Below are 57,671 nucleotides of genomic sequence, written 5' to 3'. Positions count from 1 at the left end.
AACCCAGCTGCCGCCGGCCAGCACGGTACCTGCCAATGCGGAATCGTCTATTGATAATCAGCCCAATGCAAGTACGCTCAGACCTGAAAACGCTCCGAAGGTGATTAACATCCGGGGTAAGGTGACCGACGAAAAGAACGACGCGTTGCCGGGTGTGAGCATCATACTCAAAGGCACGCAACGCGGTACCACTACCAATGCGGAAGGTCAGTATGAGCTCGAAATCCCCGACGAATCGGTGTCCGGCGCGGTGCTGGTGTACAGCTTTGTGGGCTATGCGAGCCAGGAAGTGGTCGTAGGCGGGCGTACAAGCATTGACGTGGCTATGCAGGTGAGCGAGCGCGGGCTCGACGAAATTGTGGTGGTAGGGTATGGTGAACAGCGCAAAAGCGACGTTACCGGCGCTTCGAGCAGCGTTTCAGCGCGGGAAATTGCCAAGCGGCCACTCGTGCGCGTGGAGCAGGCGTTGCAGGGAACTACTTCCGGTGTGACGGTTTCGAGTTCCAGCGGGCAGCCGGGGCGCGGATTGAATGTCCGTATCCGGGGTGCCAACTCCATTACTGGTTCCAATGAGCCATTGTATGTGATCGACGGCTTTGTGGGGGGTAATATCGAGTCCATCAACCCGAACGATATCGAGTCGCTGGAAATCCTGAAAGATGCTTCATCCGCAGCTATTTACGGTTCGAGAGGGTCGAATGGGGTGGTTTTGATCACTACTAAAACGGGTAAGGAAGGTAAGGCGCGTGTCAATTTCAGCACGTGGTTCAGCAAGGCGAGCATTCCGAGAAAACTGGATCTGATGAACGCTTATGATTTTGCAAGAACCGTCAATGCACAGTTTGCGTCAACCGGCAATGCGCCTGCATTCTCCGACCAGCGTTTGGCCGAACTGAGAGCCAACGGCGGTACCGACTGGCAGGACGAGCTGCACCAGGAGCCGTGGATACAGAATTATCAGCTCGATGTGTCGGGCGGTTCTTCCAATGTCCGCTATTTGTTTTCAGCGAACTATCTCGACCAGCCGGGTTTGATTTTAAACCAATATTACAAACGGACTACCCTGCGTGCGAACATCGATGCGAAGCTGAACGACAAAATCGACTTGAAATTCAACGTCGCTGCCATGCTGCCGAAAAGTCGTAACAATGGCTATTCCGGCGATTTGGTCGATCCGTTCACGCAGGCAACCGAATGGGACCCGACCTCTCCCGTGCGCGATCCGGCAACCGGCCAGTTCATCTACACGGCACCTTATGGTTCCATTCAATACAATCCTATTTCCAGAGCTACCAACCAGCAGTTCGATAACCGTCAGGCGAATGTGACCGGAACGGCGATTTTGACCTACCGCATTCTGAAAGGGCTTTCCTTTACGACCATTAATACCTACGAAATCCGCACGGGCTTTACGCAAAACCTCTTCGGGCCGGGGACCAGCAATGGCGTTTTGTACGCGGAAGGCAATGCGTCGCGGGGCGGATTTTTCCAGAACAGTAATTTTTTGACCTATAAAAATACCTTCGGCGACCACTCGATTACCCTTACAGCTTTGTATGAGCAACAGAATGGTAACAATACTTCGCTGAATGCGCGGGCCAACAACCTGTCGTCCTATGCTTTGGGATACTATAACCTCAGCCTCGGCGCTACGCAACAGACCAGTTCGGGCTATTCGCAGGATGCGTTGCAATCGTACATGGGCCGGGTTAATTATTCCTACAAAGACAAATACCTGCTCACCGCCGCGGTTCGTACCGATGGTTCCTCGCACCTGACCCAGAAGTACAGCACTTTTCCTTCGCTGGCATTGGGCTGGAATGTGGCTAACGAGAATTTCATGGCGGATTCCAAAGTATTTTCCGACCTGAAACTGCGCGCGAGCTACGGGCAAACCGGTAACCAGGCGGTAGGCGCTTACGCGACCATCGCGCAGATCAGCACCGGTGGTCCGCAACCAGCCTATTATTACGATGGCTCCACGGCAAGCGTAGCGACGCCGCTGGGTGCACCGGTTTCCAAAAACCTGAAATGGGAGCGTACGGAGCAGTTCGACGTCGGTTTGGACGCTTCATTCCTGCGCGGCCGGTTGACATTCACCGCGGATGCTTATAAAAAGAACATTTCCGACCTGCTCTATAACTACCAGGCGCCATTCTACATGGGCGGGGGCGATTACCTGCGTAATATCGGAAGCGTGGAAAACCGCGGGATCGAATTTTCGGTAGGCGGTACGCCGGTGGTTTCCGGTAAACTGCGCTGGACGACCAATTTTAACATTTCCTTCAACCGGAATAAAGTAACGGACCTCGGCGGCCTCGATAATGTGATCGTCAATGGCATCGGTTCGGCGGGTAACAGCGCTTCCATTCTGCGCGTAGGACGGCCTTTGGGCGAGTTTTTCGGCTACCAGTTCCTCGGCACCTGGAAAACCAGCGAAGCCGAAGAAGCGACCAAATACGGTATGAAACCCGGCGACGCCAAGTACACCGATATAGACGGCGACCATGCCTACACGGCCAACGACCGCATGCCGATCGGAAACGGTACGCCCAAGTATTCGTTCGGGTTTATCAACGACGTGAGCTATGGTGATTTTTCATTGAGCTTCATGTTCCAGGGCACCCACGGCAACCAGATTTATTCGCAAACCCTCGCTTATCTCTGGGGCGGTCTGGGTGATCAGCGCAATGCGACCACGCAGGAGGCGCTCAACATCTGGACGCCGCAGAATGAGACCGACAATCCGGCATTCAGCAATACCAGCAAGAACTTCAATAACAGCAGCCGGTATGTGTACAATGCGAGTTATATCAAGCTGAAAAACGTGTCGCTGACCTACAAGCTGCCCGCGGTGGTTTTGAATAAAATTAAAATCCGCAACCTGGAAGTGTACCTGAGCAGCCAGAACCTGTTCATGATCACGAAATACCCCGGCTACGATCCGGAGGTTTCGAATGGATTCAACGCCATTACGCAGGGTTTGGAAATGGGTGTGATCCCGAATGCCAAGACTTACACGCTGGGTCTGCGGCTTGGATTGTAATGGTTTCACGCATTTAAAAAGAGCATTATGAAAATCAAATATTCAATACTATCGATTCTGTTGGGTGCAATGGCATTCTCGGGCTGCCAGAACCTGACTGAGGACCCCAAGGCCAACCTGACGCCCGGTACCTATTTCAAAACGCAGTCGGATTTGGACGGCGCGGTGTCGGCGATTTACATCCAGTTTGCCCGCGACGGCGCCTGGGGTTTTACCAACCGGAGCACTTCGTATTTCGGCTCCGATGACTTCACGACCGACCCGGGTTTGAACAAAGAGGATTTCCGCCTTTTCGACCGGCTTAGCGGCGGTAGTGGTAACGGAAGCATGGTGGCGCAATGGCAGGGCCCGTGGCAGGGCATTTACCAGGCCAACAATGTGATTGCGAATTATGCCAAAGTGAATTCGACCGAAGAAGAAAAGAATCAATCGGCTGGCCAGGCTTACTTCCTGCGCGCATTGGGCTATTATTACCTGGTGCGTACGTTCGGGCCGGTACCCGTGATCCTGACGCCGATCGACGTCGACGACCGTCCCGACCGCGACCCGATCGAGAAAGTATACGAAGCAATTATCGCCGATTTGCAGAAAGCGAAAGAGTTGTTACCCGTCAAATTCGACGGTGCGCCCGGCAAAGCCGATCAAATGGCTGCCCGTTCGCTCCTCGCCGACGTGTACCTGACCATGACCGGCTGGCCGTTGAACCAAACCAGCAATTACGCCCAGGCAGCTTCGGAAGCCGACGCGGTGATCAAATCGGGGCAGTTCAATCTGGGTACGCCTTATGCGCAGGTTTTTACGACCAATAATGGCCCTGAATCGATTTTCGGGTTGCAATACAATGTGAATGGTGGCTTGCCATTGCGCAGCGCGGGCTCCTCGTGCGTGCCTCTGGACGAAGTGGCCACCAATGGTTCGAGTGGCTGGGACGATTATTATCCGGAAATCAATTTTTACAAAAAAGCTCCGAAATGCAAGCGTACCGACGATACCTTCTACACTACTTTGAAACTACGTCAGCCGGATGGCAAGACGTTCAAACTGGTGTCGTGGGACTCGCCCGAAACGCATGCGCGGCATCCTTACTACAAGAAATTCCGCGCCGGATTGAATGGTGACGGTGTTTCGGAAACGGAGACTGCCATTAATTCGATCAACCCGAGTACGAACAAGGTTTATGACATTATCCGCTATCCGCTCGTGCTGCTGGCTTATGCGGAGGCGTCGGCGATGTCGGGTGGCGGGCCAACGGCGGCCAGCTATGCGGCGATCAACGAGGTGCGGAAGCGGGCCGGCTTGCCCAACCTCACACCCGGACTTTCGGCCACGGCTTTCCGCGATTCGGTCGTGTACGAGCGTGCGTACGAGTTCGCGGGAGAGTTTGGGGTACGCTGGTTCGATATTGTGAGGTTGCAGCTTTTGCCGAAGATTGTAGCGGAGCGCAGTTCGGAAGAGAACCCCATCCCGGCCAATACCAACTTCGCGCAGAAGTACCTCGCGCCGATACCGGTGAACGAGATGGCGAGGAATCCGAAATGGCAGCAGAATGAGGGGTACTAGGGCCACCCACAACCCAAGGCTTTAGCCTTGGGACCGCAGGCGCAGCGATGAGGCCAGGCTGTGGCAAAAGCCGGTACGAGGTATAACCCAGGGCTTCAGCCCTGGGTAGGCGTGGGTAGCCCTGGGTAGGTGTGAGTAGGTGTGAATACATGAGAGACATACAGACATATGTGCCGTCGGCGGCAACCATGAGTGGAAAGCGGATCTGGCTGTTCAGGCTGATCAGCATCGCATTGCCGTTGCTATTGATCGTGTTGCTTGAATGCAGTCTCCGGTTTTTTCATTACGGTTACGACCTCAGCCTTTTTATTGAGTACCCCCAAAACAAAAACTACCTATTCCTAAACCCTGACGCGTCCAAACGATACTTCATCAACCAGAAGAATGCGACGACCGGTAACGTGGAGCCTTTTCTCAAAGTAAAGGCTCCCGGTACCCGTCGCATTTTCGTTTTGGGCGAATCGACGACCATTGGTTATCCCTATTTTCACAACGGTTCGTTCCATCGCTGGCTGCAATACCGGCTGACCCACACGTTTCCCGACCAGCATTTCGAGGTCGTCAACCTTGCCCTTACGGCCGTGAACTCCTACACGGTACTCGGCTTCGCGCGTGAGCTGGTCGATTACCAGCCGGATGCGGTGTTGATTTACACCGGGCACAACGAGTATTATGGCGCAATGGGCGTCGGTTCTACCGAACGATTTGGTGGTAGCCCTGCATTGGTGAATGTGGTATTGCGGTTGCGTTCACTCAAAATTTTGCAGTTTGCGACTGATTTGTACCAAAAAGTGGTAGCATTAGCGGCTTCTCATCAAACCGAAAACGATGGCACGCGCATGCAGCGCATGGTCGCCGAGCAGCAGATCCCTTACCGGTCGGAGTTGTATAAGCGAGGCGTTGCGCAGTTCAGGGCGAATATGGGCGAGGTGCTCGATATTTTTGCGGCGCATCATGTGCCGGTTTTTGTCAGCAACCTTGTCAGTAACGAGGCCGATCTTAAACCTTTTGTCAGTTTTCCGGTTGATAGTAAGCGTTTCCCGGGGTTTTCACGGGATTATCAAAAGGCACTGGATTTTTTACAAAAAACGGATAGCGCACAGGCCTACCGTTATTTCAAAAAGGCTGCTGAAAATTATCAGGAACATGCACTTTGCAACTATTACCTGGGCCAGCTTGAATCCGCGCGCGGTCAGGCGGAGGCTGCGCGTAAATATTTTTCAAAAGCGCGGGACCTCGATGGTTTGCGTTTCCGGGCGCCGGAAGAATTCAATGAAATCATTCGGCAGCTTGCCAGTACGCATTCGAACACGCATTTGGTGGATGCAAAGCAAGTTTTTGAAGCTGCATCTCCGAATGGAATCATCGGAAAAGAACTTATCCTGGAACACGTCCATCCCGATCTGAAAGGTTATGCATTGCTGTCGGATGCCTTTTATGAAGTATTAAAAAAGGCGAAATTCATCAATCCTGTGCCTGGCGTAGAAATGTCTTTTACCCGGCTCAGAAAAGAAATGCCGGTACCGGCCATCGATTCGCTGGCAGGAGTTTACAAGGTGGCCAATTTGAAAAACAGCTGGCCGTTCAATACCGCTCTGGATCGGGATTCCTTAAAAACAGAAACCTTCGAGGAACGCGTCGCATTTGACCTGGCATACCGGCGTATTTCGTGGGAAAATGCGATGGATCAGGCTTATAACCACTACGTCGAGGGACAAAACTACCGCGAAGCACGGGAGATTGTAGAGGCCCTGATTTTGGAGCAGCCCGCGGATGCCGCATTGTATTCCAAATCGGCCATGCTCAGCGGCCAGCTAGGCGATGAGCGTAGTGCATTGTTCAGTTTTCAAAAGGCATTCAGCATTGCGCCGTCTTTCGAATCAGCCCGGTATCTTTTTGTATTATTCCTCAAAATGGACGAGCCGGAAAAAGCAATACCATACCTCGATTATGCAATCAGCAACAATACATCCGGCATGAACCTCACCCCGGTGCGCGCGCTTGTGCAGGAAGTGGTTTCGCTTCGGTCTCGCCTACCCGTTGATTCTTCCAACATTTCCGTGCTGGGCCGCATTGCATCGGCCTATTACCGGATGGACAACCGCGACGGCGCATTGCGGTATGCGCGGAAGGTGCTGGCCCTCAACGCGCAGGATAAGGATGCATTGCAATTGGTCAATGTGCTCAGGCCCCGCTAGGCCGGACCCCGTAAACCTATTCTGTTTTCAAGGAACGAACAGGATTCATCAGCGCCGCTTTGAGGCTTTGGATACTTACCGTAATCAACGCAATATGTCCAAAGAGCCTGGCTGAAAAATCAAGCGGTAAAATCAGCCCACCACCCGCATCACCTCCTCCTTATAACTCCTCCCGATCGGGATCTGGTAACTCCCCCAGATGATCCGGTTTCGTTCAATGTGCCTGATTTTGTCGATGGCCACGATGAATGATTTGTGCACGCGCAGGAAGCGTGCCGGCGGGAAAATGTCCAGCATGGCTTTCACGGAGCCTTTGATGACGACTTTGCCGGCGCCGGTGTGGATGATGGCGTAGTCTTTCAGGCCCTGGATGTGCGAAATGTCGTCGAAGGCGAGACGGACGCGCTGGACGCCGCTTTTGACGAAAATGAAGTCGGGTTTTTCTTCCGAAAGGTTCTCTTCGAGTTTGGTATTCTGTTCTTTGAGTTGCAGGAAGTCGCGCACTTTTTCGAGGGCGTGCCGGAAGCGTTCGAAAGAAATCGGTTTGAGCAGAAAATCGATCACACCGAGCTCGTAACCTTCAAATGCATAGTCGCGGTAGGCGGTGGTGAAGACGGTCACAGGGGGCTGCGGGAGCGATTTCAGGAAGTCGATGCCGTTCATTTCCGGCATTTCGATGTCCAGAAACAGCACGTCGGGCTCGTGTGTACTCAGGTATGCGAGCGCGTCACGGGCGTTGCTGAACTGGGCGGCACCGGTCACCCCCGATTTTTGCAGATATTCTTCCAGAATTTCCCTCGCGAGAGGCTCGTCATCGATGATCACGCATTGCAGCATACGTCGTGTTTTTTGTCGGGCGAAATCAGTTGCTGTTCCCGTTGGAAACCCGGTTGAATGTATAGCTCAGGTATTCGCCGCCCACCATCAGTTTTTTCGAACCGTCGAGTATAAATAATACATTTTCGTCGCCTTTCAGCAGAAAGATCGATTTTTCGGGCTGGTCGGGATCGAGCTGGATCACCGTGGCATCGGGATCGTCGGCGGTGCCTTTCACGAGTGCCCATTTGCCCGTCCGCGGTTTATCACGGAAAAGCGAGCCATCCCATGCGTAGGTCGTCGGTTTCTGGGTTTGAGGGTCCTGGAAGAATGTGAAACCCCATTTCAGTTTTTCGCAATTGTCGTGAATGGGAATGCGCATGACCTCGGCCATCGTTTTACAGGGTACGCGCCCGTGAAATACCCCCCACACATTCGCACCTTCGGCTATGGGCTGGCGGGTGGTGGTCTTGGAAGGGATATTGGCCGGCCGGGCCGATTGAGCGGCCGCATTTTGCAAAGCCAGGAAGCAGGCGGCGATAAACAAAAGTGTTTTCATGGCTAACAGACGGTTGTTACAGATTCGCATTCTGTTTGTTGAAAGTATAACTGAAACCCGCATTGCCGATCATCAGATTTCCCTGCGTGTCGAGCAAATGCAGCATGCGGTCGCTCATCTGCAAAAGGACGATCGGATATTGGGAAGTAGCCGGTTGCAATGTGAAAACCTGCTTGCCCGGTAATTTGCCCGTGTTTTTGGAAATGACCCATTTTCCCGAAATCTCTTTGCTGAAACCGTCGTTCATAAAACCCTGCGTACCGGGCCTGGTCATGCCGTAGGTATATTGCAGTTTGAAATCGTCGCGGCCAAGGTTGCGCGGATCGCGGCGGAGCGTGAGACGCCATTTGATCATTTCACAATCGAGGTCGGTCGGGATGGCGAGCAAATGCCTCGGAACAGCGTCGCAGGGCGTGGCGGCGACGAATATTTCGGGTTCAGGCGAGACAACGTGCCCGGGTTTGTTCCAACCCGATGCAGCCCAACTTGCGAGCACTAAAAAAGGAAGCCAAATGAATTTTTTCATGACCGGTCCGGATTATGCGTTGGCAAAATTGATTTCCATAAAAACACTGAAATGTTCCTGCTGATCATCGATCCGCAGACTGTGGCGCGACGGATAAAGCAGTTCCAGTCGCTTGCGCAGGTTGGCCAGGCCAATGCCGCCTCTGCTATCGTTGGTGGCCGCATTCGAAGCGGCATTTGCTTTGCTGTTTTCAATCGTAACTTCCAGCGCCGATGGCCCCACACGAATCTTTCCATGCAGCCAGCCCTTATCCGTTTTGCGGCTCACACCGTGTTTGAACGCATTTTCGAGCAGCGGCAACAGCAGGAGCGGCGCTATTTCCTTGCCGTCGGGGTTACCGGCCACTTCCAGCGAAATGTCCGGGTTATTATCGTAGCGGATCCTTTCGAGTTCGATATAGTTATGCAAATAGCTGATCTCCTTGTCGAGCGAAACCGTACTATCGTCACTGTCGTAGAGCATGTATTCCATCATTTCGGACAATTTCAGCACCACTTCCGGCGCCAGGTCCGATTTCTTCAAAGTCAATGCATAGAGGTTGTTGAGGATGTTGAAAAGGAAATGCGGGTTCACCTGCGAACGGAGGAAATTAACCTCTGCATTCAGCTTTTCGACGACGATCTTTTGCAGGATACGCTGCTGCTCGTACCAGTCGATGCTCAGTTTCAGTGCTACCATCAGCGCGAGGTACCAGAGCGTGCTGAAAAAATTATAGGAAAGCGCCTCCACGACATTGCTGTTCCGCATCGGCCCGATCACATAACCGTACAGGTAATAGTCGAAAAAAGATTGGATGATCAGGTAAATGAGGATCGACAACAGCACGAGCCCGAAATACCGGCCATACTTTTTCCGCAAAAGGTATTTGGGTAAAAAATAATGCAGATTCAGGTAAGCGATCACGATAAGAAGCACCACGCGGGCAACCACGCAGATCGCGAAAAAATTAAGACTGGCCTTGTAAATCAGATAACGCTTTTCGTAGAGGAAAAAGCCCGTCACCAGCAGCCAGTAGCAGGCATGTACCAGCGCATATTTGACGGTAACGGTACGGTTCGAGAGCGGAAACCGGATTTGCTTTTCCATAAAGGGCGTTTCCATAGGCGTGTTTTAAATGATGAGGTAAATGAATGGAAAAGATCGCAACGGAAAAAATTATATAGACCAACGTGCTGAAAAGTAGAGGAAAAGCAATAGCGGCTGTTTTTCTGTGAATTTGAGTAATTTCGAAATTGGTTACTTGCTGTTTTTTAGTTTAAATACATCCGAATGTCGTCAAACTTCTGGAGAAGTCCAGTTACCTTGCTTGTCTGTTTTTTGCTGGTAGTCGCAGTACGTTTCAACCGGAATGGCCTGCTGGTGAAGCGGTCCCTCGCAGACGTTGCTTTCTATATCGGGAATGTGGAATTTTTCCGGGGCGAGCCGGTTTCTGTTTCATTACAGGCCCCCTTTAACGAACGCTTGCTGGTAACCGCCGTGGCGTCGCTGCTTCCGTTTGATCCGATGACATCCATTAATGTCATCAATATCATCTTTCTGCTCACAGCGATCTGGTTTCTTTATAAACTGCTGAACCATTTCAATCTCGACAGCAGATTTGTGTGGTTGGGCCTATACATTTTCGTGCTTTCTTTCCCGACGTTTTATTACAGCACGATAGGATACGTCGATTCCGGCGTTTTGCTCATGATATTCGTCGGCACATACGCGGTTTACAAGGAAAACTACCTGCTTTTCCTGCTTGCCGTGATTTTAGGAACAACCGCGAAAGAAGGGGTGGTCGTACTGGTACCCGTGGCAGCAGCCTATGCGTTTACCCGGAAGAATAACCGATGGTTTTTTACCGCCGCGGCCGGGCTATTGCTTTATTTGGTGACATGGGGCCTTGTGAAAAAATATGTCCCCAACGGCCACGGCCATACACCGGTGCTGTATTGGCACCCTAATTCCTGGCGCATCGGAGATAATTTGAGCCGGTTGCAGACTTACGTCAGTTCGATCCTGAGTTTCGGCATACCCGGAATTTTGTGCGGCTATTATCTGATCAGGTTTACGGGAGCCGTAAAAAATGCCTGGAAGGACGATCTGCCCCTTTGGGCGGGCGTGGCGGGAGGATATTCCCTCTGGTTGTATACGCTTTTTGCCGCGCATACGGATGGCCGCTTCTTCTGGGTTACCTACTGCTTCCCGATCGTTTTGTCAATGCTTTGGCTAAGCCGTTCCGGTAGGCTGAACAGCAGATAATGCCTTTTACATCAATCCTTTGGGGGGCTGCGCAAACAATTTATTTCTTAACGTTTTATTGATCCGTATTTCCCGGAACTGTGGGTATTTAGTTGTAATTTTAAAAGAATTGTTTATACAAATCTTTCAACTCAACCCAACAAAACCAGATGAAGAAAGTTCTATGCAAATTTGGACTGGTATGGCTGCTCGTCGCGCTGTTTGCAGCATGCGACGACCACGATACCCCTCAGGATGTTCTCAGGCAGAACGGCTTGCCATTGAGCGGTTCGCAGGAGACGGCGGCGAAGAAGACCCCGGCAAGCGGCTGGGCCGATGTTTCGTATAACAAAACCACGCACATGCTGACCTTTACGCTCAACTGGGCGAACCTGACGGGTGTTCCTACGGGCGCGCACATACACGGGACTGCGGCGCGGGGAACCAATGCAGGTATCCAATTCGATTTCTTCTCGTCTGTTCCCCAAACACCGACGGGTTCCTACTCGGCTTCAGTATTGGCGGACGGAACGAAAATTAATGAAAACGACCTGCTTAACGGGCTCTATTACTTCAATATCCACACGATGGCCAACCCGGGCGGGGAGATACGCGGTCAGATCGAGTTTTACGACCAGCCGCATATTGTCGTTGCCAAAGGCTTACCGCTCGAAGGGTCGCAGCAGGTACCGGGCGTTCCTACCAGCGCGACGGGAACCGTTGACGTGATGTATAACAAGTCGACGAAATTGCTGAGCTATTTTATCAAATGGAAGGATCTGGTTTCCACGCCTACCGGTTCGCATATTCACGGAATAGCGCCCCGTGGCGCTAATGCACCCATTCAGCATGACTTTTTTGCGAACTTCCCCCGAGACTTATCCGGTGAGTATTCCAACTCGGTGCTGGTGGACGGCGTGAAAATAAAGGAAGCGGAGTTGCTTAACGGGCTCTACTATTTCAACATCCATAATGTGATCCGTCCGGGCGGGGAAATCCGCGCCCAGATCGAGTTCTGATCGTTTTCAAGTATTTTAAATACGATCCCGTTCCCTTATCCCGGGGGCGGGATTATTTATTCAAAAACTAATCACAACAGACGAACGGCGCAATGCAGTACTAATGCGTCTATTTTATTCAATAAATGCATTTGGACGATACTTGAAGTCGTTCGTCGATAAGGCTGTTTACTGCTTTTACTATTCCGTAAGATGCTGTATTATTGCATTATAACTCCTGACTAGATCGTTCCGCATGCTCCGACCTGTACCTATTCCGCATTATCGTGCCCGGTATTTTTACCGTGGCCTGCGTCTCTGTGCAATACTGGTTTCGGTTTGCGTATATGCAGTACAGTCACAGCAGATCGATCCCGATCTGAATTTGCTGATCCGGGAAGAAAAAGCATTTGCTGCGAAGGCGGAGGAAACGGATGTGCCTACCGCCTTTCTGGCGTATCTGGATAGTGCGGGCGTTATATTCAACGGCGAGGGTGCTGTGAACGGCATTGCGGAGTACGGCAAAGCGCCCAAGGGCGGAAAAGATCTTTTGAAATGGTACCCGCTGATCGGCCACATTTCCCAGGGCGGCGACATGGGTTTTACTTCCGGGCCATTCCAGTTTTTAGCGGATCGGACACAGGGCGCGGTTGGTTCCGGGTACTTCTTTTCGGTTTGGAAAAAGAATGCGGCCGGGCAGTTCAAAGTCATGCTGGATGGCGGTGTAATCCATTCCGGCAATGCTACCGAGGCATTCACGCGCGATCCCGAGCCACAAAGCAATACGGCCTACCGCTACATTCCGCCCGTCGGCCAGGTGAAGGACGAAAATCCACAGCCCTGGAAAGCCGAGGACGCATTTTCAGTAGCAGCCGGAAAGGACGCAGATAAGGCCTATAAGCAGTTTTTGGCCGATGAAGTTGTATTACTCAGAAGCGACCGGCCATTCGGCAAAACCAAGGCGGAGGCGCTCGGGACATTAGCGCAGCAGCAAATTCAATCATACCAATTTATCAGGTCAGGACAGGGCATTTCCCAGGCAGGCGACCTCGCTTATTGTTTCGGTACAGCCAAAGCTGCGAAAGACGGTAAAACCGTTGGGGGATTCTTTACCCGCGTCTGGCAGCGCCGGCCCGAAGGCTGGAAGATCGTCGCAGAGCAGGTTAGCCTGTTTCGTTAAAACTTAACGCATTCATTTTTTACACCGGTCGTACAGCCGGTGCGAAGGAGCATTGTGCTCGCAGCATGGCTTCACCCTTTTGCCGCGTCCCTCCCGCAGGCAACCCGCGTGTATTTTTACCAATTCACATATACCATGAAAAATAGCTATTCACTATGGTGCATGCTTTTGCTACCGGCAATGCATGCGATCGCACAGGAAAGGGCGGTGACCGGCTCGGTGACCGCCCAAGACGACGGCACCGTGCTGGCGGGGGTTAATATCAAGGTCAGAAACGCGAATACCGGCACGCAGACGGATGGAAGCGGCGCGTATTCCATTAAAGTTGTCGGTGATACTACGGTTCTGGTTTTCAGTTATATCGGGTTTCAAACGCAGGAAGTCAAAGTGGGCAGCCGTTCGAAACTGGATATTGCATTGGCAGAAGACACGCGGCAGCTCGGCGAAGTGGTGGTAACCGCATTGGGCATCCGGCGTGAGGAGAAATCGCTTGGCTTCGGTGCGCAGAAAATCGATGGGGGAGAGCTGAGCAATGTGCGGGAGGCCAACCTCGTGCATTCGCTTTCAGGCAAGCTCGCGGGTGTGCAGGTAGCGGGTAACACGGGCTCGATGGGCGGCTCGGCGAAAATCAATATCCGGGGGATCAATTCAATTTACGGTAATAGTAACCCGCTATTTGTCGTCGACGGTATGCCGATGGAAAACCGGAACACCAATTCGCTCGATCAACAGCGCGGTGCGGGCGGCTACGATTTCGGTAACTCCATCCAGGACCTCAACCCGAACGACGTCGACAATGTGACGGTGCTGAAAGGTGCGGCGGCTACGGCTTTGTACGGCAGCCGGGGATCGAACGGGGTGATTGTGATTACCACCAAAAAGGGCGGTAAGTCGCAGAAGCCGAACCTTTCGTATTCATTTGGCTATAATATTGATAAAGTGTACAAGCTGCCCCGCTATCAGAACAGGTACGGCGGCGGTTTCGAGTTTAACAGGGTCTATTACGACGAACACCCCGAGGCATTTCCGGATGGTCGCCAGGGGACGTACAATGACAATGACGGCCTCGGTTCCTATGACCTGCTGGCGCAATATGCGACGGACGAATCCTGGGGGCCGAAGTTCGAAGGGCAGCTTTACCGGCCCTACTGGAGCTGGGATAAGGACCGCGGTAATCCCGATTTTGGTAAAGTGGTGCCCTGGGAAGCGCAGCCTAACAATATCCGGAGCTTTTTCGAAACAGGCGGCACATTTAACCACAATGTTTCCCTTGATGGCGCCACCGACAAAGGCTCGTACCGTATTTCCTATTCTAACTTCGACCAGAAATTTATCCTGCCCAATTCCAGACTGGTACGCCATAATGCGAGCATCAACGCCAGCTACCAGGCCATCAAAAACCTGACCATTTCGGGCGCGGCCAATTTTGTAACGCATTCGGCCAAGGGCAGGCCGGGGACGGGTTACGGCGACGACGGATCGAATGTGATGGTGCAGTTTACACAATGGGGCCAGCGGCAGGTGGATTTCGACAAAATGAAGGAGTACCAACTGCCCGACGGCACGCAACTTACCTGGAACCGCTCCTCGTGGTTCAACCCCACGCCGCGGTATTCGAATAATCCGTATTGGGTAAGGCACAAAAACTACGAAACCGACGGCCGGACGCGCGTCTTCGGCAACCTTTCCGCCAGTTACCAGCTGACGCAGGGACTCACCGCGGAGGTCAAATACATGACGGATACCTATTTTGAAACACAGGAAGAGCGGGTGGCCATTGGCTCGCAATATACGTCGCAATATTGGCTGAACAAGTATGGGCATCTGGAGAACAATTTTCAAGGGTTATTGTCCTATAATCGATCGTTTACCAAGGACTTTTCCTGGAATGCGAACGTGGGTATGAACCGGATGACGCGCACCGGCTCGACACTCATTTCGAAGACGGTGGATGGCCTGAGCTCGAATGTGTTCAGTCTGGAAGCCTCAATGGGACGGCCGGACATCACCGATTTGAAAACCAAAAAGCGCATTAACTCGGTATTTGCCAGCTCTTCATTGGGATACAAGGATTTACTTTTCCTCGACCTCGGCGCCCGGAACGACTGGTCGTCGGCGTTGCCAGTGAAAAATAACTCGTATTTCTATCCCTCGGGTTCGGTGTCGTGGATCGCATCCAGTCTCATCGATGCCAGCTGGCTGAATTTCCTGAAACTCCGCGCGGCACTCGCGCAGGTGGGGAACGACACCGATCCGTACAACGTGACGCTCGCATACCTGCTCTACCAGCCATTCGGTACGGATTCGCGCGTGGCGGTGCCTAATACATTACCTAACCCGGACCTGAAACCGGAAATTACCTCGGAATACGAATTGGGTACCGAACTGAAAGTGCTGAACAGCCGGTTAGGACTCAACTTGTCGTACTACAACCGTCGTACCCGTAACCAGATCATCCCGCTGAGCCGTTCGGCTGCTACGGGCGCCACTTACAAATACGTAAATGCAGGTCTGCTTGAAAACAAGGGCATTGAATTGAGCCTCAATGCGTCGCCGGTTTCGACGGAGAACTTCAAATGGGACATTACGCTCAACTGGGCGAAGAATAACAACAAGATCGTAAGGCTTACCACCGACCAGAAAACGATGGTATTGGCTAATGCGTCGTTTGCAGTGCAACTCGAAGCGCGGGAAGGCGAGTCGTTCGGCTCCATTGTGGGTTATGATTTTGTGTATAATGAAAAAGGGCAAAAGGTCGTGAACGAGGACGGGGTATACCTGCGCTCCGAAGAGCAGAAGGTGCTAGGCTCGGTGCTGCCGTCGTTTACCGGTGGGGTGATCAATGCTTTCCGCTACAAAGGCTTCAACCTCTCGGCACTCGTAGATTTTCAAAAGGGTGGCAGCTTCTTTTCGACGACGCAAATGTTTGGTCGTGAGACGGGTATCCTCGAAGAAACGGCTGTCGGAAGCATTCGGGAAGACGGTATCATTGCCGAGGGCGTGAAGCAGGACGGCACGCCCAACGACGTGACCATTGATGCGCGCGACCATTTCAGCAGCAACGGGAACGGCGGTTATAATATCAATTCCATAGATGTGATCGATGCCAGTTACATCTACCTGCGCGAGCTCAGCCTGGGTTACAGCCTGCCTTCGGAATGGATTTCCAAAACGCCATTCAGCAAAGTGCGGGTGGCGCTCACGGGGAGGAATCTCTGGTTAATCAAATCAAATTCCAGGCACGTAGACCCTACCGCGGTTACCAATTCCATTTCCAACTGGCAGGGACTGGAAGGCGGTGCTTTACCGTCCGTACGCTCGATGGGCGTGAATGTTTCTTTCGGATTTTAAATGAAAACAGCTATGAAAAATTTCAGGAAAATCACCAGCACGCTGCTTCTGACCTCGGTGCTGGCCTGTACGGACGGTTTTGAGGAAATAAACAAGGACCCAAACCGGGCGACAGACGTCACTTCCGCGCAGCTGCTCACCAATGCGCAATACAATTTTTCCAACAATATTACCGACGAGTGGAACAATGGCCGTTTCGGAATGTATTATGCGCAATACTGGTCGTCGACCTATTATTCCGACGAAAGCCGTTACCAGATCCGGGAGAATACCAACCAGATCATGTGGAACACGTTTTACACCGACGTGCTGAACGAGTTGCACGAGGGGCAAAAAATAGAGCAGGCATCTCAATGGCCCGGCTACAAAAACCGGATAGCCATTTCGGAGATCATGAAAGCCTACACCTACCATTTCCTTACCGACATTTATGGCGGCCCCATTCCGTACAGCGAAGCATTAGATGCCGACGACGTGACGCCCTCGTACAACACGGGCGAGGAGGTTTACGCGGGCCTGCTGGCTACGCTGGACGAGCAGGTTAAGGTCCTGGACGCCGCCGAGCCGACCTACACCAGCGGCGACGTCCTGTATGGCGGTAACGTGAATGCCTGGAAGCGCTTCGCCAACTCGCTCCGTCTGCGCATTGCCCTGCGGATGATCGACGTGAAACCGGCCGAGGCAACAGAAGCTATCAAGAAGTCCCTCGATCCGGCGAATGGCGGCATTATCAGTACCCAGGAACAAAGTGCATTGTTCCGTTGGCTGCCTTCTCCGCCTAACAACAACCCGATGAACCAGTCGTTCAAAGTGCGCGTGGATTTCTCGATGTCGAAGCCTTTTATCGATTATCTCAAACTCTACAACGACCCCCGGCTGCCCGTTTTCGCGGAGCCGCTGCTGAATACCACTAATTACGTGGGCGAAGTATACGGCCAGGAAAACAGCGACGCCAGCTCCAATGGCGACCCGACGCTCGTGAGCCTGCCGTCCGGTTATGCCGTAGGAGCCACCGCACCGACGATCTGGCTCGACCTGGCCGAGGTGAAATTCATGCTCGCCGAGATCCAGGCCCGGGAGTTGAAAGTAGGGCTAACGGGAACCGCAGCCCAGTATTACGAGGAAGGCGTTGCGGCATCCCTGCGCTTCGCGGGTATACGCGAGGAGAACATTACCGCTTATCTCAAAAAAGTGCCCTACAACGCTGCCAAATGGAAGGATAGCATCGGTTCTCAGAAATGGATCGCGATGTACACGCAGGGTATTCAGGGCTGGCTCGAACGCCTCCGCCTCGATTTTAAAGACCCCATCACCGGCAAAGCCATTTTCGCCCTCCCCGCCGACGGCTCCCTCGACCCGGACGTTACCGACATCTCCAAACGGATGACTTACCCATTTGTAGAAGCATCCCTCAACGGCACGCATTACCGTACCGCCTTGGAAAAATTGGGAGGTAGAAATAGTAAGGGGGTGAAGAACTGGTGGGATAAATACTAATGAGCAGGCGGTTGCAACGAATACCGTTCGTTGCAACCGGGTTTGATTGGGCAATGGCAAGAAGAGCGGAACTTGCAAAAGAAGCAGCCCAATCGGCTGAAAAAACTGATTAGGCTGCATTATGATATCAAAAACTCTTCAAATACCGTACCGATACCGCCCTCCCGGGCAGGTTATAGCCGCGCTTTTCGTAGTAATTTTCATCCGTGATATTGTTCAGTTTTAATGCAATGGTATGTCCGCCCGAAATTTTGAACTGGGCGGCTAAATCGAGGACCATGTATTGCGGATACTCGATCTCCGGGTTGATAGGATCGGTATAATCGATATCCTTTCTCGTGCCGACGGCCCTTCCTGATATCCGTAGTTGCAGCCATTTCAAATTATCATAAGCCAATCCAAAGTTGAAGGTATTGCGGGCGACGTTCTGAATGTCGCGGCGTACTTCGGAGGCGTCGGTGCCTACGATGAGCTCCTTGGCTTTGATTATGGAATTACCGTTCCAGAATGCTTTGAGGGAATAGCGGTAGTCGCTTTTTGCTCCGAAATCATAGGATAGTTCGGTTTCAAGGCCGGTGATTTCCGCGTCTGCCGCGTTGACGAACGTGGCACGGGAAGTGATAACGTCGCCATTCTCCAACGGCTCGTTCACGACTTCGATGATCTTGGCAATACGGTTTTCGACTTTTGTACTGTAAAAAGTCACGTTAGCCGCGAAACCGGATTGCGGTTTGTTAAAATCAAGGCCCAGGTCCCAGCTCAGGCTGCTTTCGTTTTTCAGATCGGGGTTGCCGGCTGTGACGGCAATGCGGCCTTTCGAATCGCGGATTTCGTTGTACCCTGCCACGCTGTATGCATCGGTCGTAACGAATGCCCGGCCGATGTTGGCCTTCGCACGTAACGAGGGCAGGAGGGTGTAGGTAATGCCCAGACTGGGACTGGTGAACGGGGTCGTTTTTTTACCGGCTTTGTAAGTTGGCAGCAGCGGCGTTTCGCGTACGTCGAAGGTAATGTGATCGAGGCGGATGCCGGGTTGCAGGGTAAGTTTGTCGACATTCAGTAAGGCTTGTGCGAAGAATGCGCTGGAAATCAATGCGTATTCGGGCTGGGTAGGCGCGCGCTCGGTAGTGTCGTTGGTCCAGCGACGGCTGTTGGTAGATGCATTGAGGTAATCGTAGCCCAATATCAACGAATGTTGGCCGAGCTTCCAGACGTCCTTCACCTGAATGCCTTTCCACGCATTATGCCCCTGCGCGGAACGGAATGGTATCACCGGTTTGCCGGAGACATTTTCCGTGTAGTTTTTCGTATTCTCCCCGGAGGCATACACTTTCACGCTCGGGCTGTGATGCCCGATTTGCCCGGTTAACGAAACATCGATGGCCTGGCGGTCGACGTCTTTGGTACTGGCTTCGGTACTACCCGAGGATAATTCACCCGGTGATTCCACATCGCGTGCCTGGAATTGTTCCCCGCGTACATCCACACGCCAGCGATCATTGATTTGGTAACCCAGTCTCAATGCACCGGAAAAGTAATGCAGCTTCGTGAAAGGTCGCCGGTCACCGTCACCGGTCGTTTCATCGGTTTCGACCACGGGACGGTCGGTATAGTTTTTCTGCGCGTGCTTGTAGCCGAATGCATTTCGGAGCCAGTTGTCCGCTCCGATTTTGTAGTCTTTTGATCGTTCCAGGTAACTGAACGACAGGTCGTAGTCCAGTCTGGAAGTAATATTCCCCCCGGTATTCAACCCTGCCTGCAATGTTTTAAAACTACCATATTCCAGGAATGCGTTACCACCCGGTGTGCCTTTGGAACGCTGGGTAATCACGTTGATCACGCCACCCATCGCCTGTGAGCCATAGAGCGACGACGCGGGACCTTTCAGTACTTCAATCCGTTCGATACCATTCAAATTGATCTGCGAAAGATTGGTAGCGCCGGCAGGACGACCGTCGATCAGCAGCAAGGTCCTCTGGTTTAACCCTGAAAACTGCGGACGAAAGCCCCTGATACCGATGCCGGACGACAAGTTGGGATACTGGATCACATCTACGGCCGCTGTTTTCCTGACAATGTCGGTCAGGTCGGTGGACGGCGTCATTTGAATATCTTCTTTGGAAATAATGTCCAGTTTCTGGGCGATCTTTTCTTTTTTAGTTTCAAAACGGGTGGCCGTTACCACGACGGGATCAAGCAGTTTTTTACCCGACGAATCCGTGCTGGTTTCTTGTGCGGATACTGCGTAAATAGCTAAAAAAGAGAGTATTAATCCGCCAATAGTGATACGCGCGGGCTGGTAAAATGGAATATGCATTGTTAAGATTGAAATGATTCGAAAAGGGTTATCGCGCCGATCAGTATCGAAAATGCTCCGACCAGGTAATTGACGATCATCAGGAAACGCTCGCGCTTTACGGCAAAACGGCCCACGGAAAAGGCGAAGAAATAGCCATAGGCCGACATGGAGAGGATGATACCAACGCTTTGAAGCACGATGATCCACACGGCCGTCATCGCGTCGCGCGCGGCGAGTGTAAGCGCCACCGCACACGCCCCGCCCGTGCCTGCGAGGCCATGCACCATTCCCACCCAGAACGAACGGCTTACCTTGCGCTGCCCTGCAACAGGTGTGGGCTTTTCAGTTTTAAAATTACGCCGGATCGCCAGCACGCCCAGCCAGATCATCAATGGCCCAACCAGCATTTCGACCCGGTCGGCAATGTGCAGCGACATCGTGGATTTGAGCAAAAGCACCAGGACGGCAAATAAAATCAATGTTAACGAATGCCCCAGCGCCCAATGCGACGATCGCCAGATCAGCTTCCACCGGAGGGCCGGGCCCCGTTTGGCCGGGCCCCGTTGGGCCAGGCCGGGTTCGGAAGGGCTTTTGTTTTCTTCAGTGGCAAGGACCGAAACCGCAGCCATATGGTCGGGTTCGAAGGAATGCTGCACGCCGAGGAGCAGGGAGTCAATAAGCAGATACTGAATCATTTGGATTTCCGCATAAATTAGCAAATAACTTATGGGAGAATGCAGGGAGTAGCGCGGCCACGATGCAGCCTGCCGTTTCCTCTTGCCTTTCTTCCCGAAAGCAAAACCGGATTATTCAACGGCAGGTCTTCTGGCTCGTTCAGATCGCTGGCGCCTTCCCGGGGGAATGAGTGAATGTGCGAATCATTGACTCATTCAAATCCCAGTGGCATTTGCCAGGACATCGTTTTGTGAACTTACAGCAGCGGGTACTGCTCCGGATTTGCACCGGATTCCCTTTTAATCGCACCCTGGAAGGCGCGAACCAATGAATGTGCAAAGCTAGGCGTTTTTGTCGGAGATAAACCAGAAAAATAGCCGAATACCACTAACTTTACGGCACAAAAAGTTCTTTAACATACTTCTCCAACAGGAAAAGGGATTGCGTATCAACGCATTCCGGGGGAATCGTCGGGGCCACCCATGTGGTGGAAATAACGAGCTGTCGCGCAACTGTGAAGTGATAATGTTGAATGAGCGAATGAGTGAATGAGTGAATAGAAAATATTCAGTCATTCAATCATTCAGTCATTCAATCATTTAACTAAGCCAGAACACCCATCCTTTCCTTGTTGACAATGCTTTCGCGGTATGAAGCAGGGTCTGGTTTGGATATTTTAGTTGGATTTCGCCATTTGTGATCCGACGATCGCCTGGTGGCATTATCGCCTGGGTATTCCTTTCTTGTTTTCTTGCTGATTATTCTTCCGTTTTGTCAGCGCACCTCAAATCTTGATTTTTCTGGTTGCTCTGATCTTCGTCGGACTGCGGCTGCTGTGAATGATGTTCAGGACCTCGATACGTTCAGGTTTAACACGGTAGATGACCAGATATCGGCCATGTTGCAAATTTCTGTAAATACCGGTTTTAGTCGGAATGAAACGACAAATGGGATGATGAAGGTAGTCGGAGGAAAGCTGGTTGATGCGAACGTAAAGTTCTTCGATGAAAACTGTTGCGGAAGAGTAGGAAAATGTTTCGATTCCGTAGGTGTAGATATTTTCCAGACTTTCGATAGCAAGCGTACTAATGACTACCGGACGAATTTCGATTTCCATTCAGCGATTTTTTGTTTTAAATCCTGCATAGAATGAAAGTTTCCCTGTTGAGTTTCAAGAACCATACTTTTTACCTCCTCGTCGGTCATCGGCTGACCGGGAAGTGCGTAGTTGGTTTTGGATGTTTTGGTTTTTCCCATAATCAAAAATAATAAGGATTTGATTCAAAAGAAAATGCGTAACCGCAAGATCGCCGCGTCATGACTAATCTAAAATCCAGTTTCCTGATCGCCGCTCCGTCGAGCAATTCGGGCAAGACCACGCTTACCCTGGGATTGCTGCGGGCGTTGCGGGAGCGGGGGCTTGGGGTGCAGGCGTTTAAATGCGGGCCGGATTATATCGATACGATCCACCATACGACTGCTTCCGGCCGCCCAGGACTGAACCTGGATACTTTCATGGCCTCGGAGGCGCATATGCGTACGGTGTACACACATTACGCGTCCCGCGCGGACGTGAGCGTGGCCGAGGGCGTGATGGGTCTTTTCGACGGGGCCGATAAAATGAAGGGTAGCAGTGCGGAAATCGCCGCGTTGCTGGATATGCCGGTGGTGCTGGTGATCAATGCGCAGTCGATGGCTTATTCGGCGGCGCCGCTGATCTATGGTTTGAAGAACTTCCATCCCGGTATCCGCGTGGTGGGCGCGATTTTCAATTTCGTGAATACGGAATCGCATTACCGCTTTTTGCAGGATGCCTGCGCGGATGTTGGCGTGGAGGCATTGGGCTATTTACCTAAAAACGAAGCGCTGCATATTCCTTCGCGGCATTTGGGACTGCATATTTCGACTGAAACGGATTATGAGCAGATTATCCAGAGACTAGCGGAAGTTATCCCCCGAACCGTCAATCTCGACCGGTTGCTGGAAATTACCGCCATGGATTATGCCGCAGAACCAGGGAGAATTCTGGTTGAAAATGATGGTATTTTAAATACGGGAAACCACCCGGAACCGGCAAACGGAAAGCCTCAAAAATTGCGCATAACTATCGCGCGCGACGAAGCATTTTCCTTTTTATACCACCAGAATATCGAATGTCTGCGTGCATTCGGTGAGGTGCAGTGGTTCAGCCCTTTGAATGATAAGGTGTTACCGGAAACTGACTTCCTGTATTTACCGGGTGGTTACCCCGAGTTGTTTGCCAAAGAGTTGTCCGATAACCAATGCATGATCGAAAGCATTCGGAACTATTGTGGAAACGGCGGCCTGGCCTATGCGGAATGCGGCGGGCTGATGTACCTGGGCCGGGAGCTGACCGACAGCAGGGGTAATGCATTTAAAATGGCCGGCGTGCTCGATCTGGCAACGACGCTCCAACATTCGAAAATGACATTGGGTTACCGGGTAATGCATTGGGACGGGCTGGAAATCAGGGGCCACGAGTTCCACTACTCCGTATTGAAGGAATCATTTGTGCAAGTGCCGCTTGCACAAATGACCAATGCAAGGGGTGTTACGGTTGATACACAGCTTTTTAGGGTGCAAAATACCTTTGCAACGTATACTCATTTTTACTGGGCCGGCAAGCCCGGATTTATTCAACACCTCATCAACCAAAAAACTGCCGAAAGCCCCCAATGAAACGCCAGCGAATTACCCGGTCCGACGGAAAATCCATTAACCTCGTGCAGCGGCGGGGGCATCTTTCCTATTGCTACAATGCCTGCTGCTGCGGACGGGTCGATCGCGGGTATGCGCCCATTCCTGTGGAATTGTATAAAAATGAATGGCTCAGGCGCAAGCTCCGGAACGTGGTGCATATGACCAAAGGCGGCTGCCTGGGCCCGTGCACGCTCGCGAATGTGGTGACGCTGCTGTTCGACGGGCATTCGGTGTGGTTCCATTCGATCAATTACGAATGGCAGATCATCGCGATTTTTGATTATATCGAAAGCATGGTCAAGGCCGACCGGTACCTCGTGCCGCCGTCGGATCTCGGCGAATATGTATTTCAATTTTACACCTGGAAAGGCTCCGAAGCGTCGACCGAACTCGGGCAAACGGCCATTCCTACCGACGGTATCGTGTTCCTCACACACGCGGACACGGACCTGCTCACGCTCGACCGCGCGATGCAGCTCCTGCCGGATGATTTTCCCAAAACAACGGGCATCGGCCTGATGGCGATCAAGAGCGAGGAGCAAATGCAGCAGCTATTGCAGCGTGAAATTGCCGGGGCGAAGATCCTCATTATCCGCATTCACGGTCGGCTGAGCAGTATTCCCGGGTTCAACGAACTGGTAAAACTGGCCGGCCAGCGAGGTCAGCATTTGATCGTGGTGAGCGGTACAGGCGAGCTGAACCCTGAATTCGCCGCGGTGTCGACGGTTTCACCGGCTGTTTTGCACGATACGTTGGCCTATTTGCAAGCCGGAGGTTACAGCAACCTGATTTCGCTTCTGAGCTATCTTTCCGACCACCTGCTCATGACCGGTTTCGGAGCGGAAGCGCCCATGCATTTGCCGGAACACGGCATTTATCATCCCGACCTGCCGGAATTTGCAGATAAATCCGATTGGTTGAAATACCGCGATCCGGCTCTGGCGACGGTAGGCATTACCTTTTACCGGGCGCACTGGCTGAGCGGCAATACGGCCTTTGTAGATTCGATGGTCCGCGCGCTGGAAGATCGCGGTGTGAATGTGTTGCCGGTTTTTACCTCATCACTCAAATCCGTGAATGCCGAAACCGGCAACCCGCTTGCATTTGAGTATTTCGATACGGATGCAGGAACGGGCATCGATGTGCTGGTCAATACGATCTCGTTTGCGATGACCGACATTCAGCCGGTAGGGCAGGGTAGCGAGCCTTCGAGGGCATTGCTGGATTTGAATGTGCCTGTTTTGCAGGCTATCACGAGCGGTATGAGCCGTGGTCCCTGGGAATCGTCGGCACGGGGGCTTAATCCGCTGGATACTGCGATGAATGTAGCCATTCCCGAATTCGACGGGCGCATTATTACCGTTCCGGTTTCATTTAAAGAGAAGGGAAAAGACGCGCGAAGCTATGAGCCTTTGGATAACCGGATCGATCGGATTGCTGGTTTAGCCATTCGTTTTGCGCGTTTAAGACATTTAAAGAACGCGGATAAAAAAGTCGCATTCATTTTTACCAATTCCAATACAAAAGCTTCCCAGATCGGGAACGCCGTGGGGCTTGATGCACCGGCGTCGCTATTGAATATCCTGCGGGCAATGCAGGACGAAGGTTACCGGGTCGCCGACCTGCCCGCAACGGGTACGGAGCTGATCCATACATTGATCGACCTCTGTGCCTATGACGAAGACTTCCTGACGCCCGGCCAGCTCGCACAAGCCGCGGCGAGCGTTCCGGCTGCGCAATATGCGAGCTGGTTTGGAGAACTCTCCGAAGCCGCCCGGCAGAAAATGCTGAAACAATGGGGGCCGCCGCCCGGCGAGACCTACGTGCACGACGGCCATATCGCATTGGCCGGTCTCGATCTTGGAAATGCATTTGTGGCCTTGCAGCCACCGCGGGGCTACGGTATGGACCCCGACGCGATCTATCACCAGCCCGATTTGCCTCCCACACATCATTATTATGCATTGTATCGCTGGCTGCGCGACGGCTGGGGGGCAGACGCCATTGTGCATGTAGGCAAGCACGGGACATTGGAATGGCTTCCCGGAAAGGGCATTGGGTTATCTGAAAACTGCTTCCCCGATGCATTCCTGGCCGATTTGCCATTGCTTTACCCATTCATTATCAACGATCCCGGCGAAGGATCGCAGGCAAAACGCCGCGCACATGCCGTGGTGGTCGACCATTTGACGCCGCCGATGACCTCCGCCGATACTTACGGCGAACTGGCGCAGCTCACGCAGCTGGTGGATGAATATTACCAGGTCGAAAGCCTCGATCCGTCCAAGTTGCCGCTTTTGCAAAGGCAAATCTGGGATTTGATCAAACAAACCAACCTCGATGCCGATCTTTCGGCCATGCTGAGCCGCGACCACGGCGATCACAAACACGACTGGGATGACGACATGACGCCCGAGGGCGTTCCTGTGAGCCTGGCGGAAATGGACGGGAAGGATATAGCGCACCTGATCGAAGATATCGATGGCTATTTGTGCGAGCTCGGCGCCGCGCAGATCCGGAACGGTTTGCACACGCTGGGCGAAATGCCCGAGGGCGATGCGTTGCTGGATATGCTGCAATCGCTCACCCGCCTCCCGAATGGCCCCGTGCCGGGGATGCAGGCTGTTCTGGCGCATGTTTTTGGATTAAATATTGAAACACTTCATCAACAAAAAGGACAAAAACTGCCTATGCAGCATGAAAGCCTGTCTGCCTGGGCCGGCCGGCAACTCGTAACGTGCGCCGACGCGCTGGAAGCGCTGGATGAAATGGCGGCGCACATCATCAAGCTGTTTGAGCATTACAGATTTGACAGGGGGATGATTGAAAGGGTCATATTTGAATCCATCGATCGTAACCCGAACCTGCCCGAGTTGGAAAGCCTTCACAAGATATTGAGTTTTATATCGGAAGCACTTGTCCCTAACCTGGCCCGTACCGACGAGGAGATAACGAATCTCCTGCACGGCCTCTCGGGTGGGTACGTGCCTGCGGGCCCGAGCGGTGCACCTACGCGTGGAATGGCGCATATCCTGCCTACCGGAAGGAATTTTTACGCTGTCGATCCGAGGGTATTGCCTTCCAAAGCGGCTTGGGAAGTAGGGCAGCAGCTCGCCCGAGAAGTGCTGGACCGACATTGGAAAGAGGCCGGAAGGTATCCCGAAAGCGTCGGGATCAGCATTTGGGGCACAAGCGCCATGCGTACGCACGGCGACGATGTGGCCGAAATGCTGGCAATGCTGGGCGTGAGGCCTGTGTGGCAGGCGGAAAGCAGGCGGGTGAATGGACTGGAAATCATTTCGCTGGAAGAACTGGGCAGGCCCCGGATCGATGTGACGACCCGTATCAGTGGCTTTTTCCGTGACGCATTTCCGCACCTGATCGAGCTGATGGACGAGGCTGTGCAAATGGTCATTGCCGCCGACGAGCCTTTGGAGGAGAATTTTGTAAAAAAGCATTATTTAAAAGAGCTCGCCGAGCTGCAAAAGGACGACGGACTATCCATCGAGCAGGCTGAGGAACGGGCTGCTTACCGTATTTTCGGTGCGGCGCCGGGAAGCTACGGGGCCGGTATTTTGCCTTTAATCAATGAAAAAAACTGGCAAACCGATGGCGATTTTGCGCAGGCTTATATAAACTGGGGAGGCTATGCCTATTCACGCAATGCGCAGGGCGAAGATGCACGCAAGGAATTTACCCGCCGCCTCGCAGGCGTGGAAGTGGCATTACATAACCAGGACAACCGCGAACACGACCTTTTCGACAGCGACGATTACCTGCAATTTCACGGTGGCATGATTGCCACGATACGCAACCTCACCGGCCAGCAACCCAAACACTATTTCGGCGATTCGCAGGACCCCGCCAGGCCGGTAGTAAGGGATTTGAAAGAAGAAACTTTGCGCGTCTTCCGTTCGCGGGTCGTAAACCCGAAATGGATAGAGAGCATTAAAAAACATGGTTACAAAGGCGGTCTGGAACTCACGGCCACGGTCGATTACCTGTTTGGCTACGATGCCACAGCCCGGGTGGTCGACGACTGGATGTATGAAAAAGTGGCCGAGACTTATGCGCTCGATGCCGATATGCAGCAGTTTTTCGAGGAGAACAGTCCCTGGGCGCTTCATGCGATTGCCGAGCGCCTGCTCGAAGCCGCGCAGCGTGGGCTTTGGGAGAAACCGTCGGCGGAAGCATTGGAAAGTTTGAAAAATCTGTATCTCAAAAGCGAGGCTTTGCTGGAATCCCGGAGTGAATAGAGGGTAATGCCTGTTTAAATATATTGAAATGAATTTATACCCGTTTTCCGCGATCGTCGGGCAAGACAAACTGAAAAAAGCGCTGCTGCTCTGCGCTGTCAATCCCGGCATTGGCGGGGTGCTGATCAAAGGCGAAAAGGGTACGGCCAAAAGTACCGCGGTACGCGGCCTCGCCGAGGTGATGCCCGCATTGGAGCATTCGGGTGAGCCGGTCCCGTTTGTCGATTTACCGCTCGGCGCGTCGGAGGACCGGGTACTCGGTAGTCTGGATATCGAGGCTATTCTTTCCAACAAAACCAAAAAACTGCTCCCGGGCCTGCTTGCGAGCGCGCACGAGGGTATTCTGTATATTGATGAAGTGAATCTCCTGGCCGATCATCTCGTGGATGTGCTGCTGGATGTAGCCGCTTCGGGCGTCAATACGGTTCAGCGGGAAGGGCTTTCCGTAAGCCATCCGGCGCGGTTTGTGCTGATCGGTACGATGAACCCGGAAGAAGGAAATTTGCGGCCCCAGTTTCTGGACCGCTTCGGGTTGATGGTGGAAGTGACGGCGCAAACCGATGTACAGGCCCGAACCGAGGTAGTACGGAGACGCATTGCGTTTGAAAACGATCCGGCCTTATTTAAAAGTCATTGGGTAAGTGGTCAGGAAAGTGTCAGGGCACAAATCGATAAAGCAAAGCGGTTACTGCCGCTTATCCAAATGCCGGATGGCTTGCTCAAAATGATCAGCCAGCTTTGTATCGAATGGAACGTGAGCAGCTTACGGGCCGATATTGTGCTGTACAAAACGGCGATCACCATTGCCGCATTGAACGGGCGAACGACGGTAACTCCACTAGATATACGGGAGAGCGTCGAGCTGGTTTTGACACACAGGAAGGGGAAAAATGCATTGCCGCCACAAGCTGGTCAGTCGTTGGAAGATGATCAGGATAATGCCGGGGAAGGTAACGCTGCCCGAAATAGCACGCAATCATCAGGCGCACCGGAAGCCCCGGCAAATGATGGAGAAGCAGGCGAATGTGGCGAAGGAAGTTGCGGTACCGGAGACGATGAAAGTATTGCGGGAATTGATTTTAGAATGAATATTCCAGAATTGAAAAATACAGAGCCCGAGGCATTGCCAAATTCCGCTAATGGCAGGGCACTCAGGGCCAGGAAAAGTGAGCAAGGCTTTCAGGTAAGGGCCGTCAGGAATGATACCGCGACAGACATTGCTTTGACCGATACGGTCATACATGCATTGGCGCGCGACCCTGACCAAATGCAGATCGGCAGGCAGGATTTGCATCAGAAAGTCAGAAATGGAAAGACCGGCCATCTCATCCTGTTTGTAGTAGATGCATCGGGCTCGATGGCTGCGGGTAAGCGCATGGAGGCTGTAAAAGGAAGCGTGATGCATTTGCTGCAAGATGCTTATCAGAAACGCAATATGGTGGCTGTGATAGCTTTCCGGGGCGTAGAAGCAACGGTACTGCTCGAACCGACCCGGAGTACGGAACTGGCCGGGCAGGCATTGGAAAAATTACCGACAGGAGGGCGCACGCCATTGCCACATGCATTGCAACTGGCTGAAAATATGCTGGCTTCATTGTCGAAAAACGACCGGATTCAGCCATTTTTGGTGATATTGAGTGACGGCAAGGCCAATGTGCCGTTGCCGGGAGCCAGCGGCGATGCGTGGCGGCAATCGGTGCAACTGGCTGAAAATCTGAAATTTCCTTCACTGGTGCTGGATACGGAAAGCGGCTATGTCCGCTACGGGAAAGCCAGGGAGCTGGCGGGTGCGTTGGGAGGAGAGTACTTGTCTTTGCAGGCTCTTTCGGCCGATGAAATTACAGAGACGATTTCGGAGCGAATTGATATTTGAATGAAATGAATACTAAGAAATTACGGCCGATCATGTTCGTTGGCACCGGTTCCGATGTCGGCAAAAGCGTGATCACTGCGGGTTTTTGCAGGATATTCAAGCAAGACGGCTACCAGCCTGCGCCGTTCAAAGCCCAGAATATGTCGCTCAACAGCTTTGTGACGGCCGACGGCCTCGAACTTGGGCGGGCGCAGGCCGTACAGGCGGAAGCGGCGCAGATTCCTTGTGAATCAGACATGAACCCGGTGTTGCTTAAACCTACCAATGACAAGACTTCGCAGGTGGTTTTGAATGGCAAGCCGGTGGGAAATCAATCAGCCTACGAGTACTTTATGGCTAACGACCGGCGCGAGCTGTTTTCGTCAGTCAAAGAAGCATTCGATCGTCTTGCTGCCAAATATTCACCCATCGTAATGGAAGGGGCGGGCAGTATTTCGGAGCTTAACCTCAAACACCGGGATATTACGAATCTAAGAATGGCTGCCCACGCCGGGGCGGCTGCTTACCTGATCGCCGATATTGACAAAGGAGGCGTTTTCGGGAGCGTTTATGGTACCATCGCGTTGCTTACGCCCGACGAGCGCGCGTGCATGAAAGGTATTATCATTAACAAATTCCGGGGTGACGGACGGCTGTTCGAAGAGGGTAAGAGAATGCTTGAAGAATTGACCGGACTGCCGGTAGTGGGTATTTTGCCCTATTTCCGGGATATTCACATCGAGCAGGAAGATTCGGTTTCGTTGGAGCTCAAATACCGGTCGGCCGTGGAGGGAAAGGTGAATGTGGCGGTGATCCTGCTGAAAAGACTTTCGAACTTTACAGACTTTGACCGTCTTGAAAAAGACCCGCGCGTGAATTTGTATTATACCAATGAGCCGTCAGAGATCGCCAAGGCATCGGTTGTCGTCATTCCAGGAAGTAAAAATACGATCGGCGATATGCTGGCCATCAAAAATAATGGCGTAGCGAAAGCCATTTATGACGCACATAAGGACGGCAGGACGGTGATAGGCATCTGCGGCGGTTACCAGATGTTGGGGGAAAGCATTTTCGACCCGCATCATGTTGAAAGTGAGATCGAAGAGCTGCCAGGGCTGGGGCTCCTGCCGGTTAAAACGATCCTGCAATCCGAAAAAACGACATTACAGTGCGAATTCCGTTTCATGCAAAATCCTGAGCGATGTGCGGGTTATGAGATCCATATGGGTGAAACCATTGCATTGCAACCGGGTGAGCCCGTTGCCACGTTCGCGGATGGGCGCACGGACGGTTATTTCGGCGACGCACGCACGTGGGGCACGTACCTGCACGGGATTCTTGATAACCCGATTGTAATAGATAGCATTCTGGCGCCGTATACCGATGAAGGAGCAGTGCAGTATGATTACCAGGAGTTTAAGGAAAAGCAATATGATAAACTGGCCGATCTGCTACGGGAGCATATCGATATGGATTTGATTTACAATAGTATAGCAGAGTAAAATATGTTACACGGGCATGGCGACGACGGCTACCGGTATGGGAAAAAGATTGTTGCGGATTTCAGTACGAATGTCTGGTACGGCGGAGAGCCAGCCGGTTTGAAGGAGTATGTTTTTGAAAAATGGAGCGAAATCAAGCGCTATCCCGAGGTACTTGCGGAGAGTTTGAGGGAAAAGATCGCCAGCCATCATCAAATATCGGCAGGGCAAGTGCTGGTATGCAGCGGCACTACGGAAAGTATTTACCTGATCGCGCAACAATTCTCGGGCAAGCGTACGACGATCGTTACGCCTTCTTTCGCCGAGTATGAAGATGCATGCCTGGCATTCGGCCATGAAATCGGCAGTATAAGCTGGCAGGATGCATTGGAATTGCCACGACTGAAAAGTGATCTGGTATTTATTTGTAGCCCGAACAATCCTACCGGCCTTATTTTTAATGACTTACAATACTGGCTGAAACTGAACCCGCAATGTCTGTTCGCGGTAGACGAGGCATTTATTGACTTCACAAAGGAAGCGGAGTCGGCCGTCGCGCTGATGAACCGGTTCCCGAATCTGTTGGTTATGCGTTCGCTCACAAAAACTTACGCGATTCCGGGGCTGCGATTAGGCTATTTGCTTGCACGCGAGGAAATGGTCGGATCTTTGGTAAATATCAAGCAGCCATGGACAGTCAATACACTGGCAATGGCGGCCGGGCATTACATTTACGAACATTTCAGTGAAATTCAGCCGCCGTTTTCACAGCTATTAGAGGATAAAAGAACGTTCGTTCAAGAATTGAAACAATTGGAATGCCTGGAAGTGCTGGAAAGCGATACCCACTTCTTTTTGGTAAGAACATTGGTTCGAAATGCGGCTCAGCTAAAAGATTTTCTGATCGAAAAACACGGCCTCCTCATCCGCGACGCGGGCAATTTCCGTGGGCTCACGCGTCAGCATTTCCGCCTGGCTACCCAGCGGCCGGAAGACAATGAAAAGATGATCAACGCGCTGAGGGAATGGCAAACGCTCTATTACTGACCTTTCCGTTGGTCGCGGGTTATCTGCTCGATTTGTGGCTCGGCGATCCCGACAACTGGCCGCATCCGGTCCGGGTGTTCGGCAACGCCATTGCGCAGGGTGAAAAGTGGTTAAACCGCGGTCGTTTCCGTTTTTTGAAAGGTGCGGCGTTGAGTGTGGTCCTGGTCGTATTGGTGTTTGCATTCTTTTATGGGTCCAATGCGGTGCTTGTGCAGGTGCCGGTATTGTATCTGGCTGTTAATAGTGTCTGGGTGTATTATGGTCTGGCCAATCATTCGCTGATTGCGGAGGGTAAAAAGGTATTTTCAGTCCTGGAAAACGAAGGTCTGGAAGCAGGGAGAAAACAACTTTCACGGATTGTAGGCAGGGACACTTCGAAACTGAATGCGCAGCAGATACGCATCGCTGTACTGGAAACCATGTCGGAAAACCTGAGTGACGGTGTCGTAGCACCGCTTTTCTACTATGCGATCGCAGGCGTTCCGGGCATGATGGCGTATAAGATGGTGAACACGATGGACTCCATGCTCGGTTACCGGAGCGAACGTTACGAATGGTTCGGGAAATTCGCGGCGAGGCTGGATGATGTGGCCAACTTCATTCCTGCTCGGTTGACGGCATTGCTGATGGTATTGGTAACGGGTAGCAGTCGTGGTTTACGATTTATTTTCAAGTTTGGCAGCAAACATAAAAGCCCGAATGCGGGCTATCCTGAATCTGCGTTGGCGGGGATATTAGACAGTCGCTTTGGCGGCCCGAATGTGTATCACGGGAAGGTGGTGGAGAAGCCGTTTATTGGGGAAAGCAACCAGATCATTGAACCCCGGGCAATAGAGAGAACGTCAAGTGTGAATCACCGGACTTGCCTGGCAATGGTACTGCTTATTCTAGTGACATATCTTTGTATTTACCTTGTTTAATACTTAAAACAAACTCTGTGGAGGCGCCTACCAATTCGGCAATTTTTTCGATTGACAGGGACGTCTCGTGAAGTAGGTTATGGGTTATCATAGCCATTAGTTCCGTTCTGCCTTCTGCCCTCCCTTCTGCTTTACCTTCCGTGCGGAATCTTTCTGTAATGAATTCCTGGATGCCCATAGTTTGCTTATTTTGTGTGATCTGATCTATTGCTTGCTCAAATTTAAAACGAGTATCCTGATTCTCAAAGTGAATATAGAACCGAACAAATGTTAGTAAGTTGTTGATTTTCGATTTAGGTAAATTTCTATCCAACAAGTTTTTAGCCAGCTGGATCTTCAAACGCAGCAGATCGGTTTCTGATACCGACTTACTTTTCAAAGCTGCCTTCACTGTTAATGCTACAATCGCGAAGGGGTTGTCGCTCTTCCCAAGCATTTGCTCATCCTGATCGAGAATTTTAAATACATTGTACCGGAACAAAACGCTGGTTCCCAGAAACTCCCGATAGTACTCACAAGGCCTGAATGCCGCATTATTCTCCGTGAAAATCGCGAATGCGGTAATAGGTTTGTCATATTTATCCAATATCCGCGAATAGTAGGTGAACATTCGCCGGCTGAAATTGGGATCGCGGTAGCCTTGCACCTCAATGTGAACGAGTATCCATTCATTGTCGCCGTTTTTGCAATATACTTTTACAAGTTTGTCTACAAATCGGGTTTGATAATGATCCTCCGGCGGGAATAATTGTTCAAGCTCCTTGTCGAGGTATTCGAAACCTTTGGAAAAATCGAAGAACGTGCCTGCGTCGGGATAGAAGAAGAGCAGGAAGTCTTCGAAAATGTCTTCCAGAATTGATTTCCAGAGGGTGTCGTCGCGTTTCATGCCGGGTGTGTGTAAATGAATCTTTGCAATGATAAGCAATAAAATATTGCTAGTTTTGCGGCCATCCAGGTACACGCGGTTACGCGTGATTAAAAGGGAATCCGGTGCGAATCCGGAACAGTCTCCGCTGCTGTAAGTTCATAACGAGGCTCTTGTAAGATGTCACTGGGATTTGAATGAGTCAATGAGTGAATGCACATTCACTCATTCCCCCCGGGAAGGCGCAAGGGTTGAACGAGTCAGAAGACCTGCCTGCAAACGCTGTTAACATGGCTTTCGGAAGAAAGGCCGATGACTACATGATTATTAGAAAAATACTTGCAGCCCTGCTGCTGTGCGGCTTGCTGGCCGGTTGCAGCACTTCTTCGTCGCTTTACGAAAAAGGCGAATCACATTATTCAGGCCCGGATCTGTTTCCGGAGAATGTCAGGGTAGGCCATGCCAAAGGCTTTAAAATTACCTATCACAAGCATTATAAGGTGGTCAAAATCATGAGCCCGTTCGAGAAATCGACGGACACGCTGACGTATGTGCTCGTGCAGCGCGGTACGCCCAGGCCCATCGGGTATAAGGACAGCCAGGTGATCGAAATCCCGGTAAGGAGCATGGTTGCGATGTCGTCGCTGCATATCGGATTGATCGGATTTCTGGGTTGCGAGGATATTCTCACGGGTATGGGCAACCTCAAATATGTTTCTTCCGCGAAGGTCCTGGACCGTATCAAATCCGGGAAGATTGTCGAGGTAGGGAAGGACCAGGGGCTTAATGAAGAGCTGCTGGTAGGCATGCACCCCGACCTGATTATGGCTACTGGCAGCCCGGTTTCGAAAGTCAGCCGCTATGAATCGTTGCATCAGGCGGGGATTCCGGTGATGGTCAATTCGGAATGGGTAGAAACGACGCCGCTTGGGCGGGCGGAATGGGTGAAGTTACTGGCGGCGCTGATCAATAAAGAAGGCGAGGTGAACCGGAAGTTTGCCCACGTTGAAGAGGAGTATCAACGGCTGGCCCGCCTCACCAAAAATGTCAAAGCACGTCCGAGCCTGATTACCGGAATGAACTCCAAAGACGCCTGGAATGTGCCCAACGGCGATAGTTATGTGAACCGTTTCTTCCAGGATGCCGGAGCTTCTTACCATTGGTCGGGCACGAAGGCAACGGGAAGCCTGCCACTGAGTTTTGAAACCGTTTATCCTGTCGCATTGCAGGCCGATTTCTGGCTGAATGTGAGTATCGGAAACGTGCAGACCAAGAAAGATGTGCTTGCGCGCGATGTCCGTTATGCCGATTTCAAGGCATTCCAAACCAATCATATTTACAGCTACAACAACCGTATGAACGGGCAGGGCGCGAACGATTATTGGGAATCAGGTGCGGTGAACCCACATCTGGTTCTGGCCGATCTGATCCGCATTATCCATCCGGATTTGTTGCCCAGGCACGAGTTGATCTATTATAAATCAATTAATTAAATGAAAATATACACCAAAAAGGGCGATAAAGGTACCACCGGGCTGTTTGGCGGAAGCCGGGTCAGTAAGGACGATGTTCGGATCGAATGCATCGGTACGCTGGACGAGGCCAATTCCACGATCGGTCTGTTGCGTGTGAAGCTGGGCGTCGGGCATGAATGGCAGCCTAATCTGCACAAAATCCAGAAAGACCTGATGGACATGATGTCGCACCTGGCGCGGCCTTCGGATGCTAAAAAGGAAAACAAAAACCCGATGCCGGTGGATGGTGCCACTTTTTGCGAGGAGTGGATCGATGCGCTGGAAGCGGCGATGACTTCGCCATCGGACTATTTTTTGCTGCCTGGCGGGAATGAAGTGTCGGCGCTATGTCACATCGCGCGTACGCAAATGCGCCGGGGGGAGCGGAGGCTGGTGTCGCTGATCAAAACCGACGAGGTACATGAGGCTGTTCCGGCTTACATTAACCGCCTTTCAGACCTGTTTTTCACCCTCGCGCGTGCGGAAATGGATAAGGCAGGTGTAGCGGAGGAAAAATGGCAGCTCTTTTTGTACAAGCGTTTCAAAAGCGCCGAGCCGTCATGATCATCTATGTGACGGGCGGCGTCCGGAGCGGGAAAAGCAGGTTTGCAATGGATTTGGCATTGCAGAAAAGCGCCAATCCGGTATATGTAGCCACTTCTCGGATCTGGGACGAGGATTTCGCAGAGCGTGTAAAACGGCACCAGGACGAGCGCGGGCCGGAATGGACATCGCTCGAAAGCGAGCGGGACATTCATTTGCTACCGCTGGCGGGAAAAGTGGCGGTGATCGATTGCGTCACGTTATGGCTTACGAACCTGTTCGTCGCATTTGAATATAATGTTGAGAAGTCGCTCGCCGCATTCAAAGCGGAAATCGACGCGCTGGCGGCTATCGACGCTAATTTCATTATCATTTCCAATGAAATAGGCATGGGAGTGCATGCGGAAACGGAGGCCGGTCGGAAATTTACCGATTTGCAGGGCTGGGCCAATCAATATGTGGCCGCAGTGGCCCGGGAGGCGATTATGATGGTTTCGGGGCTTCCATTAATCTTAAAATCAACGAAATAACGATGCATACAGCTACCATTACCAGCCAGGAAATCCAGGCTAAGATTGATTTGAAAACCAAGCCGTTAGGAGCGTTGGGAGGCCTGGAAAAGCTGGCATTCCAGATTGCGTCGGTGCAGGATACGTTGTCGCCGAAGCTTGTTAATCCCCATATTTTGGTTTTTGCGGCGAGTCACGGGATCGCCTCGGAGGGCGTGAGCGCCTATCCGTCGGAAGTAACACCGCAGATGGTTCTTAACTTTATTGGCGGTGGCGCGGCGATCAACGTTTTTACACGGCAGCACGGTATCAATTTGCTGTTGGTGGATGCGGGTGTGGATTATGATTTTGGTAAAAATGAAAAGCTGATAGATGCCAAGGTGAATTTTGGTACCAAGAGCTTTACGCAACAGCCCGCCATGACGGATGCCGAATGCCGGCAATGCCTCGAAAAAGGCGCTGAACTGGTTCAGCAGGTGCATGAAACCGGGTGCAATGTGATCGGTTTCGGTGAAATGGGCATTGGTAACACCTCTTCGGCGGCGGCGATCATGAGCCGGTTGCTGAATATCCCGATTACGGAATGTGTAGGCAAAGGTACCGGGCTCGACGATGCGCAGCTTAGCAGAAAAACAGACGTGTTGAGCAAAGCATTGGAATACCATCAAAATGTAAACAATAATCCCGAATCGGTGCTGGCGGCATTCGGCGGATTTGAAATTGCGATGATGTGCGGTGCGATGCTCGAAGCTGCGCGATTGGGAATGCTCGTGCTGATCGATGGTTTCATCGCCTCGGTAAGTTATTTGTCCGCGTTTAAAATGGACACGTCCATTCGGCGGTATGCCGTTTTCTGCCATCAATCCAACGAAAAAGGCCATCGTTTGCTGCTTGAATCGCTGGAAGCGGATGCGCTCCTGAAACTCGACATGCGTTTGGGCGAAGGAACGGGATGCGCACTTGCTTATCCGCTGGCGCAAAGCGCTGTGGCATTTTTGAATGAAATGGCGAGTTTTGAAAGCGCGGGTGTGAGCCAGAAAACAGAAGGTTCCAACGAAAGCTGATACCCGAAAGCCGATGTCCTACATCCGTCACCAATTCACCCTGTTTTTCACGGCATTGCAATTTTATACCCGGCTCCCCGCGCCGAAATGGGTAGTATACAGGCCCGAAAATCTCAGTCTGGCGACGGCCTACCTGCCATTTGTCGGCTGGATCGTCGGATTGGTAGCCGGTGTTGCCTGGCTCACGGGCGACTATCTCACCAATCCGTCGATCGCGGTGCTGTGCTCCATGATCATTTCAGTATTACTCACCGGCGCATTCCACGAAGACGGTTTCGCGGACGTTTGCGATGGTTTCGGAGGCGGATGGACGAAGGATAAGATACTGGAAATCATGAAGGACAGTCGGGTGGGTACTTATGCTTCCGTAGGTTTGATATTGATCTTTGCGTTGAAATTTGCGCTTCTGCAAGCTATTTCGGGGTGGGGAAACAACGTTATTACTGTGCTCGTCAGCGGACATGCATTGAGCAGACTCATGCCGGTATTTGTTATTTACATGCTTCCCTACTCGCGGGATACGGATGGTAAAGCGAAGCCTGTTGCCGGGAAACCGCCATTTGCGGTGCTGGCAACGGCCATTGTTTTCGGGATAATGCCTTTGTTTGGAATGACTGTGTACCTGGGGCAACCATTGATTTTGGCAGTGATCCCGGTTTTAGGGTTGATTACGATCCTGCTTGCGCGCTATTTCAGAAAATGGATCGGCGGCTATACCGGCGACTGTCTGGGCGCAATTCAGCAGGTTTGCGAGGTTACATTCTACTTTTTTATCGTCGTGCTGTGGAAGTTTATTTGATCCGCCACACGACGCCGATCCTGGAACCCGGCCTGATCTACGGCCGGAAAGAACTTTTGCTGCACGCTGATTTCCCTTCCGAGCTGGAAGCGGTGCGGTCACAATTGAATGGGGAGTTTGAAGTAACCTATTCCAGTCCGGCATTGCGATGCACCGAGCTTGCCAAGGCACTTTCGCCTACATTTTTAACCGATTACCGTTTACAGGAACTGGATTTTGGAGAATGGGAAGGGAAAACGTGGGACACTGTCGATCAGCATGCATTGCAGGCCTGGATGGACGACTATGTGAACGTATGCACACCCGGGGGCGAGAGCATGATGCAGATGTACGCACGCGTAAGAGAATTCTGGACGGAACTCGGCCAATTGCGTTACCGGAAAGTAGGTATTGTGACGCATGCCGGTGTGATCCGTTTGATCCTTTCGATCGTCAATCAGATAGAGCTGACGAGTATTTTCGATATCAAAATAGCCTACGGAGAAGTGATGACGGTTCGCATTAATGGGTAACAATTTGTAATTTGGATCAGCATTAATCCTAATCACAAGGCCATGAACCAGGAGTATATAGATAGTGTCAGAAAGCAATTTGAATACTACAAAATGCTGGGGGAAAAGACGATCGCGCAGCTGAGCGACGAGCAGCTTTTCTGGAAGTACAATGAAGAAAGCAATAGCATTGCCAGCATTGTAAAGCACTTGTGGGGAAATATGCTTTCCCGCTGGACCGATTTCCTGACTACCGACGGCGAAAAAGAATGGCGCAACCGCGACGCTGAATTTGACAACGATATCAACGACCGTAACGATCTTCTCGCGAAATGGAACGAGGGCTGGATATGTCTTTTCAGCGCGCTCGATTCCCTGAACGAGTCGAATTGGGACACCATTGTTTATATACGAAATCAGGGGCATTCTGTAATGGAAGCCATCAACAGGCAACTGGCGCATTACCCTTACCATGTGGGGCAGATCGTGTTCATCGGGAAAATGGCGTTGGATGAGAACTGGTCGTCGCTTTCGATCCCGCGTGGCAAATCACAGAGCTACAACAGCGAGAAATTCGCCCAATCGAAGAGCAGGACGCATTTCACGGATGAATACATCAAAAAATAGGGGAGGTTTCGCTATTTAAAGAGCCAGTAAACCGCCAGCGCCGCCAGCAATACCGATGTGGCTGTAATGATCTGAATAAAACTGCTTTTGCGATAAAAAGGCAACGGCTGTTCCTGCAAGGCTTCTTCGGCGACCATACTTTGGCGCAGACGGCCCAATAGTCTATTGGATACTGCGGGCTCGATCTCTTCGCTTTTTGTAAATATTTTACCGGCCTCCGAAGTCATTACTTCGTCAAAAACCCACTTGCCCGCCGGCGTTTGCAGGTGCCGGAGCAATTCGTCCTGCTCGTGACCGTCGCATTGGTTCGAGATGTATTTGTAAACGAGGTTCCTGATATGAATTTCTTTATCCATTGATCTGGCCCGGTTCGGAATGGTCAAAAATGCAGTACCGCCTGCTCTTTGCCTGCGCGCGTGAGCGTGTGGAAAATGTGGCTTTTGCAGATTTTAAGAAGGTAGCATTTCAACGAAGACTCGTTGCTCAGGCAGTCGCGGTTTTCCCATAGTTTCAGGAATACATCGTGTACAGCTTCTTCGGCATGTTCCGTGGACTTCAAAAACCGGAGAGCAAAGCGAAACAAGTAGGCGTGGTAGGTTTCGTAAACCCTTGTGAATGAGGGTATGTCGCCATTGCGTATACTTGCTGCAAGGATGTGATCCTGCATGATCGGTTCTTTCATATTTCAGGTTTTGCGGGCTACGTTGAATTTCAGTTATAAGCAAGTTACTAATAATTTCTACTTTTTGTAACCTAAAACGCAATAGAAAGACATCCATTGTATCGAATAATGCATAGAACCTTCTGATAGTGTCGCAAACGCCCCCCAATACTGCCGTTTTTACACAGCGCCCATCCTTTTGGTACCTGCTAGTTTTGTATCAACCAATCAATCAAACAAAACCTTTATAAACCAAAAGAAATCATGGAAGCTACATTTGTTACCCCAGTCGCGAAACCCCGTACCGATAAAGTCGCGATCGTCGGCAAGGCCATCAGCATATTGTGTGTTCTGTTCCTGCTCGTAGATGCAGTGATGAAAGTAATCGCCCATCCGATTTCAATCGAAGGATCGGTGGCACTGGGCTGGCCCGCGGACCAGGTGCAGAGCATTGGTATTGCATTACTCGTTTCGACAATCCTTTACATTATTCCCCGCACAGCTATTCTGGGAGCCATTCTGATCACCGGTTACCTCGGCGGTGCTATCGCCGTCATGGTTCGCGCGGAGCAGCCATTATATTTTGCGTCGGTTTTCGGTGTGCTTGTATGGGCCGGGTTGTACCTGCGTGACGCGCAATTGCGGGCGATGATTCCGTTTAAAAAATAGCGGTCAGATTACATTTCATCCACAATATTTATCAGGCCGGGAGCATTTGTTGTTCCCGGCCGTTTTGTTGTTGCATGTCTGTCAAACAACGCCGCCCATCAAAGGATCGGTTTTCGTTACCGTGCCGGTTTCCACATGGCCTGCGAAACGTTCTTCGTAACCGTCGTAACCTTTCGCTTTCACGCTGAAATCATACCATTGAAATGATTTTCCCAGTTCCAGCACGAGCGAAGCCTTGCCGCCCACAGCGAATGTTTTGTTTTTGACGCCGGTTTTGTAGCTATTATCTTCAATCGTTACATGATGTGCTTTTGAATCGAGGTTTTCGATCGTTACCACCACATTACCAGTCGGTTTCGAAGATTTAACATCGTATTCGCAGCTCACTTTCAGCTTTGGATTGGCTGCATTACCTGCGAATTCGCGATAGAAGCCATTCGGGCCGTAAACGCGTATGTGGTAAGCATTGTCCTCAAAATCAGTTAGTTTGAAATCGTCAGCCAAAGTGTCGCCAGCCGCTACACTGTAATCCCAGGAGCGGAGCGGTTCATTGCGGTACGGTTTCATCGAATATACCCGGTAGGGAATGCCACTGGCTTTTGCACCAAAAAGCTGGTTGCCTGCCTTGAACGACAATTGCAGCGCGTCGCCTGCTTTGCTCAGCTGCGCATTGACGAACGGCTCATAAGGCAACGCGCAGGCCGGCCGCACGCCTTTTTCCTGTACCGGAAACAGCGGCGACTTGCTCGCATCTTTATTAAGTTCAGCCAATTCCGAAGCACCGAGCTTTTTGAAATTTTCAGGAGCCTGTTTGAATTGCGCCTGATGAATGCTTTCGATAAACTGCTTTTGTTCCAGAAAAACCGGCTTTTCGATCTTTTCGCCATTGTAAGGCCGGAAAACCGAAGTCAGGTCGCCGCAAATAGTCCGGCGCCATTTGGTAATGTTTTCTTCCTGAACCTTTTTGTTGAATTTCTTTTCCAGGAAGTTTTCGAGGAATTGCAATGAGGAAGTGTGGTCGAAAACCTCAGAATTGACATAACCACCTCTTGACCAAGGTGATGCGATGATCATAGGTACGCGGTACCCCAGGCCGATGGAGCCTTCGCGGATGCTGGCCGGGTTCGCCGACGGGTTGGTCTGCTGGTCGGCCAATGCGAAATCAAGCTTCGGATCGATGCCTGCGGATACTTTGCCGGTATTTTCTTTATAAGGATTGGGAACCGTAAATGGCGGTAAATGGTCGAAATAGCCGTCGTTTTCATCATAAGTGACGATGAAAATGGTCTTTTTCCAAACCTCCGGGTTTTGGAGCAAAATCTCCATCGCCTCGCTCACGTACCAGGGACCAAACCACGGCTCGCCGGGATGGTCGGAGAAATGCGCGGGCGGCATGAGCCATGAAACCGTGGGTAATGTGCCGTTCTTCACATCCTCGCGAAACTGGTGGAACACGTCGCCTTTCGGTACTTGCAATGTCCTTTCGGTTCCGTTGTCGGAGTACTGCATCGACGTCAGTTCATGGAAATGCGGGTCTTTGATGTTGGTGCTAAATGCCTTGTCATTCAGTTTTTTATCTTTATCCGAAAGGCTGGCGTAAGTATCTTTATTGAATTTGGTTTGGGCTGTTTCAATATTTTTCAACAACCTTTTGGCGGCAGCAAGCCTAGTGGCCGCGCGGGAATCGGTAGCCGATTCTTTTTCGAGATCGGCAATTGTCTGGATAATCGCCTTCCGTTTGCTTTCAAGATTGGCGATCCCGCCTTCGTGGAACCGCACATTGTAGGCTTTGAAATACTCCAAGACATTCGTCCCGAAGTTGCTGAGCCAGGCGCTTTCCTCACCTTTGAGGCCATAACCCATCGTGAGCTCATTCTGGTACACTTTCCAGTTGATACCGTTCTCTTCGAGGCGCTCGGGATAGGTCTTCCATTCGAGCTCGGGGTATTCGTAATTACTGATGTTCCACAAATGCGCGATGCCCGCCGGGTTATTTTGCTCGCGGACGGTGCCCGTCATCCAGTAGTAGCGGTTCGGGTGCGTGCCGGTAATGCTCGAACAAAAGTTGTGGTCGCAAACAGTGAATGCGTCGGCGAGGGAATAGTAGAACGGGAAATCCGAACGGTCGCAATAGCCCATTGTGAGCGGGATATGCGCATATTGTTTATTGCGCGGCGCTTTCACGTCGAGCCAGCGGTCGTATTTACCATTATTCATGGCGTCGGTCTGGTCGGTCCAGCCGTGGGGGATGGAGCCCATCCATGCCACTTTCGTATCTTTTACATTGAGGCGGAAAGGCCCGTAAGTTTCGCCTGCCTTGTTGGTTTGGAACCACACTTTATTTTTATCGGCGAGGTCGATCGCCCGAGGGTCGTTAAAACCGCGGACGCCCTGCAACATGCCCAGCTGGTGATCGAAAGAGCGGTTTTCCTGCATGAGGAATACGATATGCTCGGCATCGTAGAAGGTGCTGCCTGGCGCGGGATCTATGGCCAAAGCCTTTTGTATAACGGGCGGGAGTGTATTCGCCATCGCGCCCGTGCCTGCGAGCAGGGCGGCTTTTTTAATAAAATCTCTTCTGGAATCCATTCAAGTGGTGAGTTTAGGACGTCAAAATTACCAGCGGTACCGTTACCGGTTGTTACGCGAGGGTTATGATTTGATCATTTTTATATCATTATATTTGAGAAAAGCACTTTCAACAGCACTTCTATGGCAGCCATTGAAATAATCAAAGAAAAACCGCAGAGCCTAACGGCCCTGGAATTTGCCGAGCACATGGAGAAATACCGCTCGCCGGCCGAGGCCATGAAATTGATGCGCTACTTCAAAACCGGTGAAGGGCAATATGGCGAGGGCGACATCTTTATGGGTATTCGAATGGGGCAGGTGTTCGAAATGGCCAAGGCTTATATGCAAATGCCGCTGGAAGAAATCGAACTGTTACTGCAAAACCCGATCCACGAAATCCGCACGGGCGCATTGAGCATTATCGATAAACAGGCCAGGAGCAAAAAGACGACGCTGGGCCACCGGAAGCTGCTGTACGAACTGTATTTGCGTAACACCCACAGGATCAATAACTGGGACCTGGTCGACATCTGCGCGCCGCATGTGGTAGGAGGGTATTTGTACATTTCCGGCGAGCCTCGGGACTTGCTTTACAAACTGGCCGTTTCGGAAAACATCTGGGAGCGCCGGACAGCCATTGTTGCCACGGGCTATTTTATCAAAAAAGGAGATATTGATGATACGTTCCGGATTGCAGAGCTGCTTTTGAACGATCGGGAGGACCTCATTCACAAAGCCACCGGCTGGATGCTGCGGAGCGCCGGGCAGGTGAACCGGCCGCAATTGCAGAAATTTCTCGATAAATATGCCGCTACCATGCCCCGAACCTTGCTGCGGTACGCGATCGAACATTTCGATCAGCCTTTGCGCAGCTATTATATGGGTTTGAAAAGGGCAGGGTAGCGGCTTTTTTACGCTTACTTCGCTGGTGTAACCACGATATTGCGGTACTCCACCGGGCCGTGGTCGCCCTGGATGTAGAGCGGACCGGCTTCGCCTTCGTTGCTGTCTAATGCACCACCGGTAATGCCGGGGATTTCCTGGTTGCTGATCACCGTTTTGCCGTTCGCCACAAGCGTGAGCATGCGGCCTACCAATGTTATGTCGAATGTGTTCCATTCGCCGGCTTCTTTGGCTACCATGTCGCTCGGGGTTATGAAGCCGTAAATCGCGCCCATTTGGTCGAGTGCGGGCTCCATACCTTTGCCGTCGGTGATTTGCACTTCGTATCGGCCGCGCAGGTACACGCCGCTGTTGCTGCCTTTCGGAATACGGAACTCGATATGTAGTTTGAAATCGCCGAATTTCTGGTCGGTAACCAGGTTCGCACCCGATTTCGGGCTGCGCAGGATGCCGTTTTCGGCGATCCACTGGTTTTCGCCGGTAGCATGCCAGCCTTTGATTTCGTTACCGGCCGTCAGTTTGATCGGCGCTCCCCAGGCAGGTGCCGCTTTGCCGCGCAACGACGGGGCGCGAACGCCTTTGTAGCTGTAAGTTTTGCCGTCCGGAGTGGTCAATGAGCCGGTAATGGCGTCGCCCGAAACGGTACCTTCCACTTTCAGGTCGCTTTCTCCGCGTTCCCATTGCGGCGGGATCGCGAAATCGAATTTGCCTTCCTGAAAATGCACGACAGAAATCGGTCGCGCACTGCCCGAGAAGCCGGTGAATTGGCCTACGAGCGTTTTGTTGCCCGAATGGCGCACTTCCAGCCATGATGGTAATACTTTGCCGTTAGCATCTACGCTAATGTCCCAGCGGCCTTCGATAGAGGAAGCGAGCGGCGCATTGTCAGCTTTCGTCGAAAAAGTTGCCATCAGCAGTGCACCCGCCGAAAGCATCAAGTTCCGGGAAATCCGGTACAGGTTGGTTTGGAATACTTTCTTCATAAATTTTTTAGGTATTAAAGGTTGGGAAAGTTAGAGATAAAAATCAATTGTTGCTCCTGTGAACGAAATGCAATCACTTGAAAATATTTTAACTACAATTAAGGCTAATATTGGAAATATAATTACTACATTTAAGGTAAATATAAAAATATGAATCAGTACCTGGGTGAATTTGAGGAAGTTGTACTGCTGACGGTCGCCGTTTTGCACCCGGAAGCCTACGGCATCGCTGTTGTGGACGAGATGGAGCAAAGGTTAAACCGGAAAGTGAGCATAGGGGCGTTGCAAACCGTGCTCAAAAGGCTCGAACAAAAAGGCTTGGTGACGTCCGTTTTAGGCGAGGCCACAAAGGTGCGCGGAGGAAAGCGGAAGCGGTATTTTACCGTTACAGCCGCAGGGCAAAATATGCTAAGTGAAGTTAAGATGCAGCGAATGGCACTTTGGGAGGCTATCCCGGAAATGGCTTTTCAATAATATGGCAACACCGAACCCCGCCGCGCCTCCGCGCTTTTTCCTGGCATTGTTCCGCTGGTTCTGCGATCCGGACATTGCCGAGGATGTCGAAGGTGATTTAATGGAAGATTTTCATCGCAACCTCGAAAAATCGGGTCGCCGGAAAGCCCGGCGCATGTTCATTCGGGAAGTAATGCAGCTTGTCAGGCCGTCGCTGGTAAAGAATCCTTTTCGTAGCATTCACTTTAATATACATTATATGAAAAAGTCGGATTGGGTGTGGATCGGAGTCATCCACATGTTGCTGATTATCATGATCGTTTCCCCATTCGTGCCTGGCCCTTCCAACCGACTGGTAATCGGCTTGTCGGCATTGGGACAGTCGGCCATGTTTCTGGGCCTCTTGTTGGCGCCGATGGGCGCTCTTTGGCTGTTTCTTGATTTCCGGGGGCGCTCGGCAAGTACGGGCAAGCACAGGCAGGTGCTGGCTTCGATAGCCGCCGGTGTGGTGATGATTCCCGCGTTGCTGAGCGTCGTTTACGCTTTTTTGCTGGTAGGAATTGCGGCTGGAACCGCTGCTTCGGCGCTTTTAGGGCTGTGTGGTTTTTATGTATGGAAAAATGTTCGAAGGCTGGGAGAACAATCGCGTCCTTTCGGTTTTGTGCCGGTGTGCTTGCTGACGGTGCCCGGTTTGTCGCTCTTCGCACATATGTGTGTGATCGGGCCTGTGAGCTCGTACAGCCGCGGGCTCGCGATGGATCGTAGCGAGGAATTGATCGGGCTGGTAGAACAATTCAAAACGGAGAAGGGGCGCTACCCGCTGACTTTGCAGGAATTGGAAAACGGCCTGTCGGTAAAGCTGCCCGATTCTCCCGTCATGGGTATTTCTGAACTGAAATATGATGCTGACGAGCAGGGTTTTAACGTTTCGTTCAGCCAGTGGCAGCATATGGCGGTTGATGAAGAAATCGTTATTTTCTCAAAGGCTAATTTTACCGTTCAGAACGCATTGGGTTTTGATTATAAACTGGATAAGCACCGGGTGAAAGGCGCCTACGCCAGTTTCGATGCGGACCGCGCGCATTGGCGGTATTATTGGTGTGATTAAACGAGGGCAAGCTGATAACTCGTGCTGCGGCCGCCGCCGGAGGTGACGACGCATTCGATTTCGGCGAGATGTTGCAAGTCGCGCGTGGCGGTGGCTTTGGAAGTTTTCGTGATCGACATGTATTTCTTCGCTGTCATACCGCCTTTAAAGCCGTTCGGGCCGGTTTCAAGCATTTTCTGAACCACTTTTGCTTCCCTCTCGTTCAGCAAATCCCGGAACCGATCGAAAAACCGGGTTTTCTTCAATGTAAAATCCAGCATATTCCGCGTCTCGATCTGTGCATCGACAATGGTTTGCACGAAGTAGCTTATCCACTTAGTAATATCAATGTTCTTCTGGGCGGCTTCCAGTGATTGGTAATACTTTTTACGTTCTGCTTCGATCGTCTGCGAAAGGCTCAGCATCACCGGCCGGCCAACGGTTTGTGACAATGCTTTTTCCGCAATCACACGACCTATTCGTCCATTCCCATCTTCAAAAGGGTGAATGGTTTCAAAATACAAATGCGCAATCGCTGAACGAACGGGGGCTTTACTAATCTCGTTCGGACCTCCCGGCGCGGTCGTATTAAACCATTCGATAAATCGTGCCATTTCCGCAGGCACGCGCTCGGAAGGTGGCGCTTCGAAATGAACTTTTTCCTTTCCGATCGAGCCGGAAACGACTTGCATGGGCGCTGAATCTTTTCGCCAGACGCCGGTGTTGATGGTCTTGCTATCTTTCAGCAAAGTTTTATGCCACGAAAAAAGCGTTGCTTCTGCAAGCGGTTCGGCGAAGGAATTGCGGGCAGTTACCATGAGGGCCGCCGCGCCTTGTGCCTTCCGGTCTTTGACAGGCTCTGGGTTCTGCGCAATCCCGAGATTGTTTCGGATGGACGACACTACATCCTGCCTGCTGAGAAACTCCCCTTCTATTTCGGAGGTTTTAATGGCTTCGGCTACAAGCGTGTTGATCAATGCCTCCACCTGAATCCCGTCAGGCGCTCCTTTCAAAATTCCGCCGATATGCCCCGTTTCTTCCGCGAAAACAAATAAAATGTCCTCAATACCAGCAAGGTCATACTGGAAATCTGGCCATGCGGGATGTTGCCATATACAGGTCATGAGCCGATTAAGAATTGCTATTCGGCTCAAATGTAAGTAAATTTTGAGCCGAATAATTCATTTATTCGGCTCAAAATTGTTAATCTAACGCAACTAGCACGAATCTTCGCCTACCTGACAATACTTGACAAAACCTGATTTCATCTGGCCGCACCATCACATTGGCCTATCCCGAATCAACCGATTGGATCAGTTATTGCAGCGTTTTTCTCTTAAACTTTGAGAGAAACCAACCAAGAGATATGAAACGGATTGCGCAGATAACGGATATTCATTTAATGGAAGAATGGTCGGCGAAGCACGGGGCGGATACCGACACGAACCTGAAACTGATCTTGCAGGACGTGGGTGCACGCGGGATCAGGGAGGTGATTTTTACAGGTGATATAGGGCATCGGGATGCATATCAGCGCTTTTTTGCGTTGCTGAAAGATTTCGACTTCACCGTCATCCCCGGCAATCACGATCAATTCGCCCACGTCCGGCCGCATTATTCTCCCGAGTATTTGAAAACAAAGAGTGAAATGTATCACGCTACGGAGGATGCACATTTCAAATACATTTTCCTCGATTCTTCGTCGGACTCGATCAGCGAGACCCAGCTGCAATGGCTGGAAAATGAGTTGATTACGACGAAACATGTGCTGCTTTTCATACATCACCCGGTTTTGCAGGTGCTTACCGCAGTGGATTTTAAATATCCATTGCTCAATCGCGATGCAGTGAAAGACGTGCTCGTGCGTAGCGGACGCGAGGTCACAGTTTTCAGTGGGCATTATCATACTGATGATTTTACCAAGGAAGAGAACATTATCCAATATGTAACACCGGCGGCGTCGGTGCAGATGGAGAAGAATCCTTTGGAAATTGTGATTCACAGCCGGTATTATGGTTACCGCATTATTGAGCTGGAAGATAGGGCGGTAAGCACGCATGTGGTGCTGAATCATGGGAAGGGATTTGATATCGTTTACTAAAACCAGGACCGTGATGCCGGGAATGTGGTCTGATCTCTACCGGTTACTAATTGTTCTGCTTAATAATGCGTTGATTTTTAGGTAATTCGTTCCGGGATGTCGCTTTTTTACAATACAGGTGTTCATAATAGCCCTAGTTTTGCAGCGTCAATACAAAAAGCCCTTTTCAGAACGATGAGCTCAGGTTATCAGGAATTTGAACCATTTGCCGAATTGCAGCCGGCGTTTCTCGTAGGCTTGTACCGCGATGCCGTGCAATGGAAGGCTCGTGGACGACGTATATGGGGTACAGGACATGGAAGAGGTCGTGCGCATTGCGGAGGCGTTCACACAGGAAGTACCTACCAGTATATTTCAGGATCAATATCAATATTTCAGATTACCCGATAAGCAGGTGAGGTTCGCCTGATGCAAGTTTTTAACTTTAAATCTATTCACCATGAAAATCGTTTACCTGGCCGCTTCGGTGGCTGTATGGTCTGTTTGTGCTTTTACAAAACAGCCTGAGGCGCCTGAAACCGTTGCGCTTGCCCGTGTGGAGACTATTTCCAAGCCCGAAAAAGCTGTTGTTACGTCGAAAGACGACATTGTGAAAAGGGGAGAGTACCTGGTGACCATCATGGGCTGCGCGGATTGCCACGCGCCCAAGAAAATGACGCCGCAGGGCCCGGCACCGGATATGGACCGCTTTTTGTCCGGGCATAACAGTTCGCAGAAACTGGGTACGTTCGACAAAAGCATCCTTAAAACCGGCGAATGGGTAGTATTCAACGGCCAGAGCACGGCTTTTGCAGGGCCTTGGGGTATGTCGTTCGCAGCCAACCTGACACCCGACGAAACGGGGATCGGTAGCTGGTCGTTCGAGCAGTTCAACACCGCGATGCGGAAAGGGAAGTTTAAAGGGCTCGAAAACAGCCGTCCGCTCATGCCGCCTATGCCGTGGTTCAACTATGTGAATATGGCCGACGAAGATATGCGCGCCATTTTCGCCTATTTGAAATCCATCAAACCGGTTTCAAATGTGGTGCCTTCTTACATTCCACCAGCACCCTGAGGTATTCACGACTGTTTGACTGTCATCACTTTCAGAACGGATTCCTCTTTCAGGTAGAGGTATTGCTCGCGGATCTGGTCGGCCATATAGGCAGCCAGGTCCGCCTCCGATTCGAAACTGACCAGATGTATTTCATAAGGCGCTTCCAGTTCGCCTTGGATTAACTGCTCCGGGCCCGTTCGCAGCCTCAGGAGCAGTTTTCCGTTATATTGGGGTATCAGCGGCAATGCCAGCGACTCGAATTGCCGGAAAATTTCCTCCTTGCCCGGCTTCACGTAGACGAATTGTGTGATCGTTACCATAGCTTTCTGCGTTTTGTTACCCAATCTCGAAAAGAATTTACAATTGCTGCAACTTTCACATTTAAAACTCCTCTTTGAAACAAAATTGATGGCCATCAATAAAAGGAATGAATAGAATGGGAAATCCTTCCCATTGAGCAGGTTTTGTGTGTTTGTTCAAAGTATTCCACCCCTTAGATAGCCATGAAAACAAGAAGAATCCACTTTGCCCTTATGCTGGCACCCGCTCTCTGGCTGGCCGGCATCGCACCGGCAGCAGCCCAGGCCGCCGCCGCTGTGCAGACCGCCTCGTACGTTGAATCCGATAAAGGTTACTGGCAGGTTCACACCGACCCGAACTCCCGTAATACCGTAGTGCAGTTCTTCGACGGCAGTAACCAATTGTTGTACCAGGAGTCGATGGCGCGTAAGTACGTGAAACTCACCAAGCGCAATGTCAGGCTTTTTGATGAATTGCTGGCAAAATTGATGGCCCGCGAATTATTGTCCGAGAAAGTGAAAGCTTACGACATCGTGGCCGATAGCCGGACGGATTACCGGAACATGTCGGAACCCGAATGGTCCGCGCCGACGGTAGCCATGAAAACGGCCACATCGAATGTGTATGTGGTGCAAAACGGGAAAATGAAAGTCATCCTCAAAAATCCAGCGCAGGAAAGTTACGATATCCGCATTATCGACGGGGATCTGCGCACCATTTACCACGAGCAAGTCAAAGAACCGACCTACGGACGATGGTTCGATATGTCGAAACTAGGAGAGGGGACTTACAGCGTGCATATCAACAGCGCGAGAAAGAAATTGAATTACAAGCTCGTGATCGATGATTTTCTAGGTTACCGGCTTGAAGATTTAAAATGATGTTGTAGTCAGATTTGTGAGTCACAAAACGGCCTTCGGTTTCCGGAGGCTGTTTTTATTTTGAATGAATGCGAAGATGTGGATTGCTTATTTCAAAAGCATTAACTTACTTTGTGATTCAAAGTACTTTTGTTTAAAAGTGCTTTATGGAGGAAAACCCGCTAAGGTCGGGATAGAAATAATGACAGGTAAAAAACGGGCAATATGAAATGGTTTGTGAATGAGGATTCGATTGTGCGGGAAATCTGGGGGAAGGCGGACACGATCCTATTCATTTTTGCGGGAGCGTCGGCCGAATTTGCATTGAACAAATCCGTCGATTGGCTCTATTACACAGGAAAACTGCCTGCTGACCCGCTGGGAAGGCTTTTCTCGACAGTTGCTTATGCGCGACAAATTGTGTTTTCGGAATATGACGATGCTATGCACGCCATTCGCCAGATCGCGGCCATTCACCAGGGAGTTGAGCGCAGCCGCAATGCGCGCATACCCGACAGCGCCTACCGCGACGTGCTTTTCATGCTGATAGACTACTCCATCAGATCATTCGAACTGCTCGAAAGAAAGCTGACAATGGCAGAAAAGGAAGAGCTTTTCACGGTTTTCCGCGCGGTAGGCGAGGGCATGGGCGTGCCCGGGTTACCCGCGGACTTGCGTGCGTGGGAGCGGATGCGCGCGGAGCATTTGCGGGAAAACCTGGTCAAAAGCCATTTTACCATCGACCTTTACAAACAATACCGGAAGCACCTGGGCTGGTACCGGTATTATTTGCTGAAGAATGTGCAAATGGAACTCGTGCCCGAGCGCGTGAATGCATTGCTCGGCATGGGGCCTGGCCGGCTTGTCGATCTGTTGCTGCCGGTTTACAAATTGAGTCGGGAAATGGGTGTCGGGACATTTCTTCGGAATATGCTCCTGCCTGAAAATTATAAAGAACAGGTGATTAACCTCGATATGGCGGCAGATTGATCACCGGAAATCCCGGGATGCCGGGAAAATCTCGGCCTGTACATTTTTGCGAGGTTGTACCTTCCGGGCCTTGGCCTGCGACTCGTATTCATCCTTTTCGTCTGCACGCGACAAGGTGAGTACATCCGGCTCCTGTTCTTCATTTGCCGCAAGTTTGCGTAGTAATCCGGATGCATTGATGCATTTGCTCACCACCACATGTATCACAGAACCTTCCTTTTGCACTTTGCCCTCGACCATGAGCAATTTGGAACGAAGCACTTCTTTACGATAGGTGTCGAAAAGGTTTTGAAAAACAACCAGGTTTGCGGTGCCGGTTTCGTCTTCGATAGAAATAAAGCAAATGCCGCTGGCCGTTCCCGGTCGCTGCCGTACGAGTACCAGGCCCGCTACTTTCACTATTTGGCCGTCATGAATGCTTTCGAGCGTTTTGCTCGTCACCGCGCCAAGTGCATTCAATTGTTCCCGCACAAAACTGACCGGATGCTGCTTCAACGAAAGCGAAGTAGCCGCATAATCATGAATTACATGCTCGGATAGCGTCATTTCGGGCAATTGCACATCCTCCTCGCTCGCCGTCGGTTGTCCTTCGAAAATGCCGATCGGCCGGTCGGCCAATGCGGAGGCTTCCCAGAATGCCTGCCGGCGGTCGAAACCGATTGAGCGAAATGCATCGGCATCGGCCAGTTTTTCCAATGCGGTCTGGGAAATGCCGGCTTCGAGTAATTGATGGATATGGGTAAATGGCTTGGTGCGGGCGGTGGTTAAAATTTGCATTTCAGCTTCCTTCAAACCTTTCACCTGCCTGAAACCAAGCCTTAATGCACAGCGTTTACCGGGAATGTTTTCAAGGGTATTATCCCAAAAAGAGTGGTTGATATCGACTGGCCTCACTATCACCTGATGGTTCTGTGCATCGATCACGATCTGTGCCGGACGGTAAAAACCCATTGGCTGGCTATTAAGCAATGCGGCTGCAAATACGTCGGGATGATGGCATTTGATCCACGAAGAAACGTACACCAGCAATGCAAAACTAGCCGCGTGACTTTCGGGGAAACCGTAGCTTCCGAAGCCTTCGAGCTGTTTGAAAATGCGCTCGGCGAAATCCTTTTCATAGCCTTTTTTTACCATACCTGATACGAGCTTATCCCTTAATCTGGATACAACTCCTTTGGCTTTAAAAGTGGCCATACTTCTCCTCAACTCATCTGCTTCTGTGGGAGTGAAATTGGCGGCTACAATGGCAATATTCATCGCCTGCTCCTGGAAAAGAGGCACTCCTTTGGTCTTTTCCAAAATTTTTCTCAATTCCTCACTCGGGTATTCTTCTGCTTCAATTTTGTCTCGTCGTCTTAAATAAGGGTGTACCATATCGCCTTGAATGGGTCCGGGCCTGACGATAGCCACCTCTATCACCAAATCGTAGAAACACTGTGGTTTTAACCGGGGTAGCATTGACTGCTGTGCCCGGCTCTCGATCTGGAAAACACCGATGGTGTCGGCTTTGCAAATCATATCATATACAGCCTTATCATCCGGTGGAATACTCGCGAGGTTATGGATGATGCCATAATGCTGACGCAGCAAATCGAATGCCTTGCGAATACACGTAAGCATACCCAATGCTAGTACATCTATTTTCAGAAAGCCCAATGTGTCAATGTCGTCCTTGTTCCATTCGATGCAGGTTCGGTCTTCCATTCGTGCGTTCAGGATCGGACAGAGATCGGATAATTTGCCTTGTGTGATTACAAAACCGCCCGTATGCTGGCCTAGCTGGCGCGGGAAACCCATGTATTGCCTTGTGAGGTCAAGTATCTTGATGAGGTGTGGGTCATTGGGGTTGAAGCCATGTTCGGTAATTAATTTACCATCGAACCATTCATCCGTAAATTCCCATAAAGAGCCGGAGAGCCGGTTAATGGCATCCATAGACATGCCCATTGCTTTCGCTACATCCCGCACGGCACCTTTTTGATGCACCTGAGTGACAGTCGCTACAATGCCGGCCCGGTCGCGGCCATATTTGTTATAAATGTATTGCATGACCTCTTCGCGGCGCTCATGTTCGAAATCTACGTCGATATCCGGTGGCTCATTTCGGGAGGACGATATGAATCGCTCGAAAAGCAAATCAATTTCAACCGGATCTACGGATGTAATGCCGAGGCAATAACATATAGTCGAATTGGCTGCTGAACCTCTTCCCTGGCAGAGGATATTTTGGGATTTCGCGAACCTGACAATGTCGTAAACGGTAAGAAAATACGGGGCATAATCCATTTCTTCTATAAATGTCAACTCATGCTCAATGGCATCTTCCACTTTTTGAGGAATGCACGCCTCGAATCGTTCAATAGCTCCCTTCCAGGCCAGGATTTCCAGTTCCCGCAATGGTGTCCGCCCTTCCGTAGTCAGTTCTTCCGGATACACATACTTTAAACTACTGAGCGAAAACTGGCAGGCATCCGCGATTTCCTGCGTGCGCCCGATGGCCTCGGGGTATCTGAGAAACAGGCGCTGCATTTCTTTGGCGGGTTTTAGGTAGCGCTCCGCATTTTCATGCAAGCGGAAACCGGCATTGTATATGGTACATTTCTCGCGTACGCAGGTGAGCACATCCTGCAATTCACGCCTTTGCAGGTTATGGTAATGCACGTCGTTCGTGGCCACAAGCGGAATGTTGAACCGTTTGGAAAGCTGGTCGAGGCGGTAGAGCTTTTTCATATCATCGCCCTGGTAGGATCTTACTGCACCGATGTATAGATTATTACCCAGTGCCTCGTGGTATTCGATCAGGTTCCGGGCGAAGGAAGGATCAAAATCGAAGGAATCATTCAGCGCCGCCGGTGGTACCGCGATGAACTTGATACCTTCTGCCTGCCGGTAAACATCGGCCTTGTAGAGGTCGCATTTGCCTTTTTCGGTGCGAAGGTTTCCTTCGGTAAGCAATGCGGACAGGCGGCTGTAAGCCTCGCGGTTGGTAGGGTAGGCAAGCAGGCTGGGGCCGTCCAGCAAGTCCAGACGGCAGGCCGGGATAATGCGGAAATCCTTGCCTTTCGCGGCCGCATGCGCACGTACGATGCCCGCGAGCGTGTTACGATCGGTAATGGCAATGGCTTTGTAACCCAGCTCAATGGCATGCTCCACCAGCTCCTCGGGATGCGATCCGCCGCGGAGGAAGCTGAAATTCGTAGTGACCTGTAATTCGGTATAATTCATGATGATGAAGTGTAATTCGGATTAAACCGGCCGTTTTTAGGCAAAAAAACCGTGTATAAACCATTCTGGCCGCTCTTCGTCCTCATCTTCGGAATAAGGCCCAAGCCTGAAAACCCAGTAACGTTGCCCATCCTGATCTTCCAACGTATAGTAATCGCGGTGAAGGCCCTGTTGTAGCCACCATTCCTGCTCGATGCGCTCCGGGCCTTCGGATTTACCTATATAATGTACCTTGCCTTTGTAGCTGAAAACGGTAGGCGGGTAGTCGGGAACAGGCGCGGTCACTTGAATGCTTTCGGGTTTCGGAAGGAGGAAAACGGGCCTTTGCCGGTCGGTTCGCCAGTTTGTTTTCGGTTTTTCGCGCAGGGAGGCCACTGTTTTGACGGACCTTTCCGGCCAATGATGTTCATCCGGCAAATACCGGTGAACGGTGTCGGTCCCCGTGCGTCCGGTAACAGCATCGAGTAGTTCGGTAATGGCTGTATTTTCAAAACTGCCCGTAATGTCCCACATGGTTTCCTGTGTTACATTCATGTCCTCTACCTCAGGTGCTTCGAGCAGGAACAGCTCGATCCCAAACCCAGGAGCTATGGTCTTGATTTTCAGTTCAAAAAGTCTGAAAAGGTGTTTGACATGATGGGAGGCCCGATTGGTCACAATATCGATTTGTTGCATTTTACCATCCACACGAAAGCAACTCAAAACGCATTTTCGCAGCCCTTTACCTTCTTTCATCAAACGGCCACACAGTATTTCCAGCAGTTTTTGCAGTGCTATTTCAATGCCTGTGGCGGTTACGATAGGTTCGAGGCAGGGAAGCCGCTCCTGGTAGGGAACGGCCTGACGGATAGGCTCGATAAACTCCTGCGAATATCCCAGCGCCTTGTTGAGTTTTTCCGGCAAATCCTCCCCAAAACGCCGGCGCAGCATCCTTGCGGGTATCCGGATAAAACTGTTGATATGGTAAAACCCGAGCTTCTGCATTTTTTCCAGGGTTTCAGGTGGAAGGCGCAATGCAGCAGGGGGAAGTTTTAATAGCGCATTCCGCTGTTCGTCAGGCGGGATAACAGCCCCCGCACGCCCGTAATGCGCATGTGCCCAGGCTGTTCCGATCGTATCGGCCATGGCGGCGCGTATTGTGTAACCGGCGTGTGTAAGCCTGGTGGTAAGGTCATCCATATATGCGCGCTCGCCACCCCACAAATACGCGCACCCGGTTACATCAAGGATCAGGCCATCCGGCGCATTCAGCGCAACGGTAGGTGTGTAGCGAAGGCACCATTCGGCCAGCGATCGCAGCGCCTGCCGGGTAATCTCCGGCTCATCGTCCAGCACCACCAGGGAAGGCAATATAGCCCGCGCATCCGCCACGACCATCCCGGTTTCAATCCCTAATGCACTCGCTTCGGCGCTTGTCGCCGTCACGATCATGCGCCCGCGTTCGGGTGCTGCAAGGGCAAATTCGAGCCCATACAGCTCCGGGCGGATGCGGATCTGGTGATCCGTTGCCAGGTTTGGAAACCATATGGAGACGAAGCGGGCAGGCATTTATAAGTATTGTTGATGAAGTGGTTATAATTTATTGATATTATTAATATCTTGATTTAGATTACAATAATATCAAATTGTTTTGAAATTTGCCAGCAATTTTTTTGCTTTGTTAAAATCATTTTACACACTTAAATTTTAATAATATGACTTCTCATCAAGCTCCTTCGCTCTTCGAGCAAATCAGAAAATCAGACGACAACGGTAACGAGTATTGGAGTGCCAGAGATTTGGCGAAAGTGCTGGAATACACGGAATACCGAAATTTCAAACCGGTCATAAAGAAGGCGAAGGAAGCCTGTCGAATGAGTGGTCAGTTAGTCGAAAAGGGGGCTGACTAAAAAGCCCCGAATCGATTTGGCTGTAAATCGGCCGTTTTAGATTTTTCAGACTTCATAGAAGCCTGGTTTGATTAAAAGGGTCAAAAAGCCGCTCTTGGGAGTGCTTTTGACCCTTTTTTGCTTGTTATGCAGCTGCTTTTTGCTGTTTGAGGTGCAGTTTTCTCAGATTATGGGCCATGGCAACCAGGGTAAACTCGGCGGTTGCCTTTTGTAGACCTCTAAGATGGAAGCGGCGGAAGCCCATATTAGCTTTTATGTCACCAAAACAACTTTCTATTTCAATACTTCGTCGTTTCCGGAGCTGGAAGCCTTTTTGTGAATGAAGG

The 57,671-nt window shown here is 51.3% G+C and carries 48 protein-coding genes and 2 riboswitches (1 of these 50 running past the window's edge); of the genes, 31 read left to right on the top strand and 17 right to left on the bottom strand.

Annotated elements, in window-relative coordinates; all coding sequences use genetic code 11:
• The 3 genes from BMW93_RS00235 to BMW93_RS00225 all read left to right on the top strand — a co-directional run.
• Positions 1-3,046: the 3' portion of a SusC/RagA family TonB-linked outer membrane protein gene (locus BMW93_RS00235; protein ID WP_177193970.1), read on the top strand. 368 nt of this gene lie to the left of the window's left edge; the window shows 3,046 of its 3,414 coding nt (coding positions 369-3,414); the start codon falls outside the window, past its left edge; its stop codon occupies positions 3,044-3,046.
• A gap of 27 nt (positions 3,047-3,073) precedes the next feature.
• Entirely contained in the window at positions 3,074-4,606 is a 1,533-nt protein-coding gene (locus tag BMW93_RS00230; protein ID WP_090373190.1) for a RagB/SusD family nutrient uptake outer membrane protein, read from the top strand.
• Between the two features lie 149 nt (positions 4,607-4,755).
• Positions 4,756-6,804: a GDSL-type esterase/lipase family protein gene (locus tag BMW93_RS00225; protein WP_229240106.1), complete on the top strand. Its 2,049-nt coding sequence runs from the start codon at positions 4,756-4,758 to the stop codon at positions 6,802-6,804.
• A 132-nt stretch (positions 6,805-6,936) separates the two neighbouring features.
• Here BMW93_RS00225 and BMW93_RS00220 read toward each other — a convergent pair whose 3' ends face one another.
• The 4 genes from BMW93_RS00220 to BMW93_RS00205 are packed head-to-tail and all read right to left on the bottom strand — an operon-like array spanning position 6,937 to position 9,806.
• Entirely contained in the window at positions 6,937-7,641 is a 705-nt protein-coding gene (locus tag BMW93_RS00220; RefSeq protein ID WP_090373189.1) for a LytTR family DNA-binding domain-containing protein, read from the bottom strand.
• Positions 7,642-7,666: 25 nt separating this feature from the next.
• On the bottom strand, positions 7,667-8,179 hold the full coding sequence (locus tag BMW93_RS00215) for a hypothetical protein (protein ID WP_090373188.1): 513 nt from the start codon (positions 8,177-8,179) through the stop codon (positions 7,667-7,669).
• A 16-nt stretch (positions 8,180-8,195) separates the two neighbouring features.
• Positions 8,196-8,705: a hypothetical protein gene (locus BMW93_RS00210; RefSeq protein WP_090373187.1), complete on the bottom strand. Its 510-nt coding sequence runs from the start codon at positions 8,703-8,705 to the stop codon at positions 8,196-8,198.
• Positions 8,706-8,717: 12 nt separating this feature from the next.
• A complete protein-coding gene (locus BMW93_RS00205; RefSeq protein WP_090373186.1) occupies positions 8,718-9,806 on the bottom strand; it encodes a sensor histidine kinase in 1,089 nt (362 codons plus the stop codon).
• A 168-nt stretch (positions 9,807-9,974) separates the two neighbouring features.
• Here BMW93_RS00205 and BMW93_RS00200 point away from each other — a divergent pair, with 168 nt between their 5' ends.
• From BMW93_RS00200 to BMW93_RS00180, 5 genes are all read left to right on the top strand, one after another.
• Complete coding sequence (locus BMW93_RS00200) at positions 9,975-10,949, top strand: hypothetical protein (RefSeq protein ID WP_143061551.1); 975 nt, start codon at positions 9,975-9,977, stop codon at positions 10,947-10,949.
• Between the two features lie 149 nt (positions 10,950-11,098).
• Entirely contained in the window at positions 11,099-11,947 is an 849-nt protein-coding gene (locus tag BMW93_RS00195; RefSeq protein WP_090373184.1) for a CHRD domain-containing protein, read from the top strand.
• A gap of 235 nt (positions 11,948-12,182) precedes the next feature.
• Positions 12,183-13,106 carry a nuclear transport factor 2 family protein gene (locus BMW93_RS00190; RefSeq protein ID WP_090373183.1) on the top strand — a complete coding sequence of 308 codons (924 nt, stop codon included), beginning with the start codon at positions 12,183-12,185 and terminating at the stop codon, positions 13,104-13,106.
• Between the two features lie 135 nt (positions 13,107-13,241).
• Positions 13,242-16,457 carry a SusC/RagA family TonB-linked outer membrane protein gene (locus BMW93_RS00185; RefSeq protein ID WP_143061550.1) on the top strand — a complete coding sequence of 1,072 codons (3,216 nt, stop codon included), beginning with the start codon at positions 13,242-13,244 and terminating at the stop codon, positions 16,455-16,457.
• 12 nt (positions 16,458-16,469) lie between these two features.
• A complete protein-coding gene (locus BMW93_RS00180) occupies positions 16,470-17,954 on the top strand; it encodes a SusD/RagB family nutrient-binding outer membrane lipoprotein (RefSeq protein ID WP_177193969.1) in 1,485 nt (494 codons plus the stop codon).
• Positions 17,955-18,081: 127 nt separating this feature from the next.
• Here BMW93_RS00180 and BMW93_RS00175 read toward each other — a convergent pair whose 3' ends face one another.
• The 3 genes from BMW93_RS00175 to BMW93_RS00165 all read right to left on the bottom strand — a co-directional run bounded on the left by BMW93_RS00175 (position 18,082) and on the right by BMW93_RS00165 (position 22,045).
• Positions 18,082-20,271 carry a TonB-dependent siderophore receptor gene (locus tag BMW93_RS00175; protein ID WP_090373180.1) on the bottom strand — a complete coding sequence of 730 codons (2,190 nt, stop codon included), beginning with the start codon at positions 20,269-20,271 and terminating at the stop codon, positions 18,082-18,084.
• A 2-nt stretch (positions 20,272-20,273) separates the two neighbouring features.
• Entirely contained in the window at positions 20,274-20,948 is a 675-nt protein-coding gene (locus BMW93_RS00170; RefSeq protein ID WP_090373179.1) for a hypothetical protein, read from the bottom strand.
• Positions 20,949-21,050: 102 nt separating this feature from the next.
• Positions 21,051-21,272, bottom strand: a riboswitch (cobalamin riboswitch).
• 440 nt (positions 21,273-21,712) lie between these two features.
• A complete protein-coding gene (locus BMW93_RS00165) occupies positions 21,713-22,045 on the bottom strand; it encodes a type II toxin-antitoxin system RelE/ParE family toxin (RefSeq protein WP_090373178.1) in 333 nt (110 codons plus the stop codon).
• 200 nt (positions 22,046-22,245) lie between these two features.
• Between BMW93_RS00165 and BMW93_RS00160 the strand changes: the two genes are divergently transcribed.
• The 6 genes from BMW93_RS00160 to cbiB are packed head-to-tail and all read left to right on the top strand — an operon-like array spanning position 22,246 to position 33,205.
• Positions 22,246-23,628, top strand: a complete 1,383-nt coding sequence (locus BMW93_RS00160; protein WP_090373177.1) for a cobyrinate a,c-diamide synthase — start codon at positions 22,246-22,248, stop codon at positions 23,626-23,628.
• Positions 23,625-27,905, top strand: a complete 4,281-nt coding sequence (cobN, locus tag BMW93_RS00155) for a cobaltochelatase subunit CobN (protein WP_090373176.1) — start codon at positions 23,625-23,627, stop codon at positions 27,903-27,905. The genes BMW93_RS00160 and cobN overlap by 4 nt, the downstream gene beginning before the upstream one ends.
• Positions 27,906-27,933: 28 nt before the next feature.
• The gene (locus BMW93_RS00150; RefSeq protein WP_090373175.1) at positions 27,934-29,778 is read left to right on the top strand and encodes a magnesium chelatase subunit D family protein; all 1,845 of its coding nucleotides are present in this window, start codon (positions 27,934-27,936) and stop codon (positions 29,776-29,778) included.
• A gap of 5 nt (positions 29,779-29,783) precedes the next feature.
• The gene (locus BMW93_RS00145; protein WP_090373834.1) at positions 29,784-31,259 is read left to right on the top strand and encodes a cobyric acid synthase; all 1,476 of its coding nucleotides are present in this window, start codon (positions 29,784-29,786) and stop codon (positions 31,257-31,259) included.
• Between the two features lie 3 nt (positions 31,260-31,262).
• A complete protein-coding gene (locus tag BMW93_RS00140) occupies positions 31,263-32,285 on the top strand; it encodes a histidinol-phosphate transaminase (RefSeq protein ID WP_090373174.1) in 1,023 nt (340 codons plus the stop codon).
• The gene (cbiB, locus tag BMW93_RS00135) at positions 32,264-33,205 is read left to right on the top strand and encodes an adenosylcobinamide-phosphate synthase CbiB (RefSeq protein ID WP_090373173.1); all 942 of its coding nucleotides are present in this window, start codon (positions 32,264-32,266) and stop codon (positions 33,203-33,205) included. Before BMW93_RS00140 ends, cbiB begins: the two co-directional genes overlap by 22 nt.
• Here cbiB and BMW93_RS00130 read toward each other — a convergent pair.
• On the bottom strand, positions 33,168-34,091 hold the full coding sequence (locus BMW93_RS00130; protein ID WP_090373172.1) for a hypothetical protein: 924 nt from the start codon (positions 34,089-34,091) through the stop codon (positions 33,168-33,170). The genes cbiB and BMW93_RS00130 overlap by 38 nt on opposite strands.
• Before the next feature lie 50 nt (positions 34,092-34,141).
• Positions 34,142-34,362, top strand: a riboswitch (cobalamin riboswitch).
• Here BMW93_RS00130 and BMW93_RS00125 point away from each other — a divergent pair.
• The 7 genes from BMW93_RS00125 to BMW93_RS00095 all read left to right on the top strand — a co-directional run bounded on the left by BMW93_RS00125 (position 34,361) and on the right by BMW93_RS00095 (position 39,617).
• Positions 34,361-35,563, top strand: coding sequence for an ABC transporter substrate-binding protein (locus tag BMW93_RS00125; protein WP_229240095.1), 1,203 nt, complete (start codon positions 34,361-34,363; stop codon positions 35,561-35,563). (Overlaps the previous riboswitch by 2 nt.)
• On the top strand, positions 35,564-36,148 hold the full coding sequence (locus tag BMW93_RS00120) for a cob(I)yrinic acid a,c-diamide adenosyltransferase (RefSeq protein ID WP_090373171.1): 585 nt from the start codon (positions 35,564-35,566) through the stop codon (positions 36,146-36,148).
• Positions 36,145-36,657: a bifunctional adenosylcobinamide kinase/adenosylcobinamide-phosphate guanylyltransferase gene (locus BMW93_RS00115; RefSeq protein ID WP_090373170.1), complete on the top strand. Its 513-nt coding sequence runs from the start codon at positions 36,145-36,147 to the stop codon at positions 36,655-36,657. The genes BMW93_RS00120 and BMW93_RS00115 overlap by 4 nt, the downstream gene beginning before the upstream one ends.
• A 2-nt stretch (positions 36,658-36,659) precedes the next feature.
• Entirely contained in the window at positions 36,660-37,700 is a 1,041-nt protein-coding gene (gene cobT / locus BMW93_RS00110) for a nicotinate-nucleotide--dimethylbenzimidazole phosphoribosyltransferase (RefSeq protein WP_090373169.1), read from the top strand.
• Positions 37,701-37,713: 13 nt separating this feature from the next.
• Positions 37,714-38,499 carry an adenosylcobinamide-GDP ribazoletransferase gene (locus BMW93_RS00105; protein WP_090373168.1) on the top strand — a complete coding sequence of 262 codons (786 nt, stop codon included), beginning with the start codon at positions 37,714-37,716 and terminating at the stop codon, positions 38,497-38,499.
• On the top strand, positions 38,484-39,011 hold the full coding sequence (gene cobC, locus BMW93_RS00100) for an alpha-ribazole phosphatase family protein (RefSeq protein WP_090373167.1): 528 nt from the start codon (positions 38,484-38,486) through the stop codon (positions 39,009-39,011). The genes BMW93_RS00105 and cobC overlap by 16 nt, the downstream gene beginning before the upstream one ends.
• A gap of 42 nt (positions 39,012-39,053) precedes the next feature.
• Entirely contained in the window at positions 39,054-39,617 is a 564-nt protein-coding gene (locus tag BMW93_RS00095; protein ID WP_090373166.1) for a DUF1572 domain-containing protein, read from the top strand.
• 11 nt (positions 39,618-39,628) lie between these two features.
• Here the strand turns inward: BMW93_RS00095 and BMW93_RS00090 are convergent, their stop codons facing one another.
• On the bottom strand, positions 39,629-39,973 hold the full coding sequence (locus BMW93_RS00090; protein WP_090373165.1) for a hypothetical protein: 345 nt from the start codon (positions 39,971-39,973) through the stop codon (positions 39,629-39,631).
• Between the two features lie 23 nt (positions 39,974-39,996).
• Positions 39,997-40,299, bottom strand: a complete 303-nt coding sequence (locus BMW93_RS00085) for an RNA polymerase sigma factor (protein WP_090373164.1) — start codon at positions 40,297-40,299, stop codon at positions 39,997-39,999.
• Between the two features lie 243 nt (positions 40,300-40,542).
• On the opposite strand from BMW93_RS00085, the gene BMW93_RS00080 reads away from it, so the two are divergent.
• Positions 40,543-40,947, top strand: a complete 405-nt coding sequence (locus tag BMW93_RS00080) for a DoxX family protein (RefSeq protein ID WP_090373163.1) — start codon at positions 40,543-40,545, stop codon at positions 40,945-40,947.
• A gap of 81 nt (positions 40,948-41,028) precedes the next feature.
• Here the strand turns inward: BMW93_RS00080 and BMW93_RS00075 are convergent, their stop codons facing one another.
• On the bottom strand, positions 41,029-43,536 hold the full coding sequence (locus BMW93_RS00075; protein ID WP_090373162.1) for a phosphocholine-specific phospholipase C: 2,508 nt from the start codon (positions 43,534-43,536) through the stop codon (positions 41,029-41,031).
• 123 nt (positions 43,537-43,659) lie between these two features.
• On the opposite strand from BMW93_RS00075, the gene BMW93_RS00070 reads away from it, so the two are divergent.
• Positions 43,660-44,421 carry a DNA alkylation repair protein gene (locus tag BMW93_RS00070; protein WP_090373161.1) on the top strand — a complete coding sequence of 254 codons (762 nt, stop codon included), beginning with the start codon at positions 43,660-43,662 and terminating at the stop codon, positions 44,419-44,421.
• Between the two features lie 14 nt (positions 44,422-44,435).
• Here the strand turns inward: BMW93_RS00070 and BMW93_RS00065 are convergent, their stop codons facing one another.
• Positions 44,436-45,404, bottom strand: coding sequence for a DUF1080 domain-containing protein (locus tag BMW93_RS00065; protein ID WP_090373160.1), 969 nt, complete (start codon positions 45,402-45,404; stop codon positions 44,436-44,438).
• Between the two features lie 150 nt (positions 45,405-45,554).
• Here BMW93_RS00065 and BMW93_RS00060 point away from each other — a divergent pair, with 150 nt between their 5' ends.
• Positions 45,555-45,878, top strand: a complete 324-nt coding sequence (locus tag BMW93_RS00060) for a PadR family transcriptional regulator (RefSeq protein ID WP_090373159.1) — start codon at positions 45,555-45,557, stop codon at positions 45,876-45,878.
• 1 nt (position 45,879) lies between these two features.
• Positions 45,880-46,965, top strand: a complete 1,086-nt coding sequence (locus BMW93_RS00055) for a permease prefix domain 2-containing transporter (protein WP_090373158.1) — start codon at positions 45,880-45,882, stop codon at positions 46,963-46,965.
• Here BMW93_RS00055 and BMW93_RS00050 read toward each other — a convergent pair.
• On the bottom strand, positions 46,962-48,068 hold the full coding sequence (locus tag BMW93_RS00050; protein ID WP_090373157.1) for a Fic family protein: 1,107 nt from the start codon (positions 48,066-48,068) through the stop codon (positions 46,962-46,964). The two genes, BMW93_RS00055 and BMW93_RS00050, sit on opposite strands and share 4 nt — an antisense overlap.
• 242 nt (positions 48,069-48,310) lie before the next feature.
• Here BMW93_RS00050 and BMW93_RS00045 point away from each other — a divergent pair, with 242 nt between their 5' ends.
• The 3 genes from BMW93_RS00045 (at position 48,311) to BMW93_RS00040 (ending at position 50,099) form a co-directional block, all read left to right on the top strand.
• Complete coding sequence (locus BMW93_RS00045; protein WP_090373156.1) at positions 48,311-49,045, top strand: metallophosphoesterase; 735 nt, start codon at positions 48,311-48,313, stop codon at positions 49,043-49,045.
• 268 nt (positions 49,046-49,313) lie between these two features.
• Positions 49,314-49,454: a hypothetical protein gene (locus BMW93_RS35330; RefSeq protein ID WP_218147643.1), complete on the top strand. Its 141-nt coding sequence runs from the start codon at positions 49,314-49,316 to the stop codon at positions 49,452-49,454.
• Between the two features lie 30 nt (positions 49,455-49,484).
• Positions 49,485-50,099, top strand: coding sequence for a c-type cytochrome (locus BMW93_RS00040; protein WP_090373155.1), 615 nt, complete (start codon positions 49,485-49,487; stop codon positions 50,097-50,099).
• Between the two features lie 5 nt (positions 50,100-50,104).
• Here the strand turns inward: BMW93_RS00040 and BMW93_RS00035 are convergent, their stop codons facing one another.
• Complete coding sequence (locus BMW93_RS00035; RefSeq protein ID WP_090373832.1) at positions 50,105-50,401, bottom strand: DUF1330 domain-containing protein; 297 nt, start codon at positions 50,399-50,401, stop codon at positions 50,105-50,107.
• Between the two features lie 183 nt (positions 50,402-50,584).
• On the opposite strand from BMW93_RS00035, the gene BMW93_RS00030 reads away from it, so the two are divergent.
• Positions 50,585-51,262 carry a hypothetical protein gene (locus BMW93_RS00030; protein WP_090373154.1) on the top strand — a complete coding sequence of 226 codons (678 nt, stop codon included), beginning with the start codon at positions 50,585-50,587 and terminating at the stop codon, positions 51,260-51,262.
• Between the two features lie 204 nt (positions 51,263-51,466).
• The gene (locus BMW93_RS00025; RefSeq protein WP_090373153.1) at positions 51,467-52,231 is read left to right on the top strand and encodes an oxygenase MpaB family protein; all 765 of its coding nucleotides are present in this window, start codon (positions 51,467-51,469) and stop codon (positions 52,229-52,231) included.
• Here BMW93_RS00025 and BMW93_RS00020 read toward each other — a convergent pair whose 3' ends face one another.
• Both BMW93_RS00020 and BMW93_RS00015 read right to left on the bottom strand, forming a co-directional pair.
• Positions 52,232-55,456: an error-prone DNA polymerase gene (locus BMW93_RS00020; protein ID WP_090373152.1), complete on the bottom strand. Its 3,225-nt coding sequence runs from the start codon at positions 55,454-55,456 to the stop codon at positions 52,232-52,234. It abuts the gene before it with no gap.
• A gap of 36 nt (positions 55,457-55,492) precedes the next feature.
• Positions 55,493-57,004 carry a DNA polymerase Y family protein gene (locus tag BMW93_RS00015; RefSeq protein WP_090373151.1) on the bottom strand — a complete coding sequence of 504 codons (1,512 nt, stop codon included), beginning with the start codon at positions 57,002-57,004 and terminating at the stop codon, positions 55,493-55,495.
• Between the two features lie 146 nt (positions 57,005-57,150).
• Here BMW93_RS00015 and BMW93_RS00010 point away from each other — a divergent pair, with 146 nt between their 5' ends.
• Positions 57,151-57,345, top strand: coding sequence for a BRO family protein (locus BMW93_RS00010; RefSeq protein ID WP_218147642.1), 195 nt, complete (start codon positions 57,151-57,153; stop codon positions 57,343-57,345).
• 124 nt (positions 57,346-57,469) lie between these two features.
• Here the strand turns inward: BMW93_RS00010 and BMW93_RS00005 are convergent.
• Positions 57,470-57,671: transposase (locus BMW93_RS00005; protein ID WP_143061549.1), on the bottom strand; the 202-nt coding region annotated here is incomplete at its 5' end.

This window comes from Dyadobacter sp. SG02 (assembly GCF_900109045.1).
In the GTDB taxonomy this organism is placed as follows: domain Bacteria; phylum Bacteroidota; class Bacteroidia; order Cytophagales; family Spirosomataceae; genus Dyadobacter.
The sequence above is the reverse complement of the archived record's forward strand: the minus strand, read 5'-3'. Positions and strand labels throughout refer to the sequence as shown.

What these genes read in the sequence shown, in the direction of transcription:
- BMW93_RS00145 (WP_090373834.1), top strand. Translation starts at nt 29,784, where the DNA reads ATGAATACTAAGAAATTACGGCCGATCATGTTCGTTGGCACCGGTTCC.
- BMW93_RS00080 (WP_090373163.1), top strand. Translation starts at nt 40,543, where the DNA reads ATGGAAGCTACATTTGTTACCCCAGTCGCGAAACCCCGTACCGATAAA.
- BMW93_RS00035 (WP_090373832.1), bottom strand. Translation starts at nt 50,401, where the DNA reads ATGGTAACGATCACACAATTCGTCTACGTGAAGCCGGGCAAGGAGGAA.
- BMW93_RS00220 (WP_090373189.1), bottom strand. Translation starts at nt 7,641, where the DNA reads ATGCTGCAATGCGTGATCATCGATGACGAGCCTCTCGCGAGGGAAATT.
- BMW93_RS00125 (WP_229240095.1), top strand. Translation starts at nt 34,361, where the DNA reads ATGGCTTTCGGAAGAAAGGCCGATGACTACATGATTATTAGAAAAATA.
- BMW93_RS00075 (WP_090373162.1), bottom strand. Translation starts at nt 43,536, where the DNA reads ATGGATTCCAGAAGAGATTTTATTAAAAAAGCCGCCCTGCTCGCAGGC.
- BMW93_RS00090 (WP_090373165.1), bottom strand. Translation starts at nt 39,973, where the DNA reads ATGGATAAAGAAATTCATATCAGGAACCTCGTTTACAAATACATCTCG.
- BMW93_RS00150 (WP_090373175.1), top strand. Translation starts at nt 27,934, where the DNA reads ATGAATTTATACCCGTTTTCCGCGATCGTCGGGCAAGACAAACTGAAA.
- BMW93_RS00165 (WP_090373178.1), bottom strand. Translation starts at nt 22,045, where the DNA reads ATGGAAATCGAAATTCGTCCGGTAGTCATTAGTACGCTTGCTATCGAA.
- BMW93_RS00180 (WP_177193969.1), top strand. Translation starts at nt 16,470, where the DNA reads ATGAAAAATTTCAGGAAAATCACCAGCACGCTGCTTCTGACCTCGGTG.
- BMW93_RS00015 (WP_090373151.1), bottom strand. Translation starts at nt 57,004, where the DNA reads ATGCCTGCCCGCTTCGTCTCCATATGGTTTCCAAACCTGGCAACGGAT.
- BMW93_RS00095 (WP_090373166.1), top strand. Translation starts at nt 39,054, where the DNA reads ATGAACCAGGAGTATATAGATAGTGTCAGAAAGCAATTTGAATACTAC.
- BMW93_RS00140 (WP_090373174.1), top strand. Translation starts at nt 31,263, where the DNA reads ATGTTACACGGGCATGGCGACGACGGCTACCGGTATGGGAAAAAGATT.
- BMW93_RS00120 (WP_090373171.1), top strand. Translation starts at nt 35,564, where the DNA reads ATGAAAATATACACCAAAAAGGGCGATAAAGGTACCACCGGGCTGTTT.
- BMW93_RS00040 (WP_090373155.1), top strand. Translation starts at nt 49,485, where the DNA reads ATGAAAATCGTTTACCTGGCCGCTTCGGTGGCTGTATGGTCTGTTTGT.
- cbiB (WP_090373173.1), top strand. Translation starts at nt 32,264, where the DNA reads ATGGCAAACGCTCTATTACTGACCTTTCCGTTGGTCGCGGGTTATCTG.
- BMW93_RS00085 (WP_090373164.1), bottom strand. Translation starts at nt 40,299, where the DNA reads ATGAAAGAACCGATCATGCAGGATCACATCCTTGCAGCAAGTATACGC.
- BMW93_RS00215 (WP_090373188.1), bottom strand. Translation starts at nt 8,179, where the DNA reads ATGAAAACACTTTTGTTTATCGCCGCCTGCTTCCTGGCTTTGCAAAAT.
- cobN (WP_090373176.1), top strand. Translation starts at nt 23,625, where the DNA reads ATGAAACGCCAGCGAATTACCCGGTCCGACGGAAAATCCATTAACCTC.
- BMW93_RS00115 (WP_090373170.1), top strand. Translation starts at nt 36,145, where the DNA reads ATGATCATCTATGTGACGGGCGGCGTCCGGAGCGGGAAAAGCAGGTTT.
- BMW93_RS00190 (WP_090373183.1), top strand. Translation starts at nt 12,183, where the DNA reads ATGCTCCGACCTGTACCTATTCCGCATTATCGTGCCCGGTATTTTTAC.
- BMW93_RS00055 (WP_090373158.1), top strand. Translation starts at nt 45,880, where the DNA reads ATGGCAACACCGAACCCCGCCGCGCCTCCGCGCTTTTTCCTGGCATTG.
- BMW93_RS00010 (WP_218147642.1), top strand. Translation starts at nt 57,151, where the DNA reads ATGACTTCTCATCAAGCTCCTTCGCTCTTCGAGCAAATCAGAAAATCA.
- BMW93_RS00210 (WP_090373187.1), bottom strand. Translation starts at nt 8,705, where the DNA reads ATGAAAAAATTCATTTGGCTTCCTTTTTTAGTGCTCGCAAGTTGGGCT.
- BMW93_RS00225 (WP_229240106.1), top strand. Translation starts at nt 4,756, where the DNA reads ATGAGAGACATACAGACATATGTGCCGTCGGCGGCAACCATGAGTGGA.
- BMW93_RS00205 (WP_090373186.1), bottom strand. Translation starts at nt 9,806, where the DNA reads ATGGAAACGCCCTTTATGGAAAAGCAAATCCGGTTTCCGCTCTCGAAC.
- BMW93_RS00065 (WP_090373160.1), bottom strand. Translation starts at nt 45,404, where the DNA reads ATGAAGAAAGTATTCCAAACCAACCTGTACCGGATTTCCCGGAACTTG.
- BMW93_RS00025 (WP_090373153.1), top strand. Translation starts at nt 51,467, where the DNA reads ATGAAATGGTTTGTGAATGAGGATTCGATTGTGCGGGAAATCTGGGGG.
- BMW93_RS00195 (WP_090373184.1), top strand. Translation starts at nt 11,099, where the DNA reads ATGAAGAAAGTTCTATGCAAATTTGGACTGGTATGGCTGCTCGTCGCG.
- BMW93_RS00070 (WP_090373161.1), top strand. Translation starts at nt 43,660, where the DNA reads ATGGCAGCCATTGAAATAATCAAAGAAAAACCGCAGAGCCTAACGGCC.
- BMW93_RS00060 (WP_090373159.1), top strand. Translation starts at nt 45,555, where the DNA reads ATGAATCAGTACCTGGGTGAATTTGAGGAAGTTGTACTGCTGACGGTC.
- BMW93_RS00170 (WP_090373179.1), bottom strand. Translation starts at nt 20,948, where the DNA reads ATGATTCAGTATCTGCTTATTGACTCCCTGCTCCTCGGCGTGCAGCAT.
- BMW93_RS00185 (WP_143061550.1), top strand. Translation starts at nt 13,242, where the DNA reads ATGAAAAATAGCTATTCACTATGGTGCATGCTTTTGCTACCGGCAATG.
- BMW93_RS00200 (WP_143061551.1), top strand. Translation starts at nt 9,975, where the DNA reads ATGTCGTCAAACTTCTGGAGAAGTCCAGTTACCTTGCTTGTCTGTTTT.
- BMW93_RS00175 (WP_090373180.1), bottom strand. Translation starts at nt 20,271, where the DNA reads ATGCATATTCCATTTTACCAGCCCGCGCGTATCACTATTGGCGGATTA.
- cobT (WP_090373169.1), top strand. Translation starts at nt 36,660, where the DNA reads ATGCATACAGCTACCATTACCAGCCAGGAAATCCAGGCTAAGATTGAT.
- BMW93_RS00230 (WP_090373190.1), top strand. Translation starts at nt 3,074, where the DNA reads ATGAAAATCAAATATTCAATACTATCGATTCTGTTGGGTGCAATGGCA.
- BMW93_RS00030 (WP_090373154.1), top strand. Translation starts at nt 50,585, where the DNA reads ATGAAAACAAGAAGAATCCACTTTGCCCTTATGCTGGCACCCGCTCTC.
- BMW93_RS00105 (WP_090373168.1), top strand. Translation starts at nt 37,714, where the DNA reads ATGTCCTACATCCGTCACCAATTCACCCTGTTTTTCACGGCATTGCAA.
- BMW93_RS00130 (WP_090373172.1), bottom strand. Translation starts at nt 34,091, where the DNA reads ATGAAACGCGACGACACCCTCTGGAAATCAATTCTGGAAGACATTTTC.
- BMW93_RS00160 (WP_090373177.1), top strand. Translation starts at nt 22,246, where the DNA reads ATGACTAATCTAAAATCCAGTTTCCTGATCGCCGCTCCGTCGAGCAAT.
- BMW93_RS00045 (WP_090373156.1), top strand. Translation starts at nt 48,311, where the DNA reads ATGAAACGGATTGCGCAGATAACGGATATTCATTTAATGGAAGAATGG.
- BMW93_RS00020 (WP_090373152.1), bottom strand. Translation starts at nt 55,456, where the DNA reads ATGAATTATACCGAATTACAGGTCACTACGAATTTCAGCTTCCTCCGC.
- BMW93_RS00050 (WP_090373157.1), bottom strand. Translation starts at nt 48,068, where the DNA reads ATGACCTGTATATGGCAACATCCCGCATGGCCAGATTTCCAGTATGAC.